Source organism: Streptomyces sp. NPDC093568, assembly GCF_044764945.1.
Lineage (GTDB): Bacteria > Actinomycetota > Actinomycetes > Streptomycetales > Streptomycetaceae > Streptomyces.
Genome location: NZ_JBIWJD010000006.1, coordinates 221,549 through 278,840, shown reverse-complemented (window position 1 = coordinate 278,840; position 57,292 = coordinate 221,549). Strand labels below are relative to the sequence as shown.

Sequence of the window (57,292 nt, the reverse complement as noted above, 5' to 3'; positions counted from 1 at the left end):
TCGGCCGCTCCTCCCCGACTCCGGTTACTTGAGGGTCAGTTGTGGCGGAAGAGCTGCGTTCCGCTGCCGCACGGCGCCAGAATGTGAGCCCTGTTCAACTTTCCGGCTCCACTCCCCTCGCGCTACGACGGAGGACGCACGTGGCACGTGAAAGACAGCTCCCCCGAACCTCTCGGATCTCCCGGCGCTCCCTGCTCGGCGGCACCGCCGCGGCCGTCGGCGCCGCCGGCCTGAACGCCGCCAACACCGGTACGGCCTCGGCCGCCGCACCCCGTGACGTCGACGTCGCCGTCGTCGGCGCCGGTCTCGCCGGGCTCACCGCCGCCCGTGACCTGGTCGCCGCCGGCAAGTCGGTCGCCGTGCTGGAGGCCCGGGACCGGGTCGGCGGCCGGGTCGTCGGCCTGACCCTGGCGGGCGGTGGGGTCACCGAGGGCGGTGGTGAGTTCATCGGCCCCACCCAGGACCGCATCAGGGCCCTCGCCGACTCCCTCGGCGTAGGGACCTTCGCCACCTACAACACCGGCAAGAACCTCCTCTTCAAGGACGGCAAGAAGACCCCCTACGCCACCGACGGCATCCTCGGCTCGGTCCCGCCCATCGACGCCGCCGGGCTCGCCAACGCCGCGATCGTGCAGGCCACGCTGGACGACCTGGCCAAGCAGATTCCGGTCGCCGCGCCCTGGACCGCCGCCAAGGCCGACGAATGGGACCGGCAGACCTTCGAGACCTGGCTGCGCGCCAACGCCGTGATCCCGTCGGCCAAGTTCCTCTTCGACGTGGCGTGCACGTCGATCTTCTCGGCCGAACCCCGCGAACTCTCCTTCCTGTTCGTGCTCTTCTACATCGCCGCCGCCGGCAACGCGGCCAACCCCGGCACCCTGGAACGCCTCACCGAGACCGCGAACGGCGCCCAGGAACTGCGCTTCGTCGGCGGCTCCCAGCTGGTGCCGGTCAGACTCGCCGCCTCGCTCGGCGACCGCGTGGTGCTGAGCGCCCCGGTGCGTACGATCGCCAAGTCCGGCGAGAAGTACGTGGTCACGGCCGACGGCATCACCGTCAACGCCCGCAAGGTCGTCGTCGCCGTACCCCCGCCCCTTGCCGCGCGGATCAGCTACGACCCCCTCCTGCCGGCCGCCCGCGACCAGCTCACCCAGCGCCTGCCGATGGCCTCGGTCGGCAAGGCGATCGCCGTCTACGACACCCCCTTCTGGCGCGCCGACGGGCTCAACGGCCAGGTCGTCAGCGACACCGGCGTGATCAGCTCCACCTTCGACAACTCCCCGCCCGACGCCTCCTACGGCGCACTGATGGGTTTCATCGAGGCCGACGAGGCCCGCAAGCTCGACGGGGCGAGCGAGGCGGAGGTCAGGGCGGCCGTGCTGAAGGACTACACGACGTACTTCGGCGCGAAAGCGGCCTCCCCCACCTCCTTCGTCCTGCAACGCTGGAACAACGAGGCATTCACCCGCGGCGGCCCCGTCTCCATCGCCGCGCCCGGCGTCCTGACCCAGTACGGACCCGCCCTGCGCGAGCCGGTCGGCGGCATCCACTGGGCCGGGACCGAGACCTCCACCCACTGGATGGGCTTCATGGACGGGGCCGTGCGGTCGGGTGAGCGGGTGGCGAAGGAGGTGCTGGCGGTGCTGTGAGCGCCGCGCGGCGTCGTCCCCGTACGGCTCCGGCCAACTTTGCGTGCACAACCGTTCCTGACATGGCGTCAGTTCGCTTAATCTGACACTGCGTCAGTTAATCGCTGTCACACAGGAGCGGGCGGACCGATGCTTGGATCAACCCACGGCACCCTCACCACCGACTCCCGCCGGGCCCGGGTCATCGCCTGTGGCGAGCAGCCCGGGCCCGCCGTCCACGGCCGGCCCGCCGAGGTCGACGATCTCGACGTCAGCGGCCGTCCCCTCTACGGCGACGTGCCCGATCTGGACCGCTTCTTCCGGCCGGAGTCGGTCGCGGTGATCGGCGCCTCGGACACCGAGGGCCGGCCCAACACCGGTATCACCCGCCAGCTGATCGCCTGGTCCGAGCGGGTCGGCGCCCGGCTCCACCCGGTGCACCCGAGCCGCCCGTCCGTCTTCGGCATCCCTTGCCTCCCCTCCGTCGCCGACTTGCCCGAGCAGGTCGATCTCGCCGTAACTCTGGTCGCCGACCCCCTCGCGGTGATCGAGGAACTGGCCGAGGCCAAGGCGAAGTTCGCCGTCGTCTTCGCCTCCGGGTTCGCGGAGACCGGCGAGGAGGGCGCCGCGGCCCAGGAGCGCCTCACCGCCGCCGTCGAGCGGTCCGGGATGCGGCTGCTCGGCCCTAACACCAACCTCAACGCCTTCGAACGGTTCCGGGAGGACCTGGACGGCCCGGCCATCGCCCTGATCACCCAGTCCGGTCACCAGGGCCGCCCTGTCTTCGCCCTCCAGGAACTCGGCGTCCGCCTCTCCCACTGGGCGCCCACCGGCAACGAGGCCGACCTGGAGACCGCCGACTTCATCTCCTACTTCGCCGAGCGCCCGGAGGTCGGCGCCATCGCCTGCTACGTCGAGGGCCTCAAGGACGGCCGCGCCTTCCTGCTGGCCGCCGACCGCGCCGCCCGTCGCAAGGTGCCCGTCGTCGCCGTCAAGGTCGGCCGCACCGAGACCGGCGCGCGCACGGCCGCCTCACACACCGGCAAGCTGACCGGCGCGGATGCGGTGGTGGACGCGGCGATGCGGCAGTACGGGGTGCTCCGCGTCGACGGCCTGGACGAACTCCAGGACACCGCCACCCTGCTGGCCCGCGCACGGCCGCCCCGCGCCGAGGGCGTCGTCGTCTATTCGATCTCGGGCGGCACGGGCGCGCACTTCGCGGACCTGGCCACCGAGGCGGGACTGCGGCTGCCGGCCCTGTCGGAGGCCAAGCAGGCCGAACTGCACCAGTGGATACCCGAGTACCTGAGCGTGGCCAACCCGGTCGACAACGGCGGGCACCCGGTGGGCGACCACCGCGGCCGGAAGATCATCGACGCCATCCTCGACGACCCCTCGGTCGGGGTGCTGATCTGTCCGATCACCGGCCCCTTCCCGCCCCTGAGCGACCGGCTCGTACGGGACCTGGTGGACGCCGCCGAGCGGACCGACAAGCTGGTGTGCGTCGTGTGGGGGTCGCCGGTCGGCACCGAGCCGGCGTACCGCGAAGTCCTGCTCGGCTCCTCGCGGGTGGCCACCTTCCGCACGGTCGCCAACTGCATCACCGCCGTCCGCGCCTACCTGGATCACCACCGCTTCGTCAGCGGCTACCGCTCCCCCTTCGACGAGGCGCCGCGCACGCCCTCGCCCTCCTACCGCAAGGCGCAGGCACTGATGCGCCCGGGACAGCAGCTGAGCGAGCACGCGGCGAAGCAGCTGCTGCGGGCCTACGGCATCCGTGTCCCGCGCGAGCAGTTGGTGACCAGCGCCGCGGCGGCCGTACGGGCGGCCGGACTGGTGGGCTACCCCGTCGTCATGAAGGCGTCCGGCGCCCGGATCGCGCACAAGACGGAGCTCGGGCTGGTCAAGATCGGGCTGACGTCCGCCAGCCAGGTCCGCGACGCCTACCGCGAGCTGACCGACATCGCCCGCTACGAGGGCGTCTCCCTGGACGGCGTCCTGGTCTGCCAGATGGTCGAGCGGGGCGTCGAGATGGTCGTGGGCGCCGGGCGGGACGAGCTGTTCGGACCGACGGTCACGGTCGGGCTCGGCGGGGTGCTGGTCGAGGTGCTGAACGACACCGCCGTACGCGTGCCGCCCTTCGGTGAGGAGCAGGCGCGGGACATGTGCGCCGAGCTGCGCGGGCGGGCCCTCCTCGACGGGGTCAGGGGGCGGCCCCCGGCGGACCTCGACGCACTGGTGGAGGTCGTCCTGCGGGTGCAGCGCATGGTGCTGGAACTCGGGGACGAGCTCGCCGAGCTCGACATCAACCCGCTGATGGTGCTGCCCAGGGGGCAGGGCGCGGTGGCGCTGGACGCGTTGGTGGTGTGCCGGTGACACGGCGGCCGACGCCGCTGCCCCGGAGCCTGACGCATCCGCCTCGAAACCCGACGACGCCACCCCGAAACCCGACGACGCCGCCCCGAATCCCGACGACACCGCCCCGGACAGCGACGACCCCACCCTGAATGCCGGTGATGAGATGAACATGCCCAATTCCCCCCGTGCACCCGGAAATTCCGTCGATTCATTGGTACAGCACGCCACTGACAACCAGGTCCGCCGCATCACCCTCAACCGCCCCGAGACCCTCAACGCCCTCACCCCTGACCAGCGCGAACGCATCATCCAGCTGCTCGCCGACGCCTCCGCGGACCCCGACGTGCGGGCCGTCGTGATCACGGGCACCGGCCGCGGTTTCTGCGCGGGCGCGGACCTGCGAGGGCAGGCGTCCGGCGCGGAGCGCGTCGCCGGGGACGTCGCCCGCACCCTCCGCCTCGGCGCCCAGCGGCTGATCGCGGCCGTGCTGGACTGCGAGAAGCCCGTGATCGCCGCCGTCAACGGCACGGCCGCCGGCCTCGGCGCGCAGCTGGCGTTCGCCTGCGACCTCGTCCTGGCCGCGGAGTCCGCGCGCTTCATCGAGGTGTTCGCACGACGCGGTCTCGTCCCCGACGGCGGCGGCGCCTACCTCCTCCCCCGCCTCGTCGGCCCGCAGCGCGCCAAGGAGCTGATGTTCTTCGGCGACGCGCTCGGCGCGACCGACGCGGAGCGGCTGGGCCTGGTCAACCGGGTCGTCGCGGACGGCGAGTTGGACAAGACCGCCCGCGCCTGGGCCGAACGCCTCGCCGCCGGCCCGACCCGCGCGCTCGCCCTCACCAAGCAGCTCGTGAACGCCTCCCTCGACTCCGACCGCGCCACCGCCTTCGCGGCGGAGGCGGCCGCGCAGGAGATCAACATGACGACGGCGGACGCAGGGGAAGGCGTGGCGAGCTTCGTGGAGCGCAGAAGCGCCGAGTTCAAGGGCCGGTGAGCAGGAAGGCCCACAGGGAGGACAGGAGGAAGGACAGATGGAAGGGGCAGGAGGACGGACAGGGGGAAGGGGCAGGAGGAAGGGGCGGGAGGAAGAGCACACCCCTTCCCATCTGACAGGCCGTCAGTTTCAATGGGTGACGTGATGGGACACGCAGGGATGGCGGCCGCCGCTGTCCGATACCTGAGGTCGGCCGACGCGCCGCCCGTAGCAGCCCTCCCGCGCCCTGAACTGCGCTGCGTCCGCGAGGACGAGCGGGCGCCGATCCCGCAGGCCGAGTTCCGCCGGGTGCTGGGGAACTTCGCCACGGGAGTGGTCGTTGTCACGGCACCGGCGACCGGTGCCGACGACCCACAGGCCGGCTTCGCCTGCCAGTCCTTCTCCTCGCTCTCCCTCGACCCGCCCCTGGTCGCCTTCATGGTCGGCCGTACGTCGACGACGTGGCCGCGCATCGCCCGCGCGGGCGTCTTCTGCGTGAACGTCCTGAGCTCCGGCCAGGGCGAGTTGTGCCGCGCCTTCGCCGTGAGCGGCGCGGACAAGTTCGCCGGCGTGACGTACGACGCGGCCCCCGTCTCGGGCTCCCCGCGCCTCGCGGGCACGCTCGCGTGGATCGACTGCACGATCCACGCGGTGCACACGGGCGGCGACCACCTCATCGTCGTAGGCCGGGTGGACGCGCTGGGCGCGAGCGACGGGGACGAGGCGCCGCTGCTGTTCCACAAGGGGCGGTTCCTCTAGGTCCCGTCCGCGTCTCCGTCCGCGCCCCCGCCCGCGTCCCGCCCTCCCGTCCTCCGTCCTCCCTGCGCAGTCCCGCGCTAGGCCGCGAACGCCCCCACAGGCGCCGTCCGCCGCCGGATCACCAGCGCCATCAGCGCCGCCACCGCGCACAGCGCCCCGGACGCGTACCAGACCATGTCGTACGTGCCGAAGACGTCCCGGGCGACTCCGCCGAGGAAGGCCACCAGTGCGGCGCCGACCTGGTGGGAGGCGAGGACCCAGCCGAAGACGATCGCGCTGTCGTCGCCGTACTGCTCACGGCACAGGGCGACGGTGGGCGGGACGGTGGCGACCCAGTCCAGGCCGTAGAAGACGATGAAGAACAGCATCGGCGGGTGGACGCTCGGCGCGAGCAGCATCGGCAGGAAGAGGAGCGAGACGCCGCGCAGTGCGTAGTAGACCGCGAGCAGGCGACGCGGCTCGAAGCGGTCGGTGAGCCAGCCGGAGAAGATCGTGCCGACGACGTCGAAGACGCCGATGACCGCGAGCAGCGAGGCAGCCGCCGTGATGGGCATGCCGTGGTCGTGGGCGGCGGGCACGAAGTGGGTCTGGATGAGGCCGTTGGTGGAGGCACCGCAGATCGCGAACGTGCCGGCCAGCAGCCAGAAGGGGCCGGTGCGGGCCGCCGAGAAGAGCACGGTCACGGCCCGGCGGGCGGCGCCCTGCGCGGGCGGCGGCTTCGGCACGAACTCCTTCGAGCCGTACGGCGCCAGGCCCACGTCGGCCGGGTGGTCGCGCAGCAGCAGCCAGACGAAGGGGACGACCGCGAGCGCCGTGAGGGCGACCGTGACGACGGCCGGCCGCCAGGTGTGCTCCTCGACCATCCAGGAGAGCAGCGGCAGGAAGATCAGCTGGCCGGAGGCCGAGGCGGCGGTGAGGATGCCGGTGACCAGACCGCGCCGCTCGGTGAACCACCGGTTGGTGACGGTGGCGGCGAAGGCCAGCGCCATCGAACCGGTGCCGAGTCCCACCAGCAGGCCCCAGCACAGCAGCAGTTGCCAGGCCGCCGTCATCCAGTACGTCAGACCCGAGCCGACCGCGATCAGGGTCAGGGCCGCCGCGACGACCCTGCGGATGCCGAAGCGGTCCATCAGCGCGGCGGCGAAGGGGGCGGTGAGGCCGTACAGCGCGAGGTTGATGGAGACGGCGGCGCCGATCGTGCCGCGCGACCAGCCGAACTGCGCGTTCAGCGGGTCGATCAGCAGGCCCGGCAGGGAGCGGAAGGCGGCCGCGCCGAGGATCGTCACGAAGGCCACGGCGGCGACGAACCAGGCGCGGTGAATACGGGGGCGGCCCGGCCTCGTCGGGGACGTGGCCTCGGTGGCGGGGGTTGTCTGCGTCACGACAAAGAGCTTCGGGCCTGCGCCGTCCCGGATCCATTGGCCCGAAGGACAGCATTCGTTAGGATCGAGCCATGAGCGGGGATCCAGAGCGTCGTCCACCGTCCGACTTCCGTCCGCACCGCGTGGTCGTCCTCGCCCTCGACGGCCTCCTCCCCTTCGAGCTGGGCATCCCGCACCGCATCTTCGGCCGCCCCAAGGACGCGCTGGGGCGGCATCTGTACGAGGTCGTCACCTGCTCGGTCCGGCCGCCCGGCCCGGTCCAGACCGACGCCGACTTCGCCATCCAGGTCACGCACGGCCCCGAGACCCTGGCCACCGCCGACACCGTCATCGTCCCGGCGTCCTACGAACTCGGCCCGGTCTTCGACGAGGGCGTGCTGACCGAGGAGCTGACCGCCGCGCTCGGCCACATCCGTCCCGGCACCCGGGTGGCCTCGATCTGCACCGGTGTCTACGTCCTGGCCGCGGCCGGCTGGCTCGACGGGCGTCCGGCGACCACGCACTGGTCCGACGCCGACCGCTTCCAGCGGCTCTTCCCGAAGATCAAGGTCGACGCGGACGTGCTGTTCATCGACGACGGCGACCTCCTGACGTCGGCCGGGGTCGCGGCCGGGATCGACCTGTGCCTGCACATGGTGCGCCGCGACCACGGCACGGCGGTCGCCAACGAGGTGGCCCGCCGCACGGTCGTACCACCGCACCGGGACGGCGGCCAGGCGCAGTACATCCACCGCCCGGTCCCCGATCCGCAGCAGTCGTCCACGACCACGGCCCGCGCCTGGGCCCTCGGGCGCCTCCACGAGCCGATCCAACTGCGCGACATGGCGGACCAGGAGGCCATGTCGGTGCGCACCTTCACCCGCCGCTTCCGCGAGGAGGTCGGCATCAGCCCCGGCCAGTGGCTCACCCAGCAGCGCGTCGAACGCGCCCGCCACCTCCTGGAGTCCACCGACCTCTCGGTCGACCAGGTGGCGAGGGACGCGGGTTTCGGCACGGCCCAGTCCATGCGGCAGCACCTGCAGGCGGCACTTGGAGTGACGCCCACCAGCTACCGGCGCACCTTCCGGGCCGGCGGCAGGGCCGGCCAGGAGGTCCCCAGCCGCGTGTGAGGCACCACGCCGGGGCCTGGCCCCACGGCCGCCCAACCCGCCCGCCTCAGAACGTGAGCACCCCCCGCGCCACTTTGCCCGCCTCCGCGTCCGCCGCCGCTCTCTCGAACTCCTCCACCGGATACGTCTGCGTCACCAGCTCGTCCAGCAGCAACCGCCCCGCCCGGTAAAGCTCCGCGTACAGCGCGATGTCCCGCTGCGGGCGGGACGACCCGTACCGGCATCCCAGGATCGACTTGTCCAGGTACATGGACGACACAAGGAACGACGCCTCGGCCTTGGCGGCCGGCACCCCGAGCAGGACGGCCTGCCCGTGGCGGTCGAGCAGGTCCACGGCCGCACGGATCAGCTCGACGCGCCCCACGCACTCGAAGGCGTGGTCGGCTCCCGTCGGCAGCAGCTCGCGCACGCCCTCCACCGACGTCAGGAAGTCCGTCGCCCCGAACTGCCGTGCCACCGCCTCCTTCGCGGGGTTGGCGTCCACCGCCACGATCCGCAGCGCGCCCGCGATCCGGGCCCCCTGGATGACGTTGAGCCCGATCCCGCCGGAGCCGATCACCACCACCCGGTCCCCGCGGTCGACCCGCGCCCGGTTCAGCACGGCACCCACTCCCGTCAGCACCCCGCAGCCGATCAACGCGGCCGACGGCAGCGGAATGTCCTTGGGGATCCGGACCGCCTGCACGGCCTTCACCACGGTCCGCTCGGCGAAGGCGGAGTTGGACGCGAACTGGAACACGTCCTGCTCACCGCGCCTGAACGGCCGCCCCGGCCGCCCTATGGCCTGCCGGCACATAGTGGGCCGCCCCCGGTCGCATTCGGGGCACACACCACAGTTGGCGAGCGTGGACAGAGCCACATGGTCCCCGGGTTCGACATGGGTGACGCCCACACCGACCGCCTCCACCACCCCGGCGCCCTCATGGCCCAGCACCACAGGAACCGGGAAAGGTATGGTCCCGTCCACCACGGACAGATCGCTGTGGCACAACCCGGCCGCCGAGATCGCCACCAGCACCTCACCCGGCCCCGGATCCCGCACCTCAAGATCGTCCACGACCTCGACCCGCTTGCCGTCGTACATCACACCGCGCATCAGACGACTCCCTTGGGCTCCCTGGGCAGGCCGAGCACCCGCTCGGCGATGATCGTGCGCTGAACCTGGTCCGAGCCCCCGTAGATCGTGTCGGCCCGGGAGAACAGGAAGAGATGCTGGAAGGTGTCGAGTTCGTACGGCGCGGACGGCGTCCACTCCCGCGGCCCCACGCTCGCCCCGGCGCCGCGTACCCGCATCGCCAGCTCGCCGAGCCGCTGATGCCAGCCGGCCCACAGCAGCTTGGCCACACTGGGCGCCCCCGCATCGCCCGAACTGCCCAGCGTCCGCAGCGCGTTCCACCGCATCACCCGCAGCTCGGCCCACTGCCGCTCCAGCAGCTCCCGGACGACGGGATCATCGACGGCGCCGGACCGCACGGCCGACGCCACGACCTCTTCCAACTCCTTTGCGAATCCAACCTGCTGGGCGAGGGTGGAGACGCCCCGCTCGAACCCGAGCAGGCTCATCGCGACCCGCCACCCCGCGCCCGCACCGCCGACGACGTGCTCCGCGCGCGCGTGCGCACCGTCGAAGAAGACCTCGTTGAAGTCGCTGGTGCCGGTCATCTGCCGGATCGGCCGGACCTCGATGCGGCCCGGCTGGTCCATGGGGACGAGCAGAAAGCTCAGGCCGTGGTGGCGGCGGGAGTCCGGCTCGGTGCGCGCCAGCACGAAGCACCAGTCGGCCTCATGGGCGAGCGAGGTCCAGATCTTCTGTCCGGTCACGCGGTACGTCCCGTCCGAGGCCCGCTCGGCCTTCGTACGGACCCCGGCGAGGTCCGAACCCGCCCCGGGCTCGCTGTACCCCTGGCACCACAGTTCCTCGCCGACGGCGATCGGGGGAAGGAAGCGGGCCTTCTGCTCCTCGCTCCCGTGTGCGAGCAGCGTCGGCGCGAGCAGTTTCTCCCCGATGTGCCCGGACCGCGCGGGCGCACCCGACCGGGCGTACTCCTCGGCCCACACGACCTGCTGGGTGAGCGTGGCGACCCGGTTCCCGAACCCACCCTCCCCCCACCCGAGCCCGATCCACCCGGCTTTCCCGAGGGTGCGCTCCCAGGTGCGGCGATCCTGCGCGCTTTCGGCATGCTCGGAGAGCCACGCCCGCGCGTCCGCACGGAACGTCTCGTCCTCGGCGGCGAATTCAAAGTCCACGGCAACCTCCCAAGCGACGGTCGGATGTCCCACCCGGGGGCGCGGGGCTGTGTCGATTTGCGGCTCCGCCGCGTAGGCGCGACCGACCACGGACAACCCGCGGCCGCCGACCCCGAGCACCCCCGAACCATTAGGCGTTCGGTCGGCTCCCGTCCCGCGCGGCCTTCTCCATCGCCGCCACCCGAGCCAGCATCGGCATCGGGTCCACCCCTACGGACCCGGGCAGCACCTCCGCGATCCGTTCGGGCGTCCAGGAACCGTCGGCATAGGCGGAGCGCAGCTCCCGCGGCTGCGCCCACACCGCGATCTTCGGCCCGGCGACGGTGTACACCTGCCCGGTGACCCCGTGCTCCCGGGCCGCGTCCGACAGCAGATACACCACCAGGGCCGCCACGTCCTCCGGCTCCCCGATCTCCGCCAGCTCCATGGGCACGTTGGCCGACATCCGGGTACGGGCCACCGGCGCGACGGCGTTCGCGGTCACCCCGTACTTGTTCAGGCCGAGCGCGGCGCTCCGCACCAGGGAGATGATCCCGCCCTTGGCCGCGCTGTAGTTGGCCTGCGAGACGGATCCCTGGTGGTTGCCGCTGGTGAACCCGATCAAGGTCCCCGACCGCTGCTTCCGCATCACCGCGGACGCGGCGCGGAACACGGTGAACGTCCCCTTCAGGTGGGTGGCGACCACCGGGTCCCACTCCTCCTCGGTCATGTTGAACAGCATCCGCTCGCGCAGGATCCCGGCGACGCAGACGACCCCGTCGAGCCGTCCGTACGACGCCAGCGCCGTGTCCACGATCCGCTGTCCGCCGGCCATCGTGGAGACGTCGTCGGCCACGGCGACCGCTTCGCCGCCCGCCGCCTCGATCTCCTTGACCACGGCCTCGGCGACCTCGCTCGTGGGCGAGACGCCGTCCATGGAGACCCCGTAGTCGTTGACGACCACGCGCGCGCCCTCGGCCGCGGCGGCCAGCGCCACCGCCCGTCCGATGCCCCGTCCCGCGCCGGTCACGGCGACGACCTTGCCTGCCAAGAAGTTCCCCACGCTCCGGCCCCTTCCCGCAGTTTCTGACGGTCCGTTAGATTCGATTTGATTCTACGACCCGTCAGATACGCGGAGACAAGCCCCCGGGGAGGACTCATGTCACTGCCGGCCGCGTTCCACGAAATCGCCAAGCGCGTCAACAACTGGGGCCGTTGGGGCGCCGACGACGAGATCGGCACCCTGAACCTGATCACCGACGAGGTCGTCCGCGAGGCGGCGGCCTGCGTGCGCACCGGCCGTCGCGTCCCGCTCGCCCTGCCGCTCCAGCAGGACGGAGTGCAGACCGGGATGATCCCCGGGCGGGTCAACCCCCTGCACGCGATGGTGCAGATCAACCAGGAGCTCTTCGGCCCGGGGACGGTCGCGTGCAGCGACGACGCCGTGACGATGGGCCTCCAGGCGGCCACCCACTGGGACGCGCTCACCCATGTCTCGCACTCGGGCCGGCTCTACAACGGCCGTCCCGCCGACACGATCACCCCGCACGGCGGCGCCGAGTTCAGCGGCATCGACAAGGCGCGGCACATCGTCTCGCGCGGCGTGCTGCTGGACGTGGCCCGCGCGCGTGGTGTCGCGCGGCTCGACGGCGGACACGCGGTCACCCCGGAGGACCTGGAGGCGGCCGAGGAACTGGCGGGCACGCGCGTGCGCGCCGGGGACGTCGTGCTCGTACGGACGGGGCAGATCCAGGTGTATCTCGCCGGCGACAAGCACGCGTACGGCTATCCCTCGCCCGGTCTGTCGATCCGTACGCCGGAGTGGTTCCACGCGCGTGATGTGGCGGCCGTCGCGAACGACACCCTCACGTTTGAGATATTTCCGCCCGAGACAGAGGATTTGTGGCTGCCCGTGCACGCGCTCGACCTGGTGGAGATGGGGATGCTCCAGGGGCAGAACTGGAATCTCGAAGAGTTGTCCACAGCCTGTGGAGAAGAGGGCCGTTACGCGTTCCTGCTGTCGGCGATGCCCGAGCCCTTCGTCGGCGGCACGGGGACTCCGGTCGCACCCGTCGCCGTGCTCTGACGTCTCGGAGAGGTCGGCTGGCGGCGCGGCTCCCCCAGCTCCCGGCGCCGCGCCAACGGGGAGGTGCCCCATCCAGCCCGAGCGCGACGCCGCGCGCCGCCATCCAACTCGGCGTACCCTCCCCCACCCGCGACTTCGCTCGAGCGGGGGACCCCCATCGACCTCTCCTGGCCCCTGGAGAGACCGACGCCGATCACGACCCACGCTCGGCAAGGGCTCCCGTCACCGAAGTCCTCGTCGTCCCCTCACGGCGAATCGCTGACCACAAGCGTGATCAGGTGGACACGCGGCGTCAACACCCACTCGGGGATTTGTTACTTACGCCCGAATTACTGGAGCCGCGCACAGAAGCACACCCGGGCGCACCGATCCTCACCCGAGCTGACGAGACAGCGCTTTCTGCAACCGTGCACCGAACCCGGCGCCATCGCAGCGCCGTGCGCCCGTCACACCGCCTCGTACGCGAGCCCTTCGTACGCCGACGACCCGCTCCCGTAGGCGGCGGTAGCACCCTGCGCCTGTGCGCCCCGGTCCAGTTCGCACCAGATCCGCTTGCCGGCACCCTCCGAGCACCAGCCCCAGCGGTCCGCGAGTCCGTCGACGAGGGCGAGGCCGCGGCCACCCGTGGCGTCACCGTCGGCGCAGCGGGGCACGGGCGCGCGGCCGCTGCGGTCGGCCACCTCGAGGCGAACGGTGGCGGCACCCTGGACCGATCCCGGCAGGGACAGCCGCAGCACGGCCGGACAGCCGGTGTGCACCACGGCGTTGGTGACCAGTTCGGAGACGAGCAGGATCAGCGTCTCGGCGAGCGGTTCATCGGCACCTATCCCGGACCCGGCGAGCCGCGATCGGGCCCACCGCCGGGCTCGCCCCACCTCAGCGGGGTCGGGCCGGATCTCCAGCTGCACTTGAAGCACCTGCACCGCTCACACCATCCGAACCGGCGGACACAAAGCCCCGCGCCTCACGAGGGCCACGATCCTAGCCATTCTCTTCATGGCCAGATCAATGGCCGGAGCCAGGGTCACGGAACGTGAATCCCTTAGCTGACAGCATGGTTGACGTACAGTCACCCCAACAAGCGCTTCGGGCATATTCCAGCGTGAAGGAGTACCCGTGCGGCATACTGTGCGACGCTTGTCGCGGGGAGTCGAACAGGCGGGGACAGACCGCCCTCCCGCCTTGCGAGCAACGGCGCGCACCGTCGGATCCGGCGCCGCCCCAAAGGCAACTCCGGCATGGCTCGTGCTCGGAACCACTCGCATCTCACACAAGGTACCGGAGCGAACGTCCGACTCCAGGCCGTGACGAGTCACACGTAGGACACAACCCGATATCAACGCTCCGTAATTCCGGTATGCCACAATCCGCGACATCCGCGCGGACGTCGACGGCGGCACCGCAGACCAGGGCCGTTTAGGTCGGGTGTGCGAGAAGTTCGGCGGCCAGACTTTCCTCACTTTCCGTAGTCGGCCCGGCACGATACGTCCGCACCCAGGCGCGCTTCAGGTGCAGGTGGAGCTCGAACTCCCAGGTGAATCCCATGCCGCCGTGCACCTGGAGACAGTCGCGAGCCCCGCGCAGGGCGGCCTCGTCGGCGAGCAGCCGGGCGGTGTGGATGTCGGCGCCTTCGCCCGTGACGGCCGCCGCGTAGACGGCGGCGCGGGCCGTCTCCGTCCGCACCAGCATCTGCGCGCACAGGTGCTTCACCGCCTGGAAGGCTCCGATCGGCTGCCCGAACTGCTCACGGGTCCGGGCGTGTTGCGCGGCGAGTTCGCACACGCGCGTGGCACTGCCCAGTTGTTCGGCCGCGGTGAGCAGGACGGCGACCGGAGCGACCCGGGAGACCACCGGCACCCGGTGCAGGGGCGTGAGCGGGTCGACCGACCTCAGCGGCACGGCCCCCGCCGCGTCGCCCTGGACGACGTCCGCCTCGGCCAGCCACTCCACCAGGCCGTTCCCCGCGGACGTCACGACCGCCTCCCCGGTGGCCGCCCCCGGGACCGTGTCCGCCGCGAGATGGGTGGCCACCAGCGGTCCGGGCAGCAGGACCCGGCCCGCCTCCTCGAAGACCAACACCGCCTCGGGCAGCCCGAGTCCGACACCGCCGCGCGCTTCGGGCACGCGCAGCGCGAAGAACCCGGCCGCACCGAGCTCCCGCCACAGCGCCCGGTCCAGGCGGCCCGGCTTGTCGACGGCGGCCCGCAGCGCCTCCGCGCCGAAGCGCCGCGCCAGCAGCGCGCGCACGCCGTCGCGCAACGCCCGCTGGTCCTCGCTCAGTTGGAAACGCATCCGTCACCGCCCCTTCGGCAGCCCGAGAATCCGCTCGCCCACGATGTTCCGCTGGATCTGCGAGGTGCCGGCGGCGATGGTGTACGACAGCGACGACAGCCGGTCGAGCATCCACGGGCGGTCGAGGTCCAGCGCGGCCGGGCCGAGGACGTCGGCGGCGGTGTCGTAGAGCTCCTGACGGGCGTGCGAATACCTCAGTTTGAAAACCGAACCCCCGACACCGGGGACGCCGCCGGTGGCCTCCGCCTCGCTCACGTTCCACTGGGTCAGCCGCCACAGCGCCCGGAACTCCGCGTTCAGCCGGCCCAGCCTCCGCCGGAGCGCCGGGTCGTCCCAGCGGCCGTTCCCGCGCGCCTCGGCGGCCAGTTCGCGCAGGACGCGCCGGCAGGCCACCACCTCGCCCACGAAGGCCGTGCCGCGTTCGAAGGACAGGGTCACCATCGTCACGCGCCAGCCGTCGTTCTCGTCCCCGACCCGGTTGGCGACCGGTATCCGCACCTCGTCGAGGAACACCTCGGCGAACTCGGCCGATCCGGCCAGGGTGCGCAGCGGCCGTACGGTGATGCCGGGCAGGGACATGGGCATGGCCAGCCAGGTGATGCCGCGGTGCTTGGGGGCGCCGGGATCGGTGCGCACCAACAGCTCGCACCAGTCGGCCACTTCGGCGTGCGAGGTCCAGATCTTGGACCCGCTCACCACATAGTCGTCGCCGTCCCTGCGCGCGCGCGTGCGCAGCGCCGCGAGGTCGGACCCGGCGTCCGGTTCGCTGAAGCCCTGGCACCAGACCTCGTCCCCGCGCAGGATCGGCGGCAGCCAGCGCGCCCGCTGCTCGGCGGTCCCCTCGGCCGCGATCGTGGGCCCCGCGTGCAGCAGCCCGACGAAGTTCGCGCCCACATAGGGGGCGCCCGCCCTCTCGGTCTCCTCCAGGAAGATCAGCCGCGTGGTCGGGGAGGCGTCCCAGTGCACATCGGCGTACCCGGCGTCGTGGAGCATCCGCTGCCAGCCGAGGTCGTAGGCGCGCCGGCCCGGCCAGTCGTCCGGGGACGGCTTCGGCCCCAGTGTGGACAGCGCCCCGGCCAGCCACCGCCGCAGCCGCGCCCGGAAGTCCTCCTCCTCGGGCGTGTACGTGAGGTCCATCCATCACCTGCCTGACGATCCGTCAGATTCAGTGCGCAGGCTAACCCCGCACCCCTGGACCGACAAGGCGCCGAGTCCTACGCTCTCCGCATGATCTGACACACCGTCAGCCTGAGGGGGATGCCGTGAACGACACCGCGCACGCCCTGAGCTCCTCCCGCACCCTGTGGGACCTGCTCGTCCGCCGCGCCGAACTCACCCCGGACCGCCCGGTCCTCCTCCAGGACGAACGCTCCCTGTCGTTCGGCGAGCTGCGCGCGCGTGCCGAGCGCGTCGCGGCCGGCCTGTACGACCTGGGCGTACGCCCCGGCACGGTCGTCGCCTGGCAGCTGCCCACCCGGATCGAGACGGCCGTGCTGTCCTTCGCGCTGGCCCGCCTCGGCGCCGTGCAGTCGCCGGTCATCCCCTTCTACCGGGACCGCGAAGTCGGCTTCGCGCTGCGGGAGTCGAAGGCGGAGTTCTTCGCGGTGCCGGGCGAGTGGCGGGGCTTCGACCACACGGAGATGGCCCGGCGCCTGGGCGCGAAGGGGATCTTCGAGGCGTACGACCGCCTGCCCGACGGCGATCCCGCCGTCCTGCCCCCGCCGCCCGCCGAGGGCACCTCGGTGCGCTGGATCTACTGGACCTCGGGGACGACCTCGGACCCCAAGGGGGTGCTGCACACCGACCGCTCACTGCTCGCGGGCGGCTCCTGCCTGGCCCACGCCCTGCGCCCGACGTCCACCGACGTGGGCTCCATCGCCTTCCCGTACGCCCACATAGGCGGCCCCGACTACATGGTGATGGTGCTGCTGTACGGCTTCCCCGCGGTGCTGTTCGAGCAGTTCGCGCTGCCGGACGCGCTGGCCGGGTACCGCAGGCACGGCGTGACGATCGCGGGCGGCTCGACGGCGTTCTACTCGATGTTCCTGGCCGAGCAGCGCAAGCTGCCGGCCGGCGAGAAGGCCGTCCCCTCGCTGCGGCTGCTGGCGGGCGGCGGGGCGCCGAAACCGCCGGAGGTGTATCACGCGGTGGTGCGCGAGATGGGGGTGCAGCTGACGCACGGATACGGCATGACCGAGGTGCCGATGATCACTATGGGGGCGCCGGACGACACGGCGGAGAACCTGGCGACGACGGAGGGGCGGCCGCCGCGGGGCATGGAGATACGGATCGTGGACGGGGAGGTGCGGCTGCGCGGGGAGGCGGTGTGCCGGGGCTATCTGGACCCGGCGCAGACGGCGGCGGCCTTCGACGAGGAGGGGTTCCTGCGCACCGGGGACCTCGGGCGGCTGACCGGCAGTGGCCATCTGGTGCTGACCGGCCGCCTGAAGGACGTCATCATCCGCAAGGGCGAGAACATCTCGGCGAAGGAGATCGAGGACCTGCTGCACCGGCACCCGGCGGTCGGGGACGTGGCGGTCATCGGGCTCCCGGATCCGGAGCGCGGGGAGCGGGTCTGCGCGGTGGTGGAGCAGCCGGCCGGCGCCGAGCGGCCGACGCTGGAGGCGCTGACGTCGTATCTGCGCGGGGAAGGGCTGTCGACGCACAAGCTGCCGGAGCAGCTGGAGGTGGTGGACGCCCTTCCGCGCAACGAGACCCTGCGCAAGGTACTCAAGTACAAGCTCAGGGAGCGCTTCTCGGGGACGGCGTAGAGGTCACTCGGGGACGGTGAAGTAGCGGGCGAACGCGGTGACGATCTCACCCTCCGACACCTTGCCGTCGCTGTTCGTGTCGAGCGTGCCGGCGGCCGCCTCGGCGATGTCCTGCCGCACCCCGAGACAGACCAGCACACGCGCGGTGTCGGTGACGGTGGCGGCCCCGTCGCCGTCGGGGTCGGCCACGGCGAGGGCGGCGTGCAGGAAGGGGCGGGCGATCTCGGCGAACCGGTCGGGGTTGTCACGCAGCCGCTTGACCGCGCCGTTCACGAACTCCTCGCGGGTGATGCGCTGGTCGCCGTCGCGGTCCGCGATCCCGGCCATGCCCTGCCAGAACGCCTCGGCGCCGATGTAGAGGGCCTGGCCCTTGTCGGAGCGGGCCGCGGTGCCGAACTCCGCGAGGACCGCCTTGGCCGCCGCGCTGAAGTCCTCCCGGTCGATGTAGCCGTTGCCGTCCTGGTCGAAGGTGGCGAACCGGGCCGCGATCCTGTGCTCGTACTCGCTGCTGACCATGTCTAATCGGGCCGCCTAACGTCATCTGGGGTGCATCTGCCACGGAGCGTACGACGGGCGGGGCCGTCGGGGCGCGGGAAAGCGGCGGTTGTGCCAAGACCGGGGGAATTTTGGGACAACGATGTGGCAGAGCGGCCACCGCCGGCGTACGCGGGCGGCTCACGCGGACAGCGGGCCGGCCTCGTCCCTGACCGCCGACGCCACGTCGGGATGGACGTCGAACAGCCTGCGCACCCCCAGCGCCCCCAGGACCCGGTTGACGTGCGACCCCTCCGCCGCGCCCTGCGCCGGGAGTATCAGCCGCAGGCTGCCCTGGCAGGAGCGGATCAGGCGGCGGGCGGCGATCAGCACGCCGACGCCGCTGGAGTCACAGAACAACACCTCGGAGAGATCGAGGACAAGGCTGTGCCGCCCCTCGGCCACCACGTCATGGATGTGCTGACGCAGACCCGGCGAGGTCACCAGATCCAGCTCGCCCGATACCTGGAGCACGGCCCAGTCGCCCCGCTCGCCGCCGGTCACTTTGAACGTCACCACCATGCCCCTCGCTCGCTGAAACGGAAGCGACACCTACGCTTCCTTGCAGCGCGGCTGCCCAGCGGCTGTTCCCTGAAACACCCTCCAAAAAACGGTCACCGATCAGAAAAGGCTTGTTTCCATCGCATTCGATCCTGTTCGATCGTGTCTGATCAGGAGAGGGCCGGGTAGCCGAGCGGATGCGAAGCCGCCGTCATGACTGCCGCCGGCCCCCTATCACGAGCGGGAGGTGCGTCACCAGCCATGGCTCTGCAAGGGGCGCACATTGCGACAAAGGGGCGTGCGCTGTCGGGCGTGCCGACTACATTCGGGGAGACGGCAGACGCACGCTGGACCGGGACGGACCGGTGAGGGGGGCCTGATGGCGAAGAAGGACGCACCGCCCCGCTGGGACCGCAAGATGCAGCAGCGGCTCGCGCGCGGCGAGGCGGCCGCGCTCGGCGAGCTCTACGACCGGTTCGCCTCGCTCGTGCACGGCCTCGCACACACCGTGCTGGGCGACGAGCGGGCCGCGGACCACATCACGCGCGACGTCTTCGCGCACGTCTGGGAGCACCCGGACAGCTACGACCCCAAGCAGGGCCCGCTGCGCACCTGGGTCGCCACGCTGACCCACCGCCTCGCCGTGCAGCGGCTGCGCGCCACCGAGACCGCCGCCCTCGCCCAGGCCGGCGACGGCTCCAGGGAGGAACTGGAGCACAAGGTGCGGCACGCCTCGGTCGCCGCCCGCGCCGACTACATCGTCCAGTCCATGCCCGTACCGCTGCGGGCCGCCCTGGAGCTGGCGTACTTCCAGCGCCGTGACTACCGCCAGACCGCGGCCGACCTCGGCGTCACCGAGGACGAGGCCCGCCGCCGACTGCGCCTGGGCCTGCAACTGCTGGCCACGGCCCATGACGCCGGAGCCTCCCCGGGGGCACCGCCGGGATACGGAGGTGCGGCGTGAACGAGGCCGGGCGTTTCGAGGCGTACGACGAACACGAGGGGCGGACACCGTACGACGGCCCCTCCCACGACGACGAGCGGCACGGAAACGACGAGCAGCACGGAAACGGGGAGGAGCACGGTCCCGCGGACACCACCCGAGGCACCGACGGCACGAACGGCGGCGACGGCGACGGCGACGACCGGCGCCCCACCCCGAAGGGCCCGGACCAGCCGCCCCGCATACCCCTGCCGCGCGCCTCCGTCGAGGACACCGGGCGCCCCCTGCCGGACCCGCCGGCGGTGGCCCCGGCGCCGCTCGCCCTGGAGCACCGCGTGCTGAAGTCCCTCCTCGGCGCGTGGGCGCTGGCCGCCTGCTCGGCGGAGGAGACGGCGGCCGTCGAGGCGCACCTCGGTGACTGCGGCTCCTGCGCGGACGAGGCGCGGCTGCTGCGCGAGGCCGTCGGCCTGCTGCACCCCGCCGAGAGCCTCGACCTCGACCCCGCGCTGCGCGCCCACGTGCTGCGGGGCTGCCTGGAACGCCGCCCGCCACGCATCCCCGTGCCCGCCTGGGCGACGCCGTACGACGCCGAGACGGCCCGGCTCGACGCCCTGCTGCAGGACTTCGGGGACGCCGAGTGGCACGCGCCCGTGCGGCTGCGGTGGTTCCGGGGCGACGAGCCGACGAGCCGTCGTACGACCGTCGCCGGGGTCATCGCGCATCTGCTGACGGTCGACGGGCTGGTCGCCGTCGCGCTGGGCCTCGCCGACCCGATGGGCGAGGTGGCCGTGGACCGGCCGACCCCCTCCGGGCGCACCGAGGCGTACTGGCGGGCCTCGCACTACCCGCCGACGCGCGCCGTCCGGGCGCCCTGGCGGGAGCAGACCCACGACCTGGTCCGCACGGCGTCCTTCGCGGGCGGCGGCACGGGCAACCTGTCCGTCCCCTACGGCGACTTCGAGCTGCCGCTGCGCGACGCGATGCTGGACCGCGCCTTCGAGTGCTGGGTGCACGCCGAGGACATCGCGGAGGCGGTGGACTACCCCTACGACGCCCCGTCCGGCAGCGATCTGCACCACATGGTCGACCTGGCGGCCCGGATGCTGCCGACGGTGCTCTCGGCCCGGCGCCGGGCGGGACTGGCGGCGCCGCCGCCTCCCGGCGCGCACCGCCATCTCGTGCCGGCCGGCGAGCCCGGCCGGAGCCTGCGGCTGGAGATCGAGGGGTCGGGAGGCGGGCAGTGGCTGATCCCGCTGGACTCCCCGGCGGCGGTCGGTTCCGCCGAGCACGAGGTGGCCCATGTGGCGCTGGACGGTGCGGAGTTCTGCCGGCTGGCGGCCGGGCATGTGTCGCCGGAGGAGGCCGCGGCGGGGCAGGTCGGTGACCGTACGGCGATCAGGGACGTGCTGTTCGCGGCGGCGAGTTTGAGCCGGATGTAGGGGCGGGTCGCTCTTTCGCGGGGCGGCTGCGGGTGCGTGGGGGCTTGTCGCGCAGTTCCCCGCGCCCCTTGAGGGCGTGCGGTGGACGTGCCTCCAGGGGCGCGGGGAACTGCGCGAGCAACCACGAACCACCCGCAGCCGCCCGCCGAGCGGAAACCCCGAGCTATTAGGCGAACACGACCGTCCGCCGCCCGTTGAGCAGAATCCTCCGCTCGGCATGCCACTTCACGGCCCGCGCCAGCGCCTGGCACTCCACGTCCCGCCCGATCGCCACCAGCTGGTCCGGCGTGACGTCGTGCCCGACCCGCTCGACCTCCTGCTCGATGATCGGCCCCTCGTCGAGGTCGGCGGTGACGTAATGGGCCGTGGCGCCGATCAGCTTGACGCCCCTGGCGTGCGCCTGGTGATACGGCTTCGCGCCCTTGAAGCTCGGCAGGAACGAGTGGTGGATGTTGATGATCCGCCCGCTCAGCTGCTTGCACAGGTCGTCCGAGAGGACCTGCATGTAGCGGGCCAGCACGACCAGCTCCACGCCCTCCTCGCGCACGATCTCCAGCAACTGCGCCTCGGCCTCGGACTTGTTGTCCTTGGTCACCGCGATGTGGTGGAAGGGGATGTCGTAGGACCCCACGAGCTCGGCGAAGTCGGTGTGGTTGGACACCACGGCGGCGATCTCCACCGGAAGCGCCCCGATCCTGGCGCGGAACAACAGGTCGTTCAGGCAGTGCCCGAACTTGCTGACCATCAGCAGGACCCGCATCTTCTCCTCGGCCCGGTGGATCTGCCAGTCCATCTGGAAGGAGTCCCCGATCGCCGCGAAGCTCGCCCGCAGCTTCTCCACCGTCACCGGCGACTCCGCCGAGAAGTGGACGCGCATGAAGAACAGTCCCGTGTCGTGGTCACCGAACTGCTGGCTGTCCTCGATGTTGCAGCCGGTCATGAAGAGGTAGCTCGACACGGCGTGCACGATGCCCTGCTTGTCGGGGCACGACAGGATGAGGACGTACTGCTCGGCGGGGACCGCGGCTCGGGTGGACTGCTCGTTCATGCAGCACAGGGTCCCATATCCGGGGCCCCCGGTGGACAGTCGTCCCGGCACCCGGACTGCTCGCCCGGCCCGGGCCGGACCCCTACGCGGACCGCGTCATGATCCGCAGCACCTCGAGCGTGCGCGGCGGGGCGTCCGGGTCGTCGCCGTCGGCCGTGGCCATCCGCACGTGCGCGTCCCGGGCCGCCCGTATCGCCTCCGGCCACGCCGGGTGGTCGACGTACGCGGAGACCGGGGCGTCCGGTCCCACCTGGTGCATGATCCGCAGCACCCGCAGCACGGCGGTGTCGACGAGGGCCGCCTCCTGGGAGTCCCGGAAGATCGTGCCGACGTACTTCTCGGCGGACCAGTTGTCCAGCCAGGTGTCCTCGACCAGGCGGTACACGGCGTCGGTGACGTCGCCGTACCCGTCGACGCCGGCCAGCCAGACGTCCCGCTGGAACACCGGGTCGGAGAGCATGTGCAGCGCGGAGCGCACATTGCTGCGCCAGCGCCACCACGGCATGTCGTTGAGTGGCATGCCGCCCATGGTGGATGAGCGACGGCCGCGACGGGAAGAGCTATCCGAACCTTGCACGGTCACCGATCGTACGTTCCCGTTCATTCGCGCCCCACTCACCCCCGCAATTCACCTCCTGGTCACCTCGCGATAACCGAGGGTCACGCGCAGGTTTGTTGTGTGGCGGAATCGTGCGTGCACATGACCGGCAGGCCACGCATGCGCAGCACCTTCCTCCCCATGATCACCAACCGGCCCGTCAGAGCAACCGCTCGCGCGGCGGCAGCACTGGTGGCCTGTGCGTCACTCGCCGTCGGGTGTGGTGTCATCCCCGGTGCCACGGGGGGTTCCGGGGATGACACGATCACCGTGATGACCTGGGCCCCGCAGAACACCAAGGCGACCAACAAGCCCGGCATGCCGGCCTTCGCGCAGGCGTACGCGCGCTGGGTCAACGCGCACGGCGGCCTCGGCGGCCGCAAGCTGAAGGTCCTCACCTGCAACGACCGCAACGACAGCGTGGCCGCGGCGAAGTGCGCCGACCGCGCGGTCGAGGAGAACGTCGTCGCGGTGATCGGCTCCTACAGCCAGTACGGCGAGACCTTCCTGCCCTCCCTGGAGGGCGCCGGCATCCCGTACATAGGCGGGTACGGCGTCACCAAGGCCGAGTTCACCAGCCCGCTCTCCTACCCGGTCAACGGCGGCCAGCCCACCCTCCTGGCGGGCCTCGGCAAGGAACTGGCCCGCGCCTGCGGCCCCGTGGCGCTGGTGCGGCCCGACAGCATCGCGGGCGACGAGCTGCCGCCGCTGCTCGACTCCGGCCTGCGGGCGGGCAGGCACTCGACCTCCGCCGACCAGCTGGCCGACGACGACGCCACCGAGTACGGCGAGCAGGCTGCGCGGGCGCTCGAGTACTCCACCGACCGGTCCGAGACGGGCTGTGTGGTGCCCGCTCTCGGCGATCGCACCAGCACCTTCATGGACTCCTTCCGGCGTGCCCGCGCGGAGTACCCCGAGGTGCGCACCGCCACCGTTCTCGGCAGCGTCGACCAGACCGTGATCAACGCGACCGGCGGCGCGTCGACGTACGACGGCTCGTACATCACCGGCTGGTACCCCGTGGCGAGCGACCCGCGCTGGGACGCCATGAAGAAGGTGATCAGCGAGCAGGCCTTCGGCGACAACCGCATCGACCCCGCGGACGCCGGCGTGCAGACCACGTGGATCGCCTACACGGCGTTCAAGAAGGCCGTCGAGTCGCTCGGCGACGGCGCGGTGACCGCCGACTCGGTGCGGGGCGCGCTGAACGGTGGGCTGAAGGTCTCCACGGGCGGCCTCACGCCGACCCTCCAGTGGAAGTTCCAGGACGTCCTGGCCGCCGTCGGCTACCCCCGGCTGGTCAACCGCGCGGTGACCCTCCAGGTCGTACGCGACGGCCGGCTGGTGGCGGCCCGCAAGAGCTTCATCGACGTGACGAAGACCCTCCAGGCCGCCGACCTGAGCTGACCGCCTACAGCTGGGTCGGCTGACGCTGTGTCAGCCCGTACTTCTCGGCGATCGAGTTCCACAGCTGCGCCGCCGTCTTCTTCTGCTCGCTGGCGGTGCCGCTGTCGCGGTTGCCGGCCTGGGTCTGGCCGGTGGAGCGGGCCTGGCCCTTCCTGCACAGCTTCTTGTTCCCGGCGACCTGGTCGGCCCAGGCCGCGTAGTGGTTGTCGGCGGACGCCGACGCCTGCCAGGCCTTGGTCAGCGCGGTGGTCAGCGCCGCGTGGTTGGCGAGCTGGTCGACGCTGAGCTCGGACAGGTCGGTGACCAGCTGGGTGCGCTGCTTGGCCGCGCCCCGCAGATCCTGGGCGGCCTGGCCGAGGTTGTCGCAGGACTTCACGTCGGCCACCGCGTTGATCACGGCGGTACGGCTGTCGCCGCTGCTGGCCAGCAGCTTGTCGAGCGCGACCGCCTGTTGCTCGGCCGGGTCGGCGGACGGCGAGGCGGAGCCCTCGCTCGCCGGTGCCGTGGCGGACACGGGTTTGTTGTCGTCGCTCTTCTGCTCGTCCCCGCCCCCGCTCGCGAGCAGCGCGCCCGCGCCGATGCCGAGGACGGCGATCCCGATGCCGACGGCGGCGATCAGCGGCAGCCGGGATCCCGTACCGCCACCGCGGCCACCCCGGCCGTCGTCGTCACCGCCCATGCCGTGGCCGCCGTGCCCACCGTGTCCGCCGTGCGATCCGGGCGGGAAGTACCCCTGATCGTGCGAGCTCTGCGGCTGGATGCGCGGCAGGTGCTGGGTGGCCGGGGCCGCACCGGCCGCGGGCTCGCTGCGGAAGAGGTTGTCGAAGTCGGAGAGCGGCTGCCGCTGCTGACCGCCCTGCGGCACCGGGCCCGGCTGCCCGGACACGGGCGGGATGAACTGAGTGGCGTCGGCGTCGCCGCCGGAGGCCGGCGGCATCGGTCCGGCGCCGCCCGGCTGCCGGGCCCGGCCCAGCACCTGGGTGCTCTCGCTGGACACCTCGGGCGGCAGCGCGCCCGGCCCGACCGGGGGTATGAACTGCGTCGCCCCTTCGTCGGCGGGGGGCGCGGCAACAGGCGGTATGTACTGCGTGGCCTGGTTGTCCGCGCCCGCGGGGGCCGCGGCGACCGGCGGTATGTACTGGGTGGCGCCTTCGTCGGCGGGCGGCAGCGGAGCCCCGAAGCCCTGGGAGGCGGCGGGCGGCTGGGGCGCGTGCGGAGCGCCGTAGGTCTCCCCGGCGGCGGGCGGCAGCGCACCCGGGCCGTGCTGCCCCTCGGACGGCAGCGCCGCGGACGGGACCCCGCCCTGCCCGTACGAGGGCTGCGGCGCGGGCATCGGCGCCCCGGCACCGTAGGACCCGCCCTGGGCGTCATGGCCGTAAGAGGGCGCGCCCTGCGCGGAACCCGGGGCGCCATGACCGTAGGCCGGAGCGCTCGGTGCGGTGCCCTGGCCGTACGACGGAGCGCTCGCGGGCCCGCCGTACGCCATGCCCTCCTGCGGCAGCGGCTGGGGCGGTACGCCCCCGGCGGCCTCCGGCGCAGCGCCCCACGGGGCCGGCGACGGCGACTGGTACTGCTGCTGCTGTTCCGGCGGGCCCCAGGACTGGCCGGGCTGCGCGCCCCAGGACTGGCCCGGCTCGGCCTGCGGCGCGGCCGGGTTCTGCTCGGGTCCCCACGGGTTGCCCCAGGACTGGCCGCCGGGCGGGGCCGAGGGCTCGGGGGCGGTCGGCGGCGTGGCCGGTACCGACGTCGGCTGGGCGGTGCCCGCCATGCCCGGCAGCAGCGGCTCACCACCGTCGGAGGGCAGCACGATGCCTTCGCGCGCGGGCCGCGCCGAGGGCTCCTCGCCCCGTCCACTCTGCGTCACCGGGACTCCTACTTATGGGGGACCTTGTGAATCGTCGGGTCACGCTACCGGCTCCGCCGACACGGGTGCTACGCAGCCCAGGACGTGACCTGCGTCCCTGTGATGGCGCTAACACCCCGGTCCCCCACTCGCTATCTACGGCCCCCTTTCGCCTTCACCGCCTTCATTTCCCTGCCGTTCACGCCCTGGTGGCCCGTGGTTTCACGCCGCGGCCTGAAGATCCAGTCGAGCCCCGAACTCCCTGACCACCGGCTCGTCCCGGAACGGCTCCAGTCGCTGCTGGAAGTCCTCCAGATACTCCGCGCCCCGGTTGGAACGCAGGGTCTCCAGAAGCTCCACCGCCTTCAGCCCGGTGTGGCAGGCCTGTTCGATCTCGCGCTGCTGCACCTGTGCTGTGGCGAGCAACACATAACCGATCGCCCGGCGCCGCCCCTTGGTCTCCGGAAGCCCGGCGAGCGACTCCTCCGCGCGCCGCGCCGCCGCCTCGGCCTGACCGAGATCGCGATGGCAGTGGGCCAACTCGTCGGCGAGATAGGCCTCGTCGAAGTGCGCGATCCACGCCGGGTCGTCGCCGGACTCCGCGTCCGCCGCCTCCAGCGCGCCCACCGCGCGCCCGGACGCCAGCTGGGCGGCCCGCGCGTCGCCCAGCAGGGCGTGCCCACGCGCCTCGGCCGCATGGAACATGGCCTCCGCGCGCGGGGTCACGCGCCCCCGCGCCCCCTCCTGCGCCGCCCGTGCCAACTGCGCGATCTCCCGCGGGTTTCCGAGCTGCGCGGCGAGGTGGCTCATGGACGCGGCCAGCACATATCCGCCGTACCCGCGGTCCCCGGCGGCCTGCGCGAGCCGCAGCGCCTGGATGTAGTACCGCTGGGCCAGCCCCGGTTGCCCGGTGTCGATGGCCATGTATCCGGCGAGCTCGGTCAACCGCGCGACGGCGGCGAAGAGTTCCCGCCCGATCGCCTCCCGGTAGGAGCCGGCCAGCAGCCCGGAGACGACACTGTTGAGGTAGTGCACGACGACCGGGCGCACATGCCCGCTGCCGTACTGGTGATCAAGGTCTACGAGCGCCTGTGTCATCGCCCGCACGGCCGCCACGTCGGACGGCCCCACCCGCGGCCCCGCCGAGCGGGCCACCTGCGAGTCCGGCGACGAGATCAGCCAGTCACGGCTGGGCTCGACCAACGCGGACGCGGCGACGGACGAGCCGGACAGGAAGTCCCGCCGCCCGACGTCACTGCGCCACAGCTCGCAGACCTGCTCGATGGCTCCCAGTACCGTCGGCGAGAACTGGAGGCCGACGCCGGACGCGAGGTTCTTGCCGTTGGCCATCCCGATCTCGTCGATCGTGACCGTACGGCCCAGTTTGCGGCCGAGCGCCTCCGCGATGATCGCGGGCGCCCGTCCCCGCGGCTGCTGTCCGCGCAGCCAGCGGGCCACGGACGTCTTGTCGTAGCGCAGATCGAGTCCGTGCTCGGCACCGCACATGTTGACCCGGCGGGCCAGCCCGGCGTTCGAGCAACCCGCTTCCTGAATCAGCGCCTGAAGCCGTTCGTTCGGCTGGCGCGCGACGAGAGGCCTTGCGGCCATGGCGTACCCCCTGTGGCTGCGGTGCCTGCCCACGCACCGAGTTGATGTGTCTTCCACCACCGAATCCGAGCCGGGGCACTGGCTGTGCACCGCAAAATTCCGGCCGTGAAGATCAATGCCCCGTCGGCATACCGAAAATGCGAGGCTTGTGAGGATTGCCGGGGTAAAGGCGGAAGCCGACCCCACAGGTGGCTACCCCGCTCCGGCCACGGATCCTCCCGCGCGCCCCCGCACATGCACCCATGCGCCCCAGATGAGGAATCAATGCTCCTCCCCCGCGCGCGTTACCCCCGTAACCGGAGGTGGGTGCGGGAGTTGTGTTGGGCGTGGAAGAGACGATCCCGGCCACCGAAGCCGCACAGATTCCGAAGCAGCGCGGCGAAACGCTGCTGGAGACCGCCGTTCGCTATGCCGAGGAGCGTCACTGGGACGTGTTCCCCGGGACCTGGCTGGAAGCCGTCGAGGGTGTGCAGTACTGCTCCTGTGGCGACGCCGCCTGCCCCGCGCCCGGCGCGCACCCCGCGCGCCCCGACTGGGCGACCCAGGCGACGGGCAGCGCGACCGTCGCGCGCCGGATGTGGCAGAAGCAGCCGAACGCGTCGATCTTGCTGCCGACGGGACGGACCTTCGACGCGATCTCCGTCCCGGAGACGGCCGGGTTTCTCGCGCTGGCCCGCATGGAGCGGATGGAGCTGTCGCTGGGGCCGGTGACGTTGACGCCGGATCGCCGGATGAACTTCTTCGTGCTGCCGGGTGCGTCGGTGAAGGTGCCCGATCTGGTGCGCAAGCTCGGGTGGTCGGTCGGGTCGCTGGACCTGGTGGCGCTCGGGGAGGGTGCGTGGGTCGCCGGTCCGCCCACCCGGTTCGGGTCGCGGGGTGCCGTGCAGTGGGCCTGCCGGCCGACGCCCGCGAATCGGTGGCTGCCGGACGCGGAGGAGTTGATCTCGCCGCTCGCCTATGCGTGTGGGCGGGATCGGTAGCGCCTTCTCGTCTGCCGGGTTCGGTTGTTCGGCGACTGCGGGCTCATCGTGGTTGCTCGCGCCCACGCGGCGGAGCCGCATATTGGTCGCGGCCCACGCCCCTTAGGGTTGGCGTCCATGACGTCGGCTGTTCGAGTACGTGGGCTCTGGAAGCGTTTTGGGCAGCAGGTCGCTGTCGCCGGTATCGATCTGGACTTGCCCGCTGGGAAGTTCATCGGGCTCGTCGGGCCCAACGGGGCCGGGAAAACCACCACCCTCTCCATGGTGACCGGACTACTGCGGCCCGATGCCGGGACCGTCGAAGTCGTCGGCCACGACGTCTGGCGGGACCCCGTCGAGGTGAAGGCGCGGATCGGCGTACTGCCAGAAGGACTACGGCTCTTCGAGCGGCTCTCCGGACGGGAACTCCTCGCCTACACCGGCCGATTGCGCGGACTGCCCGGCGCCGAGGTCGACAAGCGGGCCACCCAGCTGCTCGACGTACTCGACCTCGCGGGGGCCCAGCACAAGCTGGTCGTCGACTACTCGACCGGCATGCGCAAGAAGATCGGGCTCGCCGCGGCCCTGCTCCACAATCCCGAAGTGCTGTTCCTGGACGAGCCGTTCGAGGGTGTCGATCCCGTTTCCGCGCAGACCATCCGGGGCGTCCTGGAGCGCTATACCGCCTCCGGCGCGACCGTCGTCTTCTCCTCCCATGTCATGGAGCTCGTCGAGTCGCTGTGCGACTGGGTCGCCGTCATGGCCGCCGGACGCATCCGGGCCCACGGCACCCTCGCCGAAGTGCGCGGCGAGGCACCCTCGTTGCAGCAGGCGTTCCTCGAACTCGTCGGCGCGAACGGCCGGGACGCCTCCGCCGACCTCGACTGGCTGGGCGGCGGGTCGCGATGAGCACCGACGTGACGGGAGTCTTCGTCCGCCTGAAGCTGTCGCTGCTCAGAAACGGACTGCGGCAGTCCGCCGGCCGCCGGATCGCCTACATCGCCTCGGCGGTCACGGTCCTGCTGTTCGCCGCGCTGCAGCTCCTCGGTCTGATCATGCTGCGCGGCAACGCGCACGCCGACTCGGTGGTCGTCCTGCTCGTCGCGGTCCTCGCGCTCGGCTGGGCCGTGATGCCGCTGTTCTTCCCCGGCGGGGACGAGACCCTCGATCCGACCCGGCTGGTGATGCTGCCGCTGCGGCCGCGCCCCCTGGTGCGGGCACTCCTCGCGGCCTCCCTGGTCGGCATCGGCCCGCTGTTCACGCTGTGCCTGTTCACCGGTTCGGTGATCGCGGTCGCGCACGGCGGTGCGGCGTACGTCGTCGGCGTCGTCGCCGTCGCCCTGGCGCTGTTGGTGTGCGTGGCGCTCGCACGGGCCGTCGCCACCGCCAACATCCGGCTGCTGACCAGCCGTAAGGGCCGTGATCTCGCGGTGCTGAGCGGACTGGTCATCGCGGTCGGCGCTCAGGTCGTGAACTTCGGTGCGCAGCGGCTCGGTTCGTCGGGCCTCGGTGAACTCGACCCGGCGGCATCGGTGCTGCGCTGGGTGCCGCCGGCGTCCGCGATCGGGGCGGTACGGTCGGTGAGCGAGGGCGCGTACGGCACGGCCGTCCTCCAACTCACCCTCACAGCGGCCGCGTTGGCGGCCCTGATCGCCGTATGGTCACGCCACCTCACCCGGCTGATGACCTCCCCCGACGGCTCGACACTCCAGGCGGTCACCGAGGCTGCCGTACGGGAACGCACCCCGACCGGCCTGGCCCGCCTCCTGCCGGCCGGCCGCACCGGCACCGTCATGGAACGCAGCCTGCGATATGTCTGGCGCGACCCGAAGACCAAGGCGGCCTGGGTGACCTCGCTGGCCATCGGCCTGATCGTCCCGCTCTTCAACGCCGTCCAGGGCACCGGCTCGATCTACTTCGCCTGCTTCGCCGCCGGGATGCTCGGCATCCAGATGTACAACCAGTTCGGGCAGGACACGTCCGCGTTCTGGATGGTCGCGCTGACCATCTCGTCCCCCCGGGACGCCTACGTCGAACTGCGCGGCCGGGCCCTGGCCCTCCTCCTGATCACCCTGCCGTACGCCGCCCTCGTCACCGTCCTGACGACAGCGCTCCTCGGCGACTGGGCCAGGCTTCCCGAGGTGCTGGGCCTGTCCCTCGCCCTGCTCGGCGCGATGCTGGCCACCGGCGCCTGGACCTCGGCCCGCTTCCCGTACTCCATCCCACAGGAGGGCTACAAGAACGTCGCCCCCGGTCAGGCGGGCCTGGCCTGGATCTCGATCTTCGGCGGCATGATCGCGGCGGCCCTGCTGTGCGCCCCCGTCATCGCGGTGACGATCTGGCTGAACGTCAGCGAGGACGGGGACAGCTGGACCTGGCTCCTGCTCCCGGGCGGCGCGGCCTACGGGGCGGCGATCACGCTACTGGGCCTACGCCTGGCGGCCCCGAGAACAGCGACACGCCTACCGGAAATCCTGACAGCGGTGAGCAAAGGCTGACGGGGCTTGCTGACGGGTGGGGGGCTGATGGTTCTTGCTGACGCGCGGGGGGCTGACGGTTCTCGCTGACGCGCGGGGGGTTGAGGGGTTCTTGCTGACGCGCGCGGGGGGGTGACGGTGCTCTCTGACGCGCGGCGGGGCTGACGGTTCTCGCTGACGCAGGCGACTGCACGCCCCCAGGGGCGCGGGGAACTGCGCGATCAACCACAACCAACCCGCAGCCGCCACCAAACCGCGAGCCCCGAGCTCCAAGGCGCCGCCCCGGCGGTCACCGAGGGCTCACGGTTCTCGCTGACGCAGGCGACTGCACGCCCCCAGGGGCGCGGGGAACTGCGCGATCAACCACAACCAACCCGCAGCCGCCGCCAGACCCCGAGAGCCGAGCTCATAGGCGCCCGGCATCCCCCGCGGAGCGCACCGCATCCAGAAACGGCTCGACCGCCGCCCGCCACCCCTCCGGCTGGTCGTAGTGCACCAGGTGCCCGGCGTCGGCCACCTCCGCGTACTCCCCGCGAGGCAGCACCCGCACCATCTCCTGCGCCTCGGCCCGCCCCAGCTCCCCGTCCAGCCCGCGCACCACGAGCGCCGGGCAGCGCACCTGCGCCAGCTCCTCCCAGTGCGCGTCGAACACCCACGTCTCCCGGGACCGGAGCATCTGGTCCGGCACGAAGACCGGCCGCCACCCGTCCTCGCACTCGTGCATCACCTCGGCGTAGAACTCGCCCCGGGAGGGGTTCGGCCGCTCGACCCACGGATCGTCCTCGCCGAACCACTTCCGTACGTCGGCGAGGGTGGCGAAGGGCACGGGCCAGGCCCTGAACCAGTCCGCCCACTCCCGCTGCGAGGCCGCGCCGAGCGCGGAGGCCCGCATGTCGCAGATGATCACGCCGCGCACCAGATCGGGGCGCCGGGCCGCGAGCTGCCAGGCCGTCAGCGCGCCCATGGCGTGGCCGACGAGGACGGCCGGGGCGAGACCGAGCTGTTCGAGGGCGGCCTCCGCGTCGTCGACGTAGGCCTCGCGCGTGAACGCCGCGGCCGCCGGCTTGTCGCTGCGGCCATGGCCACGCTGGTCCAGGGCGACAGCGCGGTGCCGCTCGGAGAGCCAGCGGGCGGTGGAGGCCCAGTGCGAGGCGCGGCCCATCAGGCCGTGCAGTAACAGGACACCCAGCGTGCCGTCGTGCTCCGCACTGGGATCGGTCTTGGGAGGGTCGCCGAACTCCCAGGCCGCGAGACGTACGCCGCCTGCCCCGGTCACGTCGATGCGCCGCGCCATTGGTCTGGCACCCCCCTAGCTCCACTCGGACCGCTCACACCGGCCGGTCCTGTCATCCGCGTCCTGCTTGCCGTGCCTGCCGTATCCGCCTCCGCCCACGTGAGCACCGTCCGGCACCTGCGCCGCACGTGCCGTCGATGCCCTCGCACGCGATGTGCATGTCCTGTGTGTCTGACGTGATCTTATGCGCACACTCCTGAAGCGCACGTTCCGCGTGACCCGTCACTCGCAGACTATCGAACTCTTATTCGAAAAAACGTGCGCTGAGGACAACACCCCTCATTCGAGTGACCCCCGCCAAGGATTGATCGCCACCGCCGAGGGGAGACCTTCACCGGGAGGCGGACCGCTCGGGGAAAACGGTCCGAGGGGAATGACCCTGAGAGCTCGGGGCTCCGGGTCAGCACAGGGGAGGACAGGCCCCGGCGCCACACGGCGCCGGGGCCCTCTCCACATCCACGGCACATCCTCGCGCCCCCTCCCTGCCGGACCGTCACGGTCGGTCACGGCCAAGAGCCTCAGGTCGTATGCCTCACGCGACAGCCTGGCACGCGCATCGGCCGGGCGCTGTGATTCCGCGCACTGAAACCTGGAATGCGAAAGATCGAGGGGCCGCCACAACTCCCGCTTCCTTCCCAGGAGTTACGCGGGAGAGAACGCAGGATGGACTGACCGGCCAGCTGCCGCCCGACAGCTGCCGCCGCTCAGCGCTTGGCGACGAACACGTGCGAGGCGACGTCCGCCACCAGCTCGGCCGCCTCACCACCACTGCCCACCAGCACCCCGCCCGCGGACTCGGTCACACTCACCACCGAGCCCGGCTGCACCCCGGCCCGCCGCAGCGTGTACATCAGCTGCGCGTCGGTCTGGATGGGCTCACCGATCCGGCGGACGACGACCGTCTTGCCCTCGACACCGGGGTCGAGATCGGCCAGCGAGACCATGCCCTCGTCCAGGAACGGGTCGGCGCCGTCCTTCTCGCCGAGCTCCTCCAGACCCGGGATCGGGTTGCCGTACGGCGACTCGGTCGGGTGGCGCAGCAGCTCCAGCACGCGCCGCTCCACGGCCTCGCTCATCACGTGCTCCCAGCGACACGCCTCGGCGTGCACCTGCTCCCACTCCAGTCCGATCACGTCGACGAGCAGGCACTCGGCGAGGCGGTGCTTGCGCATGACGCGGGTGGCCAGCCGCCGCCCCTCGTCCGTGAGCTCCAGGTGCCGGTCGGACGCCACGGACACCAGCCCGTCACGCTCCATCCGCGCCACCGTCTGGCTCACGGTCGGCCCGCTCTGGTCCAGCCGCTCGGCGATCCGGGCGCGCATGGGGACCACACCTTCCTCCTCAAGCTCGAGGATGGTGCGGAGATACATCTCCGTGGTGTCGATCAGTCCGGACATACGTGCCCCTCGATTAGCTCTGCGATTAGCTCAGCCGGAAGCGAGACAGCTCCACGGCGCGTGCGCTGGCCCTGCACTCAATTCTGCCGGATACCACTGACAACCGTGCCGAGCCGTTGAAACGAGGGGGTCGCCCGGTCCACACCCCCCGACCGGCCGAACGGGCCGGCCCGCGCTCCCGCCCGTATTGACACCGCACTGGTCCAGACCGCACGGTGATCCGCGACACACCACCCACGCAACCCGCCACCCCGGAGGGCCCCGCATGAGCGACAGCAAGCCGGCCGAGCAGTTCTTCGACGCCGCGATCGCCCTGCTCCAGCGGGTCCGTACCGAGGAGGCCCAGCACATCGAGGCGGCCGGCACCCTGCTCGCCGACACCGTCGCCAACGGCGGCCGGCTCTTCGCCTTCGGCGCCGGGCACTCCTCCCTCGCCGCCCAGGACATCGTCTACCGCGCCGGCGGCCTCGCCCTGATGAACCTGCTCGCGGTGCCGGGCGTCGTGGGCGTGGACGTCATGCCCGCCACCCTCGGCTCCGCCCTCGAACGCGTCGACGGCCTCGCCGGCGCGGTCCTGGTCAGCTCCCCGCTGACCGACGGCGACGCCCTCGTCATCATCTCCCTGTCGGGCCGCAACGCCCTCCCCGTCGAGATGGCCATCGGCGCCCGCTCCCGCGGCGTCAAGGTCATCGGCGTGACCTCAGTGGCGTACGCCTCGGAGACGACGTCCCGTCACGTCTCCGGCACCTACCTCAAGGACCACTGCGACATCGTCCTCGACTCGAAGATCGCGGTCGGCGACGCGGAGCTCAACCTGGACACGATCCCGGCCCCCTTCGCCCCCGCGTCCTCGGTCGTCACCTCCGCCCTCCTCCAGGCGGTCATGGCGACGGCGGCCGCCTCCCTGGCCGACCGCGGCATCGAGCCCCCGCTGCTGCGCTCGGGCAACGTCGACGGCGGCCACGAGTGGAACCGCGGGATCTTCGAGAAGTACGGCGACCGGATCTTCTACCGCCACTGACCCGACCCCGCGTCAGCCAATCAGGGCCCAGGCCACGCGCCCGCCGCTCGGGCTCCGGCTCGGCTCGGCTCGGCTCGGGCTCCGGCTCGGCTCGGGCTCCGGCGATGCGCTACTCGCGGCCCACAGCCCCCGCCAGATCCAGCGCGGAAGCGATCCGCACCGCCACGTCCTCCGCGTACACCGCGTCACCGCGCCCGAACGCGCTCCGACCCGCGCCCCGCAGAAACGTCACGACACCCAGCGTCCGCCCCCGGCTGCGCAACACCGCGCACAACGCGTGCACCGCGTCCGCCGGCCACTGCCGCCCCACGGCCCACTCCCGCGCCCGCTCCGCCGGCACATCCCCCGCATCGGCCCGCACCGACCCGGCCCGCGCCACGCACTGCAACGCCGGATGTCCCTGCGCGTACCGCACGGGCAGGCCCGCCTCCCCGCCCAGCCGACTCGGACCCGGCGCCCCGGAAGGCGTCACGGCCACCCGCACGAGCCGTACCGGATCCGCGCTGTCCCCACCCGCCGCCTCGTCGGCCACCGACCCGCCCGCGACCCGGTCGATCAGCGCGTGATCGGCGAACCCTGCCAGCGCGAAGTCCAGGTGCACGGTCGCCGCCTCGGCGGGTTCCTCGCACTCGGCCGCGGCACGCGCGGCGCGATGCAGCTGATTGGCCCGGAACCGCAGCAGCGCGGCCTCCTGCTCCGCCTGCTTGGCCTCCGTCGCGTCCTGGAAGAGCCAGCCCACCCCCAACGGCACGGGCTCCTCCGCGAGCGGCGAGGCCAGCCGTACGAAGCCACACCGCCAGCAGCGACGCCGCTCACCCTCCGGCGTCCGCACGCTCACCCAGATCTCGGCGGGCGCCGGCGGCGCGCCCTCCGCGAGCACATGCGTGAGCGCGCTCTCCAGCTCCTCCACACCCTGGGCCAGCAGCTCACCCAACGGCCGCCCCAGCACCGACGTACGCCCGATCCCCAAGGCCCGAGCCGCGTGAGCGTTCACAACGGCCGGCCGCAGATCCGCGTCGACCAGCACCACACCCCACGACGCGTCCTCGAACAACGCCTCGCTCAGCGCGATCGACCGCTCCAGGTCGATCTGCGCGTGCACCTCGCTGAAGGCGCAGTACACCCCGGCGGGCTTGCCGTCCGGACCACGCACGGCCGCCGACTGCGTCCGAACCAGAACCCGCCCGCCGTCCTTCGTCAGCAGCGCGAACTCGTGCACCTGCCGCCCGGGAGCGTCCATGGCGGACATCAGCCGCCCCTCGACCTCCTCGGCGTCGGCCTCGCGCACCGCCCACCCGGCGAAGCCGTGCCGCCCCACGGCCTCGGCCGCGGTCCAGCCGAGGATCCGCTCCGCCTCACGGTTCCAATGGGTGACGACGCCGTCCCCGTCGAAAGCGCACAGGGCCGCGTCCATCCCGTCCAGCAACGCGGCCAACAGATCCGAGCCACCTGCCGACCCCTCGGAGCCGACCGAACCGGCCGGACCGTCCCGCTCGGGCTCGTCCGGCCCCAGCTCGTCGGTGGTCCCACTACGCCGGGAAGCACTCACATGGACCCCCTGCAAAGCTGCGTCCGCACGTACGACACGTCGGTTCGCTCACTCGCAATCATCTAACTGGAACGTGACCCAGCACACACCGAGTTCCCCAAGATTGAAGGAATCGTTGTACGAGCCGTCGATACGACTACTCGGCCTTGCCCTCCACCCGCAGGTCCACCCACAGATCGGACCCACCGGACCCGTCATCCAGGACGTACCGATCAATCTCGACGAACCCACGCGCCTCCGCGAACCGCAGACCGTCCTCATTGACGGCCAGCACACACGTCTCGATCACCTCGGCGCCCAGCACGCGCGCGTGCGCGAGCCCGTCCTCGTAGAGCTCCCTGCCGTACCCGCGCCGCCGGTACTCCGGCAGCACGCGCGCGATGACCGTCGCCACCGCGTCCGTACCGGCCGGCGGCCGCACCGTCGAACATCCGACGAGCACGTCACCGACGTACGCGTTCCGCAGCCGGTACCGCCCGGCGCGCTCCCGCACCTCCTCGAGGTCCAGGGCCGCGGGCGGCACGATCACGTTGTGGACGTGCCGCCACTCCTCCAGCATGGAGTCGCCGCCCACCGCCGCAATCCGAAGATCAGACATCTGATCCACTTCCCCTGCGCGCGTACACCTCAATCTCGATCTTCATACGAGGATCCGCGAGCCCGCACATCATCATCGTCGCCGCCGGCCGCACCTCACCGAAGTACCGCCGCAGCACCGGCCAGCACGGCTCGAAGTCCTCCCGGTCCGGCAGCAGGTACCGCACCCGCACCACATCGGCGAACGAACACCCCGCCTCCTCCAGCGCGGCCCCCACGTTCCGCAGACACTGCTCGGCCTGCTCCACGACGTCCTCGGAGATCGTCATCGCCGCGTAGTCGAACCCGGTCGTCCCCGACACATGCACCCAGTCCCCGTCGACGACGGCACGCGCGTACCCGATCCGCTCCTCGAAAACCGCCCCACTGAGAATCGCCCGCCGCCCCACCTGCCGCTTTGTCATGCACGGAACGCTAGGGGACCCGGTGCGGAAAGGTCCACGAAAAAAGCGGTTGATCGGGGCCGAGCGGCTTCCTAGGGTGTGGTGCACACGAGAAGGGAGGTGGTTCGGCAGATGTATGAATACCGGACGCGTGAGGTGACTGCGGGCTAGCGGCCCGTCACCACACCCAGTGCGGTGCCGGACCAGCACGTGAGAGACGCGTGCAGCCGGCCCAATCCCAGCAGTCACCCGACCCGCGAGCTCGCCGGTACGTCCGGCCGGCTCCTCCGTCAAAGGCGGAGGGACCCGAGCTCGCGGGTCGTCTGCGTTTGGCGGGGCTGAAGCCGATCGGGGTCAGTCGTCGTCGCTCTCGTCGCCGTCGCCGCCGTCGTCGTCCTGCTGCTGCGTCTGGGCTTGCTGCTCTCTCTGCCGCTCCCGTTGTTGCCGCCTCTCCTGCTTCTCCGTCGGCTCCGGCGCCCGGCTCTCGGGTGGTGCGATCGGTGACGGGCTCGAATCCAGGGGGGAGACCGAGGCGGAGACGCTCGGGCTGGGGGCGGGGTCGGGTTTCGTGCCCTCCGCCGCGGTGTTGTCCGGCGAGAACCAGAGCATGCCGAGGAGCATCGCGGCCACGAAGAGCGCCGCCGCGGCGATGGTGACCGCCACGCGTCGCGTTCCGCCCGCGGACCGGGCTCGCGGCCTGGAGTGGGAGCGGGAGCGGGCTCCGGTGGTGGCGCGGCCCTGTGCCGACGGGAGCATGTACGTGGTCGGGTTGCTGACCTCCCCCAGCCGCTGCGGCCCGGCCGTGGACGGCGAGGCCGCTTCCGGCAGCGGCTCGGGGCGTCCCTGCCAGGCGCCCTCGGCGAACCAGTCGGCCGCCTGCTGGGCGGCGGGGCGGTGCTCGGGGTCCTTGGCGAGCAGGCCGAGGAGGTAGCTCTCGAAGGCGGGCGGCAGGCCGGCCACGCCCAGTTCGCGGGGTGGTACGGGGGCGGCGTCGAGATGCTGGTGCAGGATCGCGACGGCCGTGTCGGCCTGGAACGGCGGGCGCCCGGTGAGCAGTTGGTAGAGCACGCAGCCGAGCGCGTAGACGTCGGAGGCCGGGCCCGCCGGCCGGCCCAGGGCGCGCTCGGGGGCGAGGTAGAGGCTGGTGCCGACGATCTGCCCGGTGGCGGTGAGCGCGGCGCCGGGGTCGTCCATGAAGCGGGCGATGCCGAAGTCGCCGATCTTGAGGGTGCCGTCGGCGTCCAGCAGCAGGTTGCCGGGCTTGATGTCGCGGTGGACGATGCCCTGCCGGTGGGCGGCGGCCAGTCCCGCGGCGGCCTGGGCGGCGATGCGGGCCACGCGTTCGGCGGGCTGTGCGCCGGACACGGTCAGCAGGTGGGCGAGGCTGTCGCCCTCGACGAGTTCCATGACCAGGTAGAGCTGGTTGTCGTGCTCGCCGAAGTCCCGTACGCCGACCACGTTCGGATGGTCGATGCGGGCGGCGGTCTGCGCCTCCAGGCGGAAGCGGGACGTGGCGGTGGGGTCGGAGTCCTGGGGCAGCAGGAGCTTGACGGCCACCTGCCGGGCGAGCATCTCGTCGTAGGCCCGCCAGACCTCCCCCATTCCCCCGCGCCCGATCGACTCGCTCAGCCGGTAGCGGCCCGCTATCAGCACCTGTTCCCCAACCCCCATGCCCTCGGACGTCCGGATCGCGGCAGGCCGTAACTCACCACGTGGGAAAGGGTGATGGAGGGATTGCCGCAGCCGCCTCAGCATACTGGCGCAGTGGATCAGTCACGTTCCGTACGCCGGGCCGGGCGGCATCACGCGGAGCTGTCGGGCCCCGCGTGATGACCGGTCCGCGGTATGTGCGGGGGTCAGTGCGCGATGTCCGCGTAGCCCTCGACGTCGCGCGGGTCGCGCGGGCCCGGGCCGATGTAGCGCGCGGAGGGGCGCACGAGGCGGCCGGTGCGCTTCTGCTCCAGGATGTGCGCCGACCAGCCCGCCGTACGGGCGCAGGTGAACATGGAGGTGAACATGTGGGCCGGGACCTCCGCGAAGTCCAGCATGATGGCGGCCCAGAACTCCACGTTGGTGGCCAGGACGCGGTCCGGGCGGCGGTTGTGCAGTTCCTCCAGGGCGGCCTTCTCCAGGGCCTCGGCGACCTCGAAGCGGGGCGCGCCGAGTTCGCGGGCGGTGCGGCGCAGGACGCGGGCGCGGGGGTCCTCGGCGCGGTAGACGCGGTGGCCGAAGCCCATGAGGCGTTCGCCGTTGTCGAGGGTCCGCTTCACATAGCCCTCGGCGTCGCCGGTGCGCTCGATCTCCTCGATCATGTGCAGGACGCGGGAGGGCGCGCCGCCGTGCAGCGGGCCGGACATGGCTCCTACGGCGCCGGAGAGGGCCGCGGCGACGTCGGCGCCGGTGGAGGCGATGACGCGGGCGGTGAAGGTGGAGGCGTTCATGCCGTGCTCGGCGGCTGAGGTCCAGTAGGCGTCCACGGCGGCCACGTGCTTGGGGTCGGGCTCGCCGCGCCAGCGGATCATGAAGCGCTCGACGACGGACTGTGCCTTGTCGATCTCGCGCTGCGGGACCATGGGCAGGCCCTGGCCGCGCGCGGACTGGGCGACGTAGGAGAGGGCCATGACGGCGGCTCGCGCCAGGTCCTCACGTGCCTGCTGCTCGTCGATGTCCAGGAGGGGTTTCAGGCCCCATACGGGGGCCAGCATGGCGAGCGCGGACTGGACGTCGACGCGGATGTCGCCGGAGTGCACGGGGATCGGGAAGGGCTCGGCGGGCGGCAGGCCGGGCCGGAAGGCACCGTCGACGAGCAGTCCCCAGACGTTGCCGAACGAGACATGGCCGACCAGGTCCTCGATGTCGACGCCCCGGTATCGCAGAGCGCCGCCCTCCTTGTCCGGTTCGGCGATCTCCGTCTCGAACGCGACGACTCCTTCGAGTCCGGGTACGAAGTCGGACATCAGGCGGCTCCTCGTGATGTGTGCGACGGATGGGGTTGTGGGTGGGGCGGTGTGTGGAACGACCACATGTCAGTAGGCAGAGATGTACGTACGCCGGGCGGATCCACGGTCGCGGACTCGGACTCGCGGTCCTTGGCGTACCCCTGTGATGCCCCGTGCGGCTGGCGGTCATCCAACCGGAACGGCATAAGAACGATATCCCTGAGTGTCACCTTTGGGGAGCCCTTGCGGCACTGAGTGCCATCCCGTGACGAAGGACACCGTGCCGGACGGTGCCGGTTCGGATACGGCAAGATGACCGCGTGACCGACCCAGACGCCGTCGCCTTCGATCCCGCCGCGCCCGCCCCCGACCCCGCCCTGATGCGCAAGCACTACCGGGCCGAGGGTCTCGCCGAGTCCGATCTGGCTGCCAGTCCGGTGGCGCAGTTCGCGCGCTGGTTCAAGCAGGCCGCGTCGGAGGCCCACCTCTTCGAGCCGAACGCGATGATCGTCTCCACCGCGGACGCCGAGGGCCGGCCCAGCTCGCGCACGGTGCTGCTGAAGCAGTTCGACGAGCAGGGCTTCGTCTTCTTCACCAACTACGACTCCCGCAAGGCCCGCGACCTCGCCGAGAACCCGTACGTCTGCCTGCTCTTCCCCTGGCATCCGATGGCCCGCCAGGTGATCGTCACGGGCGTGGCGCGACGTACCGGCCGCGACGAGACGGCGGCTTATTTCCGCACCCGTCCGCATGGCTCCCAGCTCGGCGCCTGGGCCAGCGCCCAGTCCTCGGTCATCGCCACGCGGGCCGACCTCGACGCCTCGTACGCCGAGCTGTCCGCCCGCTACCCCGAGGGCGAGCAGGTGCCGGTGCCGCCGAACTGGGGCGGCTTCCGGGTGGCGCCGCAGACGGTGGAGTTCTGGCAGGGCCGGGAGAACCGGCTGCACGACCGGCTGCGGTATGTGGCGGAGCAGGACGGGGGATGGCGGGTGGAGCGGCTCAGTCCGTGAGCCGGCCCGCGGCGGGCGCCTTCAGTCCAGCACCTCCCCCAGCAGCCCCGCCCACTGCGCCACCACGCGGTCCCGCCGGGCGGTGTCGTCCGTGAGGAGGTTGGCCAGTCCCAGGCCGCGGGCCATGTCCAGCAGGCCCTGGACCGTTTCCCGGACGCCCGGTTCGGACTCGTCGGCGCCCAGGAGGTCCACGGCGATCCGGTGGGTCTCCCGGCCGACGCGGGCCTCCAGTTCGGTGACCCGGGGGCGTAGCTGGTCCTCGTTCGACGCGGCCACCCACAGGTGCAGGGCCGCGCGGAACAGGGGGCCGGTGTAGAGGTCGACGAGGGCGGAGACGACCGCGCGCCGGTCTGCCGCGCCTTCGGGGAACAGGGTGCGCAGGGCCGTCGAGCGTTCCTCGGCGACGTACTCGACCGCCGCCGTGAAGAGGTCCTCGCGGGTCGGGAAGTGGTGCTGGGCGGCGCCCCGGGAGACGCCGGCGCGTTCGGCGACGACGGAGACCGTGGAGCCCGCCCAGCCGTGTTCGGCGAGGCAGGCCACGGCGGCTTCCAGGAGCCGCTGCCGGGTGGCGCGGCTGCGGTCCTGCTTCGGCACGCGGTCGGCTCGGTCCGCGCGGTCGCCGACTGTGGTCACACCACCCATGGGGGGTCCCGTCTTTCGAGGAAGGCCGTCATCCCCTCACGGCCCTGCGCGGAGGAGAACAGCCGGGCCGAGAGCGCGGTCAGGTCCGCCGCGTCCCGGTCGAAGGTTTCCAGCACCTTAGCCGTGAGCAGCGCTTTCGTCTCGGCCAGGGCCTCGGGAGCGGATCTGCGCAGGCCGTCCAGGATGGGGGTCAGGGCCTCGTCCACGTCGTCGCCGGACGTCGTGAGCAGGCCGATGCGGGCCGCCTCCGGCGCGTTGAAGCGTTCGCCGGTGAGGTAGTAGCGGGCCAGGGCGCGCGGGTCGGCGCGGGGGAGGACCGGGAGGCTGATCACCGCGGGGGCCACCCCGATCCGTACCTCCGTGAAGGCGAAGGTGGCCTGGCTCGACGCCGCCGCGATGTCGCAGGCCGCCAGCAGGCCGAGACCGCCCGCGCGGACGTGGCCGGTGACGCGGGCGACGACCGGTTTGGGCAGTTCGACGATCTGCCTCAGCAGGGCCACCAGCGCGTCCGGGTGCGGGGGGTCGCGCAGGTCCGCGCCCGCGCAGAAGGTGCTGCCGGTGTGGGTGAGGACGATCGCGCGTACGTCGGTGTCCTTCGCGCAGTCCGTGAGCGCGTCCGTCAGCTCGCCGACCAGGGCCGCCGAGAGGGCGTTGCGGGTGTCCGGGGAGTCCAGGCTGAGGGTTTCCACGGCACGCGCGCGGGTACGTCCGATCAACGTCATGTGCGCTCCCTGAGTTCCCGTCGCAGGATCTTCCCGGAGGCGGCCCGGGGCACCCCGTCGATGAAGGTGACCTGGCGGACGCGCTTGTAGGGGGCGACGCGTTCGGCGACGTACATCATGACCTCGCCTTCGGAGAGGCCGGTGGCGGTGGGCTGGCGGACCACGTACGCGTGCGGGACCTCGTTGCCGTCGTCGTTGTACACGCCGATGACCGCCGCGTCCGCGATGCCGGGGTGGGTGAGCAGGAGGGCCTCCAGTTCGGCGGGGGCCACCTGGAAGCCCTTGTACTTGATGAGCTCCTTGACGCGGTCCACGACGAACAGCCAGCCGTCGGCGTCCACGTGCCCCACGTCGCCGGTGTGCAGCCAGCCGTCGGTGTCGATCATCGCGGCGGTGGCGTCGGGGCGGCCGAGGTAGCCCTTCATGACCTGGGGGCCGCGGATGAGGATCTCGCCGGCCTCGCCGACGCCGAGGTCCTTGTCGGGGTCGTCGAGGGAGACGATGCGCATCTCGGTGCCGGCGATGAGCCTGCCGACGGTGCCGGCGGGCGCGTCCCGCATGTCGGCCAGGGGGACGACGTGGGTGCCGGGGGACAGTTCCGTCATGCCGTACGCCTGGCCGACCGGCGGCAGGCCGAGGCGCTGCGAGCAGGCGGCCGCGAGCTTGGCGTCCAGGGGTGCGGCGGCGCTGATGATGTACTTCAGCGACGACAGGTCGTAATCCGCGACCAGGGGGTGCTTGGCGAGGGCCAGCACGATGGGCGGGGCCACGTACAGGCCGGTGATGCGGTGGTTCTGGATGGCCGCGAGGAAGGTCTCCAGGTCGAAGCGGGGCAGCACGACGACCGTCGCGCCCAGCCTCAGGGGGGCGTTCATCAGGGCGGTCAGGCCGTAGATGTGGAAGAAGGGCAGCACGGCGAGGACGCGGTCGCCGGGGCCGGCGGATATGGCGGGTTCGAGCTGGGCGAGGTTGGTGGCGATCTGGCGGTGGGTGAGCATCACGCCCTTGGGAATGCCGGTGGTGCCGGAGGAGTACGGCAGGGCCGCGACGTCCGTCGCCGGGTCGACGTCGATCTGCGGTTCGGGTGCGGTGGACGCCAGCATGTCGATGAGCGAGCGGTGTCCCGGTGCGCTGTCGCACACGAAGATCTCCCGCACGCCGCCCGCGAGTTCGGCGGCCCGGCGTGCCGCCTCCAGCAGCGGTGAGACGGTGACGATCCAGCGGGCCGCCGAGTCCTTGAGCTGCTTGGCGAACTCCTCCGGCGTGGCGAGCGGGTGCACGGTCGTGACGGAGGCACCCGCGCGCGTGGCGGCGTAGAAGGCGGTCGGGAAGGCGACCGTGTTGGGGCTGTGCAGGGCGAGGACGTCGCCCTTGCGGACGCCCGCCTCGGCCAGGCCGACGGCCACGCGCCGGTGGAAGCGGTCGAGTTGCTCGTACGTGAGGGTGGTGCCGTCCGTGCCGTCGATGAGCGCGGGCGCGTCACCGAACTCGGCCGCCCGGCCCAGTACGAAGTCGTGGATGGGGAGTTCTACGGCCGGAACGTCTGCGTACTCGCTGCGGAACACGGTTCCTCCTCGCGACACGGTGCCGACAGGGTGCCCGTCAGTACGACTTGGGCAGGCCCAGGGTCTGGTGGGAGACGTAGTTGAGAATCATCTCCCGGCTCACCGGAGCAATACGAGACACGCGCGCCGCGGTTATCAACGAGGCGAGCCCGAATTCTCGGGTGAGGCCGTTGCCGCCGAGGGTGTGCACGGACTGGTCGACGGCCTTCACGCAGGCCTCCCCGGCCGCGTACTTCGCCATGTTGGCGGCCTCGCCGGCGCCGACGTCGTCGCCGGCGTCGTACAGGTAGGCCGCTTTCTGCATCATCAGGCGGGCCAGTTCCAGGTCGATGTGCGCCTGCGCGAGGGGGTGCGCGATGGCCTGGTGGGCGCCGATGGGGGCCTTCCAGACGGTGCGCTCGCGGGCGTACTCGACGGCACGCGCGAGGGCGTAGCGGCCCATGCCGATCGCGAAGGCGGCCGTCATGATGCGTTCGGGGTTGAGGCCGGCGAAGAGCTGGAGGAGCCCTGCGTCCTCGTCGCCGACGAGGGCGTCGGCGGGGAGCCGTACGTCGTCGAGGGTGAGCTCGAACTGCTTCTCGGCGGCGGCGAGTTCCATGTCGATCTGGCGGCGCGTGAAGCCTTCGGCGTCGCGCGGGACCATGAACAGGCAGGGCTTGAGGTTGCCGGTTCGGGCGTCCGCGGTGCGGCCGACGATGAGGGTCGCGTCGGCGATGTCGACGCCGGAGATGAAGACCTTGCGGCCGGTCAGAAGCCAGTCTCCGGTGTCCGGGTCGCGGCGGGCGGTGGTGGTGATGCGGTGGCTGTTGGAGCCGGCGTCGGGTTCTGTGATGCCGAAGGCCATGGTGCGGGTGCCGTCGGCGAGGCCGGGGAGCCAGTGCTGTTTCTGGGCTTGCGTGCCGAAGCGGGCGATGACCGTGCCGCAGATGGCGGGTGAGACGACCATCATCAGCAGGGGGCAGCCGGCTGCGCCCAGCTCTTCGAGGACGATGGAGAGTTCGGCTATGCCACCGCCTCCGCCTCCGTACTCCTCGGGGAGGTTGACGCCGAGGTAGCCGAGTTTGGCGGCTTCGGACCAGAGGGCCTCGCGGTCGTAGGTGCGGCCGTGGCGTTTGCCGAGGGCGGCTACGGCGGCTCGTAGGGCCTTGTGTTCATCGGTTTCGAGAGTGGTGGGCATGGGACTCCTCCCGGGTGCGGGTTGTGTGTGGCTGGTCGCGCAGTTCCCCGCGCCCCTAGGTTTCTTGCACTACCGCGAGCAATGAGCCGACTGCCACCTGCTGGCCAGGTACGGCATTCAAAGCGCTCAGCGTTCCCGTGGCCGGCGCTGTGATCTTGTGTTCCATCTTCATCGCCTCCAGCCACAGGAGGGGCTGACCGGCCGCTACGGTCGATCCCTCTGTCAGGCCCTCGGCCACGCGCACCACCGTTCCCGGCATCGGCGCGAGCAGCGAACCCGGGGCGTGCTGTGCCGTGGGGTCGGGGAAGCGGGGCAGTGCGGCCAAGCGGGTGGTGTTGACGTGGATCTCGTCGCCGTATCGCGCGACCTCGAAGTTCCGCCGTACGCCGTCCACTTCGAGCACGACCAGGGACGCGTCGGCGTGTACGACGCGCACCCCGTCCGCCTCCAGGCCCGCGCGGGTGTGGCGGTAGTGGACCTCGATCTCCTCGCCGGCCACCTTGTAGCGCTTGGTCTGCGGCTGGGACGGCACGTTGCGCCAGCCGCCGAAGCGGGAGCGGCCGTGGGCGTCGGCGAGGGCGGCGGCCAGGGCGGCGTGCGGGTCGGGGGACGGCTCGGTGAGGTCGGTGAGGTGGCGGTCGTAGAAGCCGGTGTCCATGCGGGCGGACGTGAACTCCTCGTGGCGCAGAGAGCGCACGAGGAGGTGCCGGTTGGTTACCGGGCCGTGCAGTGTCGCCCGTTCCAGGGCGCCGGCGAGCTTGCGGACCGCCTCCGCGCGCGTGGGCGCGTGGGCGACGAGCTTGGCGAGCATGGGGTCGTAGTGGACGCCGATGTCGTCACCGTCGGTGAAGCCGGTGTCGAGGCGGACGCCCTCGGGTACGGCGAAGCGGTGCAGGGTGCCGGTCTGCGGGGCCCAGTCGCGAGCCGGGTCCTCGGCGTAGAGGCGGGCCTCGACGGCGTGGCCACACGCGCGTGGCGGCCCGTCGGCGAGGGGGTGGCCTTCGGCGACGCGGAGCTGTTCGGCGACGAGGTCGAGGCCGAAGACGGCTTCCGTGACGGGGTGTTCGACCTGGAGGCGGGTGTTCATCTCCAGGAAGTGCGCCTTGTCGCCTGCCACCAGGAACTCGACGGTGCCGGCGCCGACGTAGTCGACGGCGCGGGCGGCGCGTACGGCCAGCGCGTGGAGCTCATCCGTGAGCTGCTCGGAGAGTCCGGGTGCCGGGGCCTCCTCGATCACCTTCTGGTGGCGGCGCTGCAGGGAGCAGTCGCGGGTGCCCAGGGCCCAGACCGTGCCGTGGGTGTCGGCGAGGATCTGCACCTCGACGTGGCGGCCGTTCTCGACGTACGGCTCGACGAAGACCTCGCCGTCGCCGAAGGCGCTCGCGGCCTCGGAGCGGGCGCTCTCCAGCGCGGCGCTCAGGTCCTCCAGACGGCGCACGATCCGCATGCCGCGCCCTCCGCCGCCCGCGGCCGCCTTCACCAGCACGGGGAGGTCGGCCTCGGTGACCTCCTCCAGGGGGGCCAGCCCCATCAGCTCCTTCGCCCGCGTCTTGGACGCCATCGCCTCGATGGCCTCCGGCGGCGGGCCGACCCAGACCAGTCCCGCGTCGAGGACGGCGCGAGCGAAGTCGGCGTTCTCGGAAAGGAAGCCGTAGCCGGGGTGCACGGCGTCCGCGCCGGACGCCACGGCCGCCTTCACGATCAGTCCGCCGTCCAGGTACGTGTCGGCCGGCGCCGATCCCGGCAGCCGTACGGCCGTGTCGGCCACGCGCGTGTGGAGGGCGTTGGCGTCGGCGTCCGAGTAGACGGCCACCGTCCGGATTCCCGACTCACGGCAGGTGCGGAAGACGCGGCAGGCGATCTCGCCCCGGTTCGCCACCAGAACAGAAGTAATCATTGCCTCACATCCGGAAGACGCCGAAGCCACCGCGTGCGCCCTCGTAGGGGGCCGTGTGGATGGCGGACAGGCACATACCGAGGACCGTGCGGGTGTCGCGCGGATCTATGACGCCGTCGTCGTACAGCCGCCCCGACAGGAACATCGGCAGCGACTCCGACTCGATCTGCTGCTCCACCATGGCGCGCAGGGCCGCGTCGCCCTCCTCGTCGTACGGCTGTCCCTTCGCCGCGGCCGACTGGCGGGCGACGATCGAGAGCACGCCGGCGAGCTGCTGCGGGCCCATGACGGCCGACTTGGCGCTCGGCCAGGCGAACAGGAAGCGGGGGTCGTAGGCGCGCCCGCACATCCCGTAGTGCCCGGCGCCGTAGGACGCGCCCACGAGGACGGACAGGTGCGGCACGCGGCTGTTGCTGACCGCGTTGATCATCATCGCGCCGTGCTTGATGATGCCGCCCTGCTCGTACTCCTTGCCGACCATGTAGCCGGTGGTGTTGTGCAGGAACAGCAGCGGGATGTCGCGCTGGTTGGCGAGCTGGATGAACTGGGCGGCCTTCTGCGACTCCTCGCTGAACAGGACGCCCTGGGCGTTCGCCAGCACCCCGATCGGATAGCCGTGCAGGGCCGCCCAGCCGGTGGTCAGGCTCGTGCCGTACATCGGCTTGAACTCGTCGAAGTCCGAGGCGTCGACGATCCGGGCGATGACCTCGCGCGGGTCGAAGGGGGTGCGCAGATCGCCGGGCACGATCCCGAGCAGTTCGTCCGCGTCGTACTTGGGGGCCTCGGCCGGGCCCGGATCGCCGTAGGCCTTGCGGTGGTTGAGGCGGGCCACGACCCGCCGTGCCTGCCGCAGCGCGTCCGGTTCGTCGACCGCGAAGTAGTCGGCGAGACCCGACACGCGCGCGTGCATCTCCGCGCCGCCCAGCGACTCGTCGTCGCTCTCCTCGCCGGTCGCCATCTTCACCAGGGGCGGGCCGCCGAGGAACACCTTGGCGCGCTCCTTGACCATGATCACGTGGTCGGACATGCCGGGGACGTAGGCGCCGCCGGCGGTCGAGTTGCCGAAGACGACCGCGACGGTGGGGATCCCGGCCGCCGACAGCCGCGTCAGGTCCCGGAAGATGGCGCCGCCCGGGATGAAGATCTCCTTCTGGGACGGCAGGTCGGCGCCGCCCGACTCGACGAGGTTGACGACGGGCAGCCGGTTGGCGAGGGCGATGTCGTTCGCGCGCAGGGCCTTCTTCAGGGACCAGGGGTTGCTCGCTCCGCCGCGTACGGTCGGGTCGTTGGCGGTGATCAGGCACTCCACGCCCTCGACGACGCCGATGCCGGTGACGAGGGACGCGCCGACCGCGTAGTCGCTGCCCCAGGCGGCCAGCGGGGACAGCTCCAGGAAGGGCGTGTCGGGGTCCAGGAGCAGCTCGATGCGCTCGCGGGCCAGCAGCTTGCCGCGCTTGCGATGCCGGGCGACGTACTTCTCGCCGCCGCCCGCGAGGGCCTTGGCGTGCTCGGTGTCGAGTTCGGCGAGCTTGGCGAGCATGGCCTCGCGGTTGGCCGCGTATTCGGGGCTGCCGGGGTCCAGGGCGGAGGCGAGGACGGTCACAGGAGGATCTCCGGGATGTCGAGGTGGCGGCCGCGCAGCCATTCACCGAGGGCCTTGGCCTGCGGGTCGAAGCGGTGCTGGGCGGCGACGCCCTCGCCGAGGATGCCTTCGACGACGAAGTTGAGGGCGCGCAGGCCTGGCAGCGTGTGCCGGGTGACCTTCAGCCGGCGGCTCTCGGGAATCAGCTCCTGGAACCGCTCGGCCGTGAGCTCGTGCGCGAGCCAGCGCCAGGCGTCGTCCGTGCGCGCCCACACACCGACGTTGGCGTTCCCGCCCTTGTCACCGCTGCGGGCGCCCGCGACGAGACCGAGCGCGGCGCGTTTCGTGGGCCCGGCGGGCAACGGCTCCGGCAGCGGCGGCTCCGGAACGTCGTCGAGTACGGCGGTGTCGTGGGCCGGCGCCACAGGGATCCGTCGTCCGTCGTGGAGGACGGCCACATGGTCGACGGCACCATGGGGGACGTACACACCCTCGAAGACCCCATAGGGGGTGCCCTTCCCGGGTGGTGCGAGCACATGGAAGCCGGGGTAACTGGCGAGCGCCAGCTCCACGGCCGCCCCGCTCAGCACCCGTCCGACCTTCTCCTGGACCGGGTCCCGCACGACCAGCCTGAGCAGTGCGCTCGCGGTCTCCTCGGTCTCCGCGTCGGGCCGGTCGGTGCGGACGAGGTCCCACCGCACCTCGGCCGGCTCCGCCTTGGCGAAGGCGTCGCTCATCTGCCGGCGCACGAGGGCCGCCTTGGACTCGATCTCCAGGCCGGTCAGGACGAAGGCGACCTCGTTGCGGAAGCCGCCGAGGCGGTTCACGCCGACCTTGAGGGAGGGGGGCGGGGCCTCACCCCGTACGCCGTCGATCCGTACCCGGTCGGGGCCGTCCTGGGTGAGCCGTACGGTGTCCAGGCGGGCGGTGACGTCCGGCCCGGCGTAGCGGGCGCCCGCCGTCTCGTACAGCAGCTGGGCCGTGACCGTGCCGACGTCGACCAGGCCGCCGGTGCCGGGGTGCTTGGTGATGACGCAGGTGCCGTCCTCATGGAGCTCGGCGAGCGGGAAGCCGGGGCGGGCGGCGCTGTCCTCGTCGAAGAACGCGTAGTTGCCGCCGGTCGCCTGTGCCCCGCACTCCAGCACATGCCCGGCGACGACGGCTCCCGCGAGCCGGTCGTGGTCCGAGGGCCCCCACCCGAAGTGGGCGGCGGCGGGCCCGGTGACCAGGGCCGCGTCGGTGACCCGGCCGGTCACCACCACGTCGGCGCCCTCGCGCAGACAGGCCGCGATGCCGAAGCCGCCGAGGTAGGCGTGGGCGGCGAGGCTGTCCGGATACCTCTCCTTGAGGTCGTCGCCCTCTACATGGGCGACGCGCACGGGGAGGCCGAGCCGGTCCGCCAACTGCCGTACGGCGTCCGCCAGTCCGGCCGGGTTGAGGCCGCCCGCGTTGGCGACGATCCGGACGCCCCGCTCGTGCGCCAGCCCGAGGCACTCCTCCAGCTGTCGCAGGAAGCTGCGTGCGTATCCGGAGCGGGGGTCCTTCAGCCGGTCACGGCCGAGGATCAGCATGGTCAGTTCGGCGAGGTAGTCGCCGGTGAGGACGTCCAGTTCGCCGCCGGTGAGCATCTCGCGCATGGCGTCGAAGCGGTCGCCGTAGAAGCCGGAGGCGTTGCCGATCCGCAGCGGGCGGGGCGCGGACGTCACTGCGCGGCCCCCTTCGGCGCGCGGCCCTTGCCCGGCGGGCCGGCGAAGACCTGGGCGATGTCGAACCAGCGGTCGGCGTCCTCGCCTTCGGCGCGCAGGGCGAGGTCGGAGCGGTGGGCGCGCTGGGTGACCAGGAGGCAGAAGTCGAGCGCCGGGCCGGTCACGCGCTGCGGGGCGTCCTCGGGGCCGTACACCCACAACTCGCCCGAGGGCGAGACGAGCTCGATGCGGAAGGCGTCGAGGGGGGCCGGGAGACCGTGCACGCCGAAGGCGAAGTCACGGGTGCGCACCCCGATCCACACCACATGCCTGAGCCGGTCGGTGGGTGTGCGCACCACACCGAGTGCGTCGGCGATGTCCAGACTGTGGGCCCAGGTCTCCATGAGTCGGGCCGTGGCCATGGAGGCGGCGGACATAGGCGGGCCGTACCAGGGGAACTTGGCGCCACGGGGTGCCGCACGCAACGCCGTGTCCAGGGCGGCCCTGCCGTCCCGCCACCGTGTGAGCAACTCGGCGGGCGGCCGCTCCGCCCCCTCCTCCGCCCCCTGGTCGACGAAGGATCCCGGCGTCTTCAGCGCCTTCTCCACCAGCGCGTGGAACGCCTCCACGTCGGTCACCGCCAGCAGCGCCGAGTGGTCCGTCCAGGCGAGGTGCGCGATCTGGTGGGCGACGCTCCAGCCGGGCGCCGGAGTGGCGAGCGCCCACTGCTCGGGGCGCAACCCGGCCACGAGCCGGTCGAGTTCCTCGCTCTCCTCGCGCAGATCGTCGAACACGGGCGTCGGATCGGACACGGTGCGCTCCCCTCGGGGCACGGCGGTGTGCGGGGTGGTGCGGGGTGAAGCGGTGTGGCGTGAAGTGGTGCGGCGTGGTGAGGAGCATGGCAGCGGGAGCTAAAACAAGCAAGCGTGCTTGCATTAATTGCCGCCCTGCGACCCAGGACGCATACGCAGGCGTTCCGGCCCTGGTCCGCGTCCTGCTCGTGCTCGTGCTCGGCGCCACCGTCTCGGTGACCGCGGTGGGCCTGTGGGAACTGCACCAACCGCGCTCCCGGCACGGCCTGGTCGTCCGGGACCTGCTGATGCGCGAGAGGGCGGCGAGCCCTGGGCCGTCGGCGTAACCCCCGGAGGTCTCCCCGCCCTTGGCTCCGCGCTCCGAAGTGACAGCCCGGGAACGTACCTAGCCGTTCTCGGGCCGTACGGCCTTCGCTGCGGCGGTCTCCAGAGACGACGGCGGCTCTGCGGCCGCCACGTCCTCCACGGACTTCGGCGGCTCCGCCGCCTCCACGGCCCCCTCGGCCGCCACGCGCTTCGCCCTCCCCCGCCCCACCTGCGTCCGCACCGCGCCCATGCTCGCCGCGATGACCAGGGCGATGGCCAGGGCTTGTACGGCGGTCAGGGACTGGTTGAGGACGAGGAAGCCGGCGGTGGCGGCCACGGCCGGTTCGAGGCTCATCAGGATGGCGAAGGTCGCCGCGGGCATGCGGCGCAGGGCGAGGAGTTCGAGGGTGTAGGGCAGGACCGAGGAGAGGATCGCCACCGCCGCGCCCAGGGCCAGGGTCACCGGGTCGGCGAGCTTCGTACCCGATTCGACGAGGCCGAGGGGCAGGAACAGGACGGCTCCCACGGCCATCGCGAGCGCGAGCCCGTCGGCCTGGGGGAAGCGTCGGCCCGTGCGGGCGCTGAAGACTATGTAGGCCGCCCACATGGCGCCGGCCGCCAGGGCAAAAGCGACACCCAGGGGGTCGAGGCTGCCGAAGCCTCCGCCGCCGAGCAGGAAGACACCGGCGAGGGCGAGTCCGGCCCAGACGAGGTTGACGGCGCGGCGCGAGGACAGGACCGACAGGGCGAGCGGGCCGAGGACTTCCAGGGTGACCGCGGGGCCCAGCGGGATGCGGGCGACCGACTGGTAGAAGAGGCCGTTCATCGCGGCCATGGTGATACCGAAGACGATCACCGTGCCCCAGTCGGTGCGGGAGTGGCCGCGCAGCCGGGGACGGCAGACCACCAGCAGGACGACCGCCGCCACCAGCAGACGCAGCGCCACCACGCCGAGCGCGCCGGCCCGCGGCATCAGGCTCACCGCCAGGGCGCCGCCGAACTGCACCGAGATCCCGCCGGCGAGCACCAGGCCCACGGGGCCGAGCGCACCCCAGCGTCCCGACCCTCCGGAGGCCGGCTCGGGCACGGCGCGGACGGAGGTCGGTGAGGTCACGGCGGCGGCGTCAGGGGTGCTCACGGGCGTTCCAGGGGCTCGGCTCGGGCTCGTTCAGCTTCATTCAGCTTCATTCAGCTTCGTTTAGCGTTGTTCAGCGCAATGCACTTCCAAGTCCAGGGTAGTGGACTGCGTCAGGTGTGTGAACCCGTTATGCCACTGTCCCAGAGTGTGGACGGGCCCCGGGTTCCGGGCGGGGCGGGCAGGCGCGGCTAGCGCCGTGCCATGTACAGGTCCAGCGCCTTGTGCAGCAGCCGGTTGAGCGGGAAGTCCCACTCCCCCAGGTACTCGACGGCCTCGCCCCCGGCGCCCACCTTGAACCGCAGCAGCCCCAGCAGGTGGTTGGACTCCTCCAGGGTGTCGGTGATGCCGCGGAAGTCGTAGACGGCGGCGCCGAGTTCATGGGCGTCGGTCATCATGCGCCACTGCATGGCGTTGTTGGGCTGGACCTCGCGCCTGCGGCTGGTGGAGGCGCCGTAGGAGTACCAGACGTGTGCGCCGACGGTCAGCATCGTGGCGGCGGCGAGGGTCTCGCCGTCGTGCTGGGCGAGGTAGAGCCGCATGCGGTCGGGGTGCTCGGCGGTGAGGGCCTTCCACATGCGCTGGAAGTAGGGCAGCGGACGCGGGATGAAACGGTCCCGCTCGGCCGTCTCGGCGTAGAGGTCGTAGAAGACGGGCAGGTCCTCGTAGCCGCCCTGCACGACCTTCACGCCCGCCTTCTCGGCCTTCTTGATGTTGCGGCGCCACTGCTGGTTGAGCCCGCCCTGGATGTCGTGCAGCGACCGCCCGGCGAACGGCACCTGGCAGACGTACCGAGGCTGACCGGCGGCGAAGCCGTCCTCGCCGCCCGGCTCGGTCTGCCGCCAGCCGGACCGCCGCAGCCGTTCGGCGATGTCCTGCGCCCCCGGCTCGTACGACGTCGGCTCCGCATCCCGAAGACGCCGGGCGGCCGGGTCGGCGATCGCCGCCTTGACCGCGTCGGGGCTCCAGCGCCGCGCGACCACGGGCGGGCCCATCTTCACGGAGAAGGCGCCCTTGCCCTTGAGATACCCGAGCATCGGCTCCAGCCACCGCTCGACGAGGTCGGGCGCGTGCCAGTCGATCAGCGGACCCTCGGGCAGATACGCCAGGTACCGTTTCAGCTTCGGCAGCGGGCGGTAGAGCACGAGCCCGGCCCCCACCGGCCGCCCCTCCTCGTCGAACCAGCCCAGGCTCTCCGCCGTCCAGTCCGGCTTCACCGCGCCCCAGGAGGGCAACTGCATATGGCTGGCGGAGGGGCGGGCCGCGACGAAGGCGAGGTGCTCGTCGCGGGTGAGGGACTTCAGGCGAAGGGGCGGCTGGGTCACGGGCGGGGCTCCTTGCGAGTGGCTGTCCGCCCCACCCTACGAAGCCGCCCGCCCCTCGAAGCGGACCCGGATACGCCGGTCGCGGCACCTCACCCCGGTGGCCGTGAGGGGGCCGTACTCCTCGGAGCGGAGCGCCCCCTTCAGGCCCTGGGCCGGCCCCGCCATCACCTCACCCCCTCCCCTTCCGCTCCTCCCTCCAACCCATCCGCCAGCACCTCCGCCAGATGCCGCCCCCGCACCCCGGCAAGCTGCTCCAGCTGCGTCCGGCAGGAGTACCCGTCCGCCAGCACCACCGCCCCCTCCCCCGCGTCGCGCACCGCCGGCAGCAGCCGTTCCTCCGCGCACGCCTCCGACACCTCGAAGTGCCCCTTCTCGAAGCCGAAGTTGCCCGCGAGACCGCAGCAGCCGCCGCTCAGTTCCCCGGAGAGTCCCGCGGCCTCGCGCAGCCTTCGGTCGGCCGCGTCGCCCAGGACCGCGTGCTGGTGGCAGTGGGTCTGCCCGACCGCCGGGCGGTCCACGCGGGGCGGCGTCCAGTCGGGGGCGAGCCGTTCCAGGGTCTCCGCGAAGGTCAGGACCCGGTCGGCCAGCAGGCGGGCCCGCGGGTCGTCGTGCAGCAGCTCCGGCAGGTCCGAGCGCAGCGCCGCCGCGCAGCTCGGTTCCAGGACGACGACCGGGGTGGCCGTCTCCAGCACCGGCTCCATCAGGTCGAGCGTGCGCCGCAGCACCGCGCGGGCACGGTCGAGCTGCCCGGTCGAGACGTACGTCAGCCCGCAGCAGACGCGCTGCCGGCCCCGTAGGAGGGACAACGGGTCCATCGCCACGCTCACGCCCTGGCCCTCCACCCCCGTCCGCAGACGCAGCGTCGGCGGCAGCGCCACCCGGAGCCCGGCCGCTTCCAGCACCCGTACGGCCGCCTTCCCCACGGACGGCGAGAGGTGCTCGGTGAAGGTGTCCGGCCACAGGATGACCAGGTCACCGGTGGCGCCGACCGGGGTCCTCTCCCGCCCCTCCCACCACCGGCTGAACGTCCGCACCGCCAGCCGCGGAATGTCCCGCTCCGGCGCGATGCCGCCGATCCGCTTCGCCGCCCACGCGAGCGGCCGTATCCGGGCCAGCGCGTTGACCGACGAAGCGGTACGCGTGCGTGCGACGAGGCGCAGCCACTGCGGCAGCCGCCCCATGCTGTGGTGCGCGGCCGGACGCCGCCGTCCAGCGTAGTGATGGTGCAGGAACTCCGCCTTGTACGTGGCCATGTCGACCTCGACGGGACAGTCCGACCGGCACCCCTTGCAGGCGAGGCACAGGTCCAGCGCGTCGCGCACCTCGGTCGACCGCCACCCGTCGGTCACCAGTTCCCCGGCGAGCATCTCGTGCAGCAGCCGGGCGCGCCCGCGCGTGGAGTGCTCCTCCTCGCCGGTCGCACGGAAGGACGGGCACATGACGGCGGGGCCGCTCGTCGACGTCGTACGGCATTTCGCGACCCCGACGCAGCGCCGTACGGCCGCCGAGAAGTCACCGCCGTCGGCCGGGTAGCCGAAGGCGACGTCCACGGGCTCGCGGGGGAGGACGGAGAAACGGAGGTCGGCGTCGAGCGGGGCGGGGCGCACCAACATCCCGGGGTTGAGCAGGTCGTCCGGGTCCCACACCCCCTTGGCCCGCTCGAACAGACGGACCATGTCCGCGCCGTACATCCTCGGCAGCAGCTCGGCGCGCGCCTGCCCGTCCCCGTGCTCCCCGGACAGCGAGCCGCCATGGGCCACGACGACGTCGGCGAGCTCCTCCGAGAAGCGCCGGAAGCGGCCGACGCCCGCCTCCGTCAGCAGGTCGAAGTCGATCCGGACGTGGATGCAGCCGTCCCCGAAGTGCCCGTACGGCGTCCCGCGCAGCCCGTGCGTGGCCAGCAGCGCACGGAAGTCGCGCAAGTACGCCCCGAGGCGCGCCGGCGGCACCGCGCAGTCCTCCCAGCCCGGCCAGGCCTCACTGCCGTCCGGCATCCGCGTCGCCGTGCCGCTGGCGTCCTCACGGATGCGCCACAGGGTCCGCTGCCCGGCGGGATCGGTGACGACGAGCGAGTCGACGACGTCGGCGGCCCGCGCGACCGTCTCCGCACGCGCGCGTGCCTCGCTCTCGGACTCCCCGCCCGTCTCCACGAACAGCCAGGCCCCGCCTCGCGGCAGCGCGGCCGACGCCGCCTGCGGCACCAGGTCCTGTGCCATGCCCTCCACGGTCAGCGGCCCGTACGGCAGCAGGCCTGCCGCCGCTTCCGCCGCCGCGCCCTCGTCGGCGTACGCCAGCACGGCGAGCGCACGCGCGCGTGGCGCCTCGACGAGGCGTACGGCCGCCTCGGTGAGGATGCCGAGGGTGCCTTCGCTGCCGCAGAAGGAACGGGCGACGTCGGCGCCCCTCTCGGGCAGCAGCGCGTCGAGCGCGTACCCCGAGATGCGGCGCGGCAGTTCGGGGAAGCCGGTCCGCAGCCGGGCGAACTCCCCGTCCACCAGCTCCCGCAGCCCCTCGGGCGCACCGGCCCAGCCCGGCCCGAGCCGCAGCCGCTGCCCGCGCCCGGTGATCACGTCCAGCTCGCGCACGCTGTCCGCGGTCGTGCCCCAGGCCACCGAGTGGGAGCCGCAGGAGTTGTTGCCGATCATTCCGCCGAGGGTGCAGCGGCTGTGCGTGGAGGGGTCGGGCCCGAAGCGCAGGCCGTGCTTGGCGGCGGCCTCCTGGAGGCGGTCGAGGACGAGGCCGGGCTGGACCACGGCGGTGCGGGTGTCCGGGTCCAGGGACACGAGCCGGTTCATGTGCCGGGTGAAGTCCAGCACGACGCCGGTGCCGGTGGCCTGCCCGGCGATGGAGGTGCCGCCGCCCCGTGCCACGACCGGCACCATGTGGTTCCGACACACCTCCAGCACCGCGGCTACGTCGTCGGCGTCATGTGGTGCGACCACACCCAGGGGGACACGCCGGTAGTTCGACGCGTCCATGGTCGTCAACGCCCGGGAGGTGACATCGAACCCGACCTCGCCCCGGACGACCCTGCGCAGCTCCGCCTCAAGTTCCGACATACGTCCACTCAATCAGCCCTCCCGGGACTACCCACAGGTCCGGCGCCCGCCGAAACGCGTCTCACCCGACGGACGAGGTTTCACCCAGGTTTCCTCCACCGGCTAACCTCCCTTCCGTGGCTGAGATCCAGATTCCCGCTGACATCAAGCCCGCCGACGGACGTTTCGGCGCTGGCCCCTCCAAGGTGCGGACGGAAGCGCTGGACGCGCTGGCCGCGACCGGTACCTCCCTCATGGGCACCTCCCACCGCCAGGCC

At 72.1% G+C, this 57,292-nt stretch carries 48 protein-coding genes (1 of these 48 only partly in view); 17 read left to right on the top strand and 31 right to left on the bottom strand.

Going from position 1 to position 57,292, the window contains the following annotated elements:
* The first annotated feature begins 140 nt into the window (after positions 1-140).
* The 4 genes from ACIRD7_RS25040 to ACIRD7_RS25025 all read left to right on the top strand — a co-directional run bounded on the left by ACIRD7_RS25040 (position 141) and on the right by ACIRD7_RS25025 (position 5,715).
* Positions 141-1,649, top strand: coding sequence for a flavin monoamine oxidase family protein (locus tag ACIRD7_RS25040; protein ID WP_403456944.1), 1,509 nt, complete (start codon positions 141-143; stop codon positions 1,647-1,649).
* 129 nt (positions 1,650-1,778) lie between these two features.
* The gene (locus ACIRD7_RS25035) at positions 1,779-4,004 is read left to right on the top strand and encodes an acetate--CoA ligase family protein (protein ID WP_403456942.1); all 2,226 of its coding nucleotides are present in this window, start codon (positions 1,779-1,781) and stop codon (positions 4,002-4,004) included.
* A 151-nt stretch (positions 4,005-4,155) separates the two neighbouring features.
* On the top strand, positions 4,156-4,977 hold the full coding sequence (locus ACIRD7_RS25030; RefSeq protein WP_403456940.1) for an enoyl-CoA hydratase/isomerase family protein: 822 nt from the start codon (positions 4,156-4,158) through the stop codon (positions 4,975-4,977).
* Positions 4,978-5,121: 144 nt separating this feature from the next.
* Entirely contained in the window at positions 5,122-5,715 is a 594-nt protein-coding gene (locus tag ACIRD7_RS25025) for a flavin reductase family protein (RefSeq protein WP_403456938.1), read from the top strand.
* Positions 5,716-5,792: 77 nt separating this feature from the next.
* Here ACIRD7_RS25025 and ACIRD7_RS25020 read toward each other — a convergent pair whose 3' ends face one another.
* Positions 5,793-7,097: an MFS transporter gene (locus ACIRD7_RS25020; RefSeq protein ID WP_403456936.1), complete on the bottom strand. Its 1,305-nt coding sequence runs from the start codon at positions 7,095-7,097 to the stop codon at positions 5,793-5,795.
* A 71-nt stretch (positions 7,098-7,168) separates the two neighbouring features.
* Here ACIRD7_RS25020 and ACIRD7_RS25015 point away from each other — a divergent pair, with 71 nt between their 5' ends.
* Positions 7,169-8,206, top strand: a complete 1,038-nt coding sequence (locus ACIRD7_RS25015) for a GlxA family transcriptional regulator (protein WP_403456934.1) — start codon at positions 7,169-7,171, stop codon at positions 8,204-8,206.
* A gap of 46 nt (positions 8,207-8,252) precedes the next feature.
* Here ACIRD7_RS25015 and ACIRD7_RS25010 read toward each other — a convergent pair whose 3' ends face one another.
* The 3 genes from ACIRD7_RS25010 to ACIRD7_RS25000 all read right to left on the bottom strand — a co-directional run bounded on the left by ACIRD7_RS25010 (position 8,253) and on the right by ACIRD7_RS25000 (position 11,495).
* A complete protein-coding gene (locus tag ACIRD7_RS25010; protein ID WP_403456932.1) occupies positions 8,253-9,302 on the bottom strand; it encodes a Zn-dependent alcohol dehydrogenase in 1,050 nt (349 codons plus the stop codon).
* The gene (locus ACIRD7_RS25005) at positions 9,302-10,453 is read right to left on the bottom strand and encodes an acyl-CoA dehydrogenase family protein (protein WP_403456931.1); all 1,152 of its coding nucleotides are present in this window, start codon (positions 10,451-10,453) and stop codon (positions 9,302-9,304) included. Before ACIRD7_RS25005 ends, ACIRD7_RS25010 begins: the two co-directional genes overlap by 1 nt.
* Before the next feature lie 130 nt (positions 10,454-10,583).
* Positions 10,584-11,495 carry an SDR family oxidoreductase gene (locus tag ACIRD7_RS25000; protein ID WP_403456928.1) on the bottom strand — a complete coding sequence of 304 codons (912 nt, stop codon included), beginning with the start codon at positions 11,493-11,495 and terminating at the stop codon, positions 10,584-10,586.
* Positions 11,496-11,591: 96 nt separating this feature from the next.
* Between ACIRD7_RS25000 and ACIRD7_RS24995 the strand changes: the two genes are divergently transcribed.
* The gene (locus tag ACIRD7_RS24995) at positions 11,592-12,518 is read left to right on the top strand and encodes a cyclase family protein (RefSeq protein ID WP_403456927.1); all 927 of its coding nucleotides are present in this window, start codon (positions 11,592-11,594) and stop codon (positions 12,516-12,518) included.
* Positions 12,519-12,964: 446 nt separating this feature from the next.
* Here ACIRD7_RS24995 and ACIRD7_RS24990 read toward each other — a convergent pair whose 3' ends face one another.
* The 3 genes from ACIRD7_RS24990 to ACIRD7_RS24980 all read right to left on the bottom strand — a co-directional run bounded on the left by ACIRD7_RS24990 (position 12,965) and on the right by ACIRD7_RS24980 (position 15,947).
* Complete coding sequence (locus ACIRD7_RS24990) at positions 12,965-13,426, bottom strand: ATP-binding protein (protein ID WP_403457500.1); 462 nt, start codon at positions 13,424-13,426, stop codon at positions 12,965-12,967.
* A gap of 508 nt (positions 13,427-13,934) precedes the next feature.
* Positions 13,935-14,810 (bottom strand): acyl-CoA dehydrogenase family protein, encoded by an 876-nt coding sequence (locus ACIRD7_RS24985; RefSeq protein ID WP_403456924.1) that lies wholly within the window; start codon positions 14,808-14,810, stop codon positions 13,935-13,937.
* 3 nt (positions 14,811-14,813) lie between these two features.
* Positions 14,814-15,947 (bottom strand): acyl-CoA dehydrogenase family protein, encoded by a 1,134-nt coding sequence (locus tag ACIRD7_RS24980; RefSeq protein ID WP_403456922.1) that lies wholly within the window; start codon positions 15,945-15,947, stop codon positions 14,814-14,816.
* Positions 15,948-16,072: 125 nt separating this feature from the next.
* On the opposite strand from ACIRD7_RS24980, the gene ACIRD7_RS24975 reads away from it, so the two are divergent.
* On the top strand, positions 16,073-17,581 hold the full coding sequence (locus tag ACIRD7_RS24975) for a class I adenylate-forming enzyme family protein (protein WP_403456919.1): 1,509 nt from the start codon (positions 16,073-16,075) through the stop codon (positions 17,579-17,581).
* 3 nt (positions 17,582-17,584) lie between these two features.
* Here ACIRD7_RS24975 and ACIRD7_RS24970 read toward each other — a convergent pair whose 3' ends face one another.
* Positions 17,585-18,097, bottom strand: a complete 513-nt coding sequence (locus ACIRD7_RS24970; protein WP_403456916.1) for an EF-hand domain-containing protein — start codon at positions 18,095-18,097, stop codon at positions 17,585-17,587.
* 159 nt (positions 18,098-18,256) lie between these two features.
* Positions 18,257-18,637, bottom strand: coding sequence for an STAS domain-containing protein (locus ACIRD7_RS24965; RefSeq protein WP_403457498.1), 381 nt, complete (start codon positions 18,635-18,637; stop codon positions 18,257-18,259).
* A 358-nt stretch (positions 18,638-18,995) separates the two neighbouring features.
* Between ACIRD7_RS24965 and ACIRD7_RS24960 the strand changes: the two genes are divergently transcribed.
* Both ACIRD7_RS24960 and ACIRD7_RS24955 read left to right on the top strand, forming a co-directional pair.
* Positions 18,996-19,580, top strand: a complete 585-nt coding sequence (locus ACIRD7_RS24960) for a sigma-70 family RNA polymerase sigma factor (protein ID WP_403456914.1) — start codon at positions 18,996-18,998, stop codon at positions 19,578-19,580.
* Entirely contained in the window at positions 19,577-20,998 is a 1,422-nt protein-coding gene (locus ACIRD7_RS24955) for a zf-HC2 domain-containing protein (RefSeq protein WP_403456912.1), read from the top strand. The genes ACIRD7_RS24960 and ACIRD7_RS24955 overlap by 4 nt, the downstream gene beginning before the upstream one ends.
* Before the next feature lie 166 nt (positions 20,999-21,164).
* Here the strand turns inward: ACIRD7_RS24955 and purU are convergent, their stop codons facing one another.
* Both purU and ACIRD7_RS24945 read right to left on the bottom strand, forming a co-directional pair.
* Complete coding sequence (gene purU / locus ACIRD7_RS24950) at positions 21,165-22,046, bottom strand: formyltetrahydrofolate deformylase (RefSeq protein WP_403456910.1); 882 nt, start codon at positions 22,044-22,046, stop codon at positions 21,165-21,167.
* An 82-nt stretch (positions 22,047-22,128) separates the two neighbouring features.
* Positions 22,129-22,629, bottom strand: coding sequence for a hypothetical protein (locus ACIRD7_RS24945; RefSeq protein ID WP_403456909.1), 501 nt, complete (start codon positions 22,627-22,629; stop codon positions 22,129-22,131).
* Between the two features lie 117 nt (positions 22,630-22,746).
* Between ACIRD7_RS24945 and ACIRD7_RS24940 the strand changes: the two genes are divergently transcribed.
* On the top strand, positions 22,747-24,051 hold the full coding sequence (locus ACIRD7_RS24940) for an ABC transporter substrate-binding protein (RefSeq protein WP_403456907.1): 1,305 nt from the start codon (positions 22,747-22,749) through the stop codon (positions 24,049-24,051).
* Positions 24,052-24,055: 4 nt separating this feature from the next.
* On the opposite strand, the gene ACIRD7_RS24935 is transcribed toward ACIRD7_RS24940, so the two are convergent.
* On the bottom strand, positions 24,056-25,915 hold the full coding sequence (locus ACIRD7_RS24935; RefSeq protein WP_403456905.1) for a hypothetical protein: 1,860 nt from the start codon (positions 25,913-25,915) through the stop codon (positions 24,056-24,058).
* A gap of 201 nt (positions 25,916-26,116) precedes the next feature.
* Positions 26,117-27,502: a transcriptional regulator gene (locus ACIRD7_RS24930; RefSeq protein WP_403456903.1), complete on the bottom strand. Its 1,386-nt coding sequence runs from the start codon at positions 27,500-27,502 to the stop codon at positions 26,117-26,119.
* A gap of 317 nt (positions 27,503-27,819) precedes the next feature.
* Between ACIRD7_RS24930 and ACIRD7_RS24925 the strand changes: the two genes are divergently transcribed.
* The 3 genes from ACIRD7_RS24925 to ACIRD7_RS24915 all read left to right on the top strand — a co-directional run bounded on the left by ACIRD7_RS24925 (position 27,820) and on the right by ACIRD7_RS24915 (position 30,959).
* On the top strand, positions 27,820-28,482 hold the full coding sequence (locus ACIRD7_RS24925) for a bifunctional DNA primase/polymerase (RefSeq protein WP_403456902.1): 663 nt from the start codon (positions 27,820-27,822) through the stop codon (positions 28,480-28,482).
* Positions 28,483-28,599: 117 nt separating this feature from the next.
* On the top strand, positions 28,600-29,370 hold the full coding sequence (locus tag ACIRD7_RS24920) for an ABC transporter ATP-binding protein (RefSeq protein ID WP_403456899.1): 771 nt from the start codon (positions 28,600-28,602) through the stop codon (positions 29,368-29,370).
* Positions 29,367-30,959 carry a transporter gene (locus tag ACIRD7_RS24915; RefSeq protein WP_403456898.1) on the top strand — a complete coding sequence of 531 codons (1,593 nt, stop codon included), beginning with the start codon at positions 29,367-29,369 and terminating at the stop codon, positions 30,957-30,959. Before ACIRD7_RS24920 ends, ACIRD7_RS24915 begins: the two co-directional genes overlap by 4 nt.
* Before the next feature lie 385 nt (positions 30,960-31,344).
* On the opposite strand, the gene ACIRD7_RS24910 is transcribed toward ACIRD7_RS24915, so the two are convergent.
* Positions 31,345-32,232, bottom strand: a complete 888-nt coding sequence (locus tag ACIRD7_RS24910) for an alpha/beta fold hydrolase (protein WP_403456895.1) — start codon at positions 32,230-32,232, stop codon at positions 31,345-31,347.
* Positions 32,233-32,936: 704 nt separating this feature from the next.
* Positions 32,937-33,629: a metal-dependent transcriptional regulator gene (locus tag ACIRD7_RS24905; RefSeq protein WP_403456892.1), complete on the bottom strand. Its 693-nt coding sequence runs from the start codon at positions 33,627-33,629 to the stop codon at positions 32,937-32,939.
* A gap of 265 nt (positions 33,630-33,894) precedes the next feature.
* Here ACIRD7_RS24905 and ACIRD7_RS24900 point away from each other — a divergent pair, with 265 nt between their 5' ends.
* Positions 33,895-34,650 carry an SIS domain-containing protein gene (locus tag ACIRD7_RS24900; protein WP_403456889.1) on the top strand — a complete coding sequence of 252 codons (756 nt, stop codon included), beginning with the start codon at positions 33,895-33,897 and terminating at the stop codon, positions 34,648-34,650.
* 109 nt (positions 34,651-34,759) lie between these two features.
* Here ACIRD7_RS24900 and ACIRD7_RS24895 read toward each other — a convergent pair whose 3' ends face one another.
* The 5 genes from ACIRD7_RS24895 to ACIRD7_RS24875 form a co-directional block, all read right to left on the bottom strand.
* Entirely contained in the window at positions 34,760-36,199 is a 1,440-nt protein-coding gene (locus ACIRD7_RS24895; RefSeq protein ID WP_403456887.1) for a PAS domain-containing protein, read from the bottom strand.
* A gap of 136 nt (positions 36,200-36,335) precedes the next feature.
* Entirely contained in the window at positions 36,336-36,797 is a 462-nt protein-coding gene (locus tag ACIRD7_RS24890) for a GNAT family N-acetyltransferase (RefSeq protein WP_403456885.1), read from the bottom strand.
* Entirely contained in the window at positions 36,790-37,200 is a 411-nt protein-coding gene (locus ACIRD7_RS24885) for a RidA family protein (protein ID WP_403456883.1), read from the bottom strand. The genes ACIRD7_RS24890 and ACIRD7_RS24885 overlap by 8 nt, the downstream gene beginning before the upstream one ends.
* 333 nt (positions 37,201-37,533) lie before the next feature.
* Positions 37,534-38,832 carry a serine/threonine-protein kinase gene (locus tag ACIRD7_RS24880; protein WP_403457497.1) on the bottom strand — a complete coding sequence of 433 codons (1,299 nt, stop codon included), beginning with the start codon at positions 38,830-38,832 and terminating at the stop codon, positions 37,534-37,536.
* Positions 38,833-39,035: 203 nt separating this feature from the next.
* Positions 39,036-40,136 carry a citrate synthase 2 gene (locus ACIRD7_RS24875; RefSeq protein ID WP_403456881.1) on the bottom strand — a complete coding sequence of 367 codons (1,101 nt, stop codon included), beginning with the start codon at positions 40,134-40,136 and terminating at the stop codon, positions 39,036-39,038.
* A 302-nt stretch (positions 40,137-40,438) separates the two neighbouring features.
* Here ACIRD7_RS24875 and pdxH point away from each other — a divergent pair, with 302 nt between their 5' ends.
* Positions 40,439-41,128 (top strand): pyridoxamine 5'-phosphate oxidase, encoded by a 690-nt coding sequence (gene pdxH / locus ACIRD7_RS24870; RefSeq protein WP_403456880.1) that lies wholly within the window; start codon positions 40,439-40,441, stop codon positions 41,126-41,128.
* Positions 41,129-41,149: 21 nt separating this feature from the next.
* Here the strand turns inward: pdxH and ACIRD7_RS24865 are convergent, their stop codons facing one another.
* From ACIRD7_RS24865 to ACIRD7_RS24830, 8 genes are read right to left on the bottom strand one after another with little or no spacing between them, the layout of a single operon-like run.
* Positions 41,150-41,770, bottom strand: a complete 621-nt coding sequence (locus tag ACIRD7_RS24865) for a TetR/AcrR family transcriptional regulator (RefSeq protein WP_403456879.1) — start codon at positions 41,768-41,770, stop codon at positions 41,150-41,152.
* Positions 41,758-42,492 (bottom strand): enoyl-CoA hydratase family protein, encoded by a 735-nt coding sequence (locus ACIRD7_RS24860; protein ID WP_403456878.1) that lies wholly within the window; start codon positions 42,490-42,492, stop codon positions 41,758-41,760. The genes ACIRD7_RS24865 and ACIRD7_RS24860 overlap by 13 nt, the downstream gene beginning before the upstream one ends.
* Positions 42,489-44,057 carry a 4-coumarate--CoA ligase family protein gene (locus ACIRD7_RS24855; protein ID WP_403456877.1) on the bottom strand — a complete coding sequence of 523 codons (1,569 nt, stop codon included), beginning with the start codon at positions 44,055-44,057 and terminating at the stop codon, positions 42,489-42,491. The genes ACIRD7_RS24860 and ACIRD7_RS24855 overlap by 4 nt, the downstream gene beginning before the upstream one ends.
* Before the next feature lie 37 nt (positions 44,058-44,094).
* The gene (locus ACIRD7_RS24850; protein WP_403456875.1) at positions 44,095-45,234 is read right to left on the bottom strand and encodes an acyl-CoA dehydrogenase family protein; all 1,140 of its coding nucleotides are present in this window, start codon (positions 45,232-45,234) and stop codon (positions 44,095-44,097) included.
* 55 nt (positions 45,235-45,289) lie between these two features.
* Entirely contained in the window at positions 45,290-47,131 is a 1,842-nt protein-coding gene (locus tag ACIRD7_RS24845) for a biotin carboxylase N-terminal domain-containing protein (RefSeq protein WP_403456872.1), read from the bottom strand.
* Positions 47,132-47,135: 4 nt separating this feature from the next.
* Positions 47,136-48,734 carry an acyl-CoA carboxylase subunit beta gene (locus ACIRD7_RS24840; protein WP_403456871.1) on the bottom strand — a complete coding sequence of 533 codons (1,599 nt, stop codon included), beginning with the start codon at positions 48,732-48,734 and terminating at the stop codon, positions 47,136-47,138.
* Positions 48,731-50,419, bottom strand: coding sequence for an acyclic terpene utilization AtuA family protein (locus ACIRD7_RS24835; RefSeq protein ID WP_403456869.1), 1,689 nt, complete (start codon positions 50,417-50,419; stop codon positions 48,731-48,733). The genes ACIRD7_RS24840 and ACIRD7_RS24835 overlap by 4 nt, the downstream gene beginning before the upstream one ends.
* Positions 50,416-51,210 carry a TIGR03084 family metal-binding protein gene (locus ACIRD7_RS24830; protein WP_403456867.1) on the bottom strand — a complete coding sequence of 265 codons (795 nt, stop codon included), beginning with the start codon at positions 51,208-51,210 and terminating at the stop codon, positions 50,416-50,418. The genes ACIRD7_RS24835 and ACIRD7_RS24830 overlap by 4 nt, the downstream gene beginning before the upstream one ends.
* 188 nt (positions 51,211-51,398) lie before the next feature.
* Between ACIRD7_RS24830 and ACIRD7_RS24825 the strand changes: the two genes are divergently transcribed.
* A complete protein-coding gene (locus ACIRD7_RS24825) occupies positions 51,399-51,536 on the top strand; it encodes a hypothetical protein (RefSeq protein WP_403456865.1) in 138 nt (45 codons plus the stop codon).
* Between the two features lie 59 nt (positions 51,537-51,595).
* Here ACIRD7_RS24825 and ACIRD7_RS24820 read toward each other — a convergent pair whose 3' ends face one another.
* The 3 genes from ACIRD7_RS24820 to ACIRD7_RS24810 form a co-directional block, all read right to left on the bottom strand.
* Positions 51,596-52,654, bottom strand: a complete 1,059-nt coding sequence (locus ACIRD7_RS24820) for an EamA family transporter (protein WP_403456863.1) — start codon at positions 52,652-52,654, stop codon at positions 51,596-51,598.
* A 188-nt stretch (positions 52,655-52,842) separates the two neighbouring features.
* Positions 52,843-53,976 (bottom strand): lipid II:glycine glycyltransferase FemX, encoded by a 1,134-nt coding sequence (locus ACIRD7_RS24815; RefSeq protein WP_403456861.1) that lies wholly within the window; start codon positions 53,974-53,976, stop codon positions 52,843-52,845.
* 164 nt (positions 53,977-54,140) lie between these two features.
* The gene (locus ACIRD7_RS24810; RefSeq protein ID WP_403456860.1) at positions 54,141-57,035 is read right to left on the bottom strand and encodes an FAD-binding and (Fe-S)-binding domain-containing protein; all 2,895 of its coding nucleotides are present in this window, start codon (positions 57,033-57,035) and stop codon (positions 54,141-54,143) included.
* Between the two features lie 116 nt (positions 57,036-57,151).
* Here ACIRD7_RS24810 and serC point away from each other — a divergent pair, with 116 nt between their 5' ends.
* Positions 57,152-57,292 carry the 5' portion of a phosphoserine transaminase gene (gene serC / locus ACIRD7_RS24805; RefSeq protein ID WP_403456857.1) on the top strand. Its footprint extends 978 nt past the window's final position, so the window shows 141 of its 1,119 coding nt (coding positions 1-141); it begins with the start codon at positions 57,152-57,154; its stop codon lies off the right edge, out of view.

What these genes read in the sequence shown, in the direction of transcription:
- ACIRD7_RS25030 (WP_403456940.1), top strand. Translation starts at nt 4,156, where the DNA reads ATGCCCAATTCCCCCCGTGCACCCGGAAATTCCGTCGATTCATTGGTA.
- ACIRD7_RS25015 (WP_403456934.1), top strand. Translation starts at nt 7,169, where the DNA reads ATGAGCGGGGATCCAGAGCGTCGTCCACCGTCCGACTTCCGTCCGCAC.
- ACIRD7_RS25025 (WP_403456938.1), top strand. Translation starts at nt 5,122, where the DNA reads ATGGGACACGCAGGGATGGCGGCCGCCGCTGTCCGATACCTGAGGTCG.
- ACIRD7_RS25010 (WP_403456932.1), bottom strand. Translation starts at nt 9,302, where the DNA reads ATGCGCGGTGTGATGTACGACGGCAAGCGGGTCGAGGTCGTGGACGAT.
- ACIRD7_RS24920 (WP_403456899.1), top strand. Translation starts at nt 28,600, where the DNA reads ATGACGTCGGCTGTTCGAGTACGTGGGCTCTGGAAGCGTTTTGGGCAG.
- ACIRD7_RS24960 (WP_403456914.1), top strand. Translation starts at nt 18,996, where the DNA reads ATGGCGAAGAAGGACGCACCGCCCCGCTGGGACCGCAAGATGCAGCAG.
- ACIRD7_RS24850 (WP_403456875.1), bottom strand. Translation starts at nt 45,234, where the DNA reads ATGCCCACCACTCTCGAAACCGATGAACACAAGGCCCTACGAGCCGCC.
- purU (WP_403456910.1), bottom strand. Translation starts at nt 22,046, where the DNA reads ATGAACGAGCAGTCCACCCGAGCCGCGGTCCCCGCCGAGCAGTACGTC.
- ACIRD7_RS24965 (WP_403457498.1), bottom strand. Translation starts at nt 18,637, where the DNA reads ATGGTGGTGACGTTCAAAGTGACCGGCGGCGAGCGGGGCGACTGGGCC.
- ACIRD7_RS24970 (WP_403456916.1), bottom strand. Translation starts at nt 18,097, where the DNA reads ATGGTCAGCAGCGAGTACGAGCACAGGATCGCGGCCCGGTTCGCCACC.
- ACIRD7_RS24940 (WP_403456907.1), top strand. Translation starts at nt 22,747, where the DNA reads ATGACCGGCAGGCCACGCATGCGCAGCACCTTCCTCCCCATGATCACC.
- ACIRD7_RS25035 (WP_403456942.1), top strand. Translation starts at nt 1,779, where the DNA reads ATGCTTGGATCAACCCACGGCACCCTCACCACCGACTCCCGCCGGGCC.
- ACIRD7_RS24890 (WP_403456885.1), bottom strand. Translation starts at nt 36,797, where the DNA reads ATGTCTGATCTTCGGATTGCGGCGGTGGGCGGCGACTCCATGCTGGAG.
- ACIRD7_RS24860 (WP_403456878.1), bottom strand. Translation starts at nt 42,492, where the DNA reads ATGACGTTGATCGGACGTACCCGCGCGCGTGCCGTGGAAACCCTCAGC.
- ACIRD7_RS24930 (WP_403456903.1), bottom strand. Translation starts at nt 27,502, where the DNA reads ATGGCCGCAAGGCCTCTCGTCGCGCGCCAGCCGAACGAACGGCTTCAG.
- ACIRD7_RS24985 (WP_403456924.1), bottom strand. Translation starts at nt 14,810, where the DNA reads ATGCGTTTCCAACTGAGCGAGGACCAGCGGGCGTTGCGCGACGGCGTG.
- ACIRD7_RS24865 (WP_403456879.1), bottom strand. Translation starts at nt 41,770, where the DNA reads ATGGGTGGTGTGACCACAGTCGGCGACCGCGCGGACCGAGCCGACCGC.
- ACIRD7_RS24885 (WP_403456883.1), bottom strand. Translation starts at nt 37,200, where the DNA reads ATGACAAAGCGGCAGGTGGGGCGGCGGGCGATTCTCAGTGGGGCGGTT.
- ACIRD7_RS24845 (WP_403456872.1), bottom strand. Translation starts at nt 47,131, where the DNA reads ATGATTACTTCTGTTCTGGTGGCGAACCGGGGCGAGATCGCCTGCCGC.
- ACIRD7_RS24915 (WP_403456898.1), top strand. Translation starts at nt 29,367, where the DNA reads ATGAGCACCGACGTGACGGGAGTCTTCGTCCGCCTGAAGCTGTCGCTG.
- ACIRD7_RS24995 (WP_403456927.1), top strand. Translation starts at nt 11,592, where the DNA reads ATGTCACTGCCGGCCGCGTTCCACGAAATCGCCAAGCGCGTCAACAAC.
- ACIRD7_RS24980 (WP_403456922.1), bottom strand. Translation starts at nt 15,947, where the DNA reads ATGGACCTCACGTACACGCCCGAGGAGGAGGACTTCCGGGCGCGGCTG.
- ACIRD7_RS24900 (WP_403456889.1), top strand. Translation starts at nt 33,895, where the DNA reads ATGAGCGACAGCAAGCCGGCCGAGCAGTTCTTCGACGCCGCGATCGCC.
- ACIRD7_RS24875 (WP_403456881.1), bottom strand. Translation starts at nt 40,136, where the DNA reads ATGTCCGACTTCGTACCCGGACTCGAAGGAGTCGTCGCGTTCGAGACG.
- ACIRD7_RS24905 (WP_403456892.1), bottom strand. Translation starts at nt 33,629, where the DNA reads ATGTCCGGACTGATCGACACCACGGAGATGTATCTCCGCACCATCCTC.
- ACIRD7_RS24810 (WP_403456860.1), bottom strand. Translation starts at nt 57,035, where the DNA reads ATGTCGGAACTTGAGGCGGAGCTGCGCAGGGTCGTCCGGGGCGAGGTC.
- ACIRD7_RS24910 (WP_403456895.1), bottom strand. Translation starts at nt 32,232, where the DNA reads ATGGCGCGGCGCATCGACGTGACCGGGGCAGGCGGCGTACGTCTCGCG.